Below are 57,671 nucleotides of genomic sequence, written 5' to 3'. Positions count from 1 at the left end.
GCGGGTGAACAGCAGCGGGCCGGGTTGGATGCCGTACTGCTGGAAGGCCGCCAGCAGCAGGGCTGCGGTCGCCGAGGTCGGCAGACCCAGCGCCAGCAGCGCACCCATCGCGGTACCGGCGGTCGAGTTTCCTGCGGCTTCCGGCGCGGCCACACCGCGGATCGCGCCGGTGCCGAACAGCGGCCTGCGTCGACGCCCGTCGAGGCGTTTCTCCAGACCGTAGGCCAGAAATGTCGGGACCTCGGCGCCCCCGGCGGGGATGACACCGAACGGCACGCCGATCGCGGTGCCGCGCAACCACGCCGGCAACGCGTCGCGGTACTCGGCGCGCGACAGGAACGGCCGCCCGGTCGACGGGGTGAAGCTGCGGTCGTCGGGACGCCCGATCCGCGAGGCCACGTAGATGACCTCGCCCACCGCGAGCATGGACACCGTGATGACGACGATGCTCACCCCGTCGAACAGCGCGACGCTGCCGAACGTGAATCGCTGTGAGCCGCTGACCTGATCGGTGCCGATCATCGCCAGCACGAGCCCGATCAGCAGCGCTGCCAGGCCTTTGAGTACCGACTCCGACACCACCGCGGAGGTGGCGATGAACGCGAACACCGCGAGGGCGAAGTATTCTCCGGGGCCGAACTCGGTGGCCCAGTCGGCCAGGGCCGGCGCGAAGAACACCACCAGGACGGTGGCGATCATGCCGCCGATGAACGCGCCGATGGCCGAGGTGGCCAGCGCCTGCGCGCCACGTCCCCGCCGCGCCATCCGGTGTCCCTCGATCGACCCGGCGATGGCCGTCGAGTTGCCCGGCGTGTTCATCAGGATGCCGGCGATCGCGTCACCGAAGAGCCCGCCGAAGTAGATGCCGGCGAACATCACCAGTGCGGCAAGGGGATCCAGGGTGAAGGTGATGGGCAGCAGCAGCGCCACCGCCATCGAGGAGCCCAGACCGGGGAGCACACCGACCGCGGTGCCGATCAGCGCCCCGATGAGCACGTACATCAGATTGGTCGGCGTCAGGACATCGCCGAAACCGCCGAGGAGACCTACCAGTGCATCCATCAGAACATTCCCATGACGCCGGGCGGCAGGCTCAGGCCGAGCAGGCCGCTGAAGATGATTTGCATGACCGACGAGGCCGCCAGCCCGATCAAGATATTGGGGACGTAGCGGGTGCTGCCCAGGCCGACGGTGACGCCCCAGAACACCGCGGCGCCGGCGATGATCCAGCCGGCCGGCACCAACAGCACCGCGAAGGCCACGAAGGCTCCGATGGTGATGCCGGTGGAGCGCCAGTTGCTGGACAGCTCAGCCTCGGGCACCTCGGGATTGCGGATGATGCTGACGGCCAGCAGTACCGCGACCACGAAGCAGAAACCGGCGGTGATCGCCGGGAAGGATCTGGGCCCGAACAACTCCGAGTCGTCGGCCAGTTCCATGTCGATGATGCCGAAGATCAGCAGGAACCCGAGTGCGACCAGCAGGCCGGGCATGACCAGTGCACTCTTACCGGACCAGAAGGTGCGTGTGTGGCCGGTGTCCGGCGCGGTGTCGCGTTGGTCGTTGATCGTCATGCCAGCCCCAGATCTCGAAGAATGGTCGCTATCCGTTCCTGTTCGGTGCGCAGGAAGGCGCCGAACTCGTCACCGGTCAGGAAGGATTCGTCCCAGCGGTTGCGGTCGACGGCGCTGCGCCACTGCTCGGTGGCCACCATCTCGGTGACGATGTCGATGAGTTCCTGTTGTTCGCCCGGGTCGAGACCGGGTGGGGCGACATAACCGCGCCAGTTGACCAGGTCCACCTCGGGATAACCGGCCTCCTCGGCGGTGGGTGCCTCCAGCCCCTCGAGGCGCTGCGGCGCCACCACCATCAGCGGGCGGAGTCGGCCTTCGATGAGCAGGTCGCGAAAGTCGTTGTAGCCGCTGATACCGACGCTGGGGGTGCCGGGGGCGGTGGAGAGCAGGTTGATGGTGAGCTCGCCCCCACCGGCGTAGGCCGCATAGCGGATCTGGGCCGGATCGACGCCGGCGGCCAGCGCCAGCTGTGCGGCGACCATGTGGTCGATGCCGCCGGCGGATCCACCGCCGATGGGCAGCGCCGCGGGGTCGGCCCGCCATGCCTGCAGGAAGTCGTCGATGGTCCGGAACGGCGAATCCGCCTGCACGGTGATGACTTCGAAGTCCTCGGCGAGGCGCGCCACCGGCGTCATGGTGGACAGGTCGACGGGGGAGTCGTTGCGGATGATGCCGCCGAGCATCACGGTTCCGGTGACCATCATCGTGGTGGGGTCACTGTCGAGCCGGGACAGTTGGCTCAGGCCGATGGTTCCGGCGGCGCCCGGGACGTTGACCACCTGCACGTTGTTGACGATCCCGTCGCTGCGCAGGGCCTGCTGTGACTCCCGCGCTACGAGGTCCCAGCCGCCGCCGGCAGCGGCCGGCGCGATGAGTGTGAGTTTCGCGCGGGCGTTGGCTCCGGCGCCGGTTCGGCTGGCGTCGATGCCGGCGGCCACCACCAGAGCGCCGACGCAGAGGAGGGCAACCGTCCAGCGCAGCGCTGCTTTGATCTGCACCTTCGTTCCTTTCGGTGTGTTCTGTGCAGATCATCACGCACTGATGTGACCCAAGTCACTCTTGTGGCCGTAATGGAGGTTGTGGTCGTTGTGGTCGCGTCAAGCACTCATGCGATTGCGGCCCCCACCAGATGACCGATCGCGTAGGTGATCGTCAACGCCAGCCCACCGCCGATGAGGTTGCGCAGTACGGCCCGCTGCTTCGGGGCGCCACCCAGGGCCGCGGACACGGCTCCGGTGATCACCAACGCCACCAGGACGGCGACCACGGTGACGGGGACCCGCCACGTGGTCGGGGGCACAAGGATGGCGATCAGGGGCAGCAGCGCGCCGACCGTGAACGCCAGCGCCGACGACAGCGCCGCCTGCCACGGATTCGTCAGCTCGCCCGGGGTGATGCCGAGTTCGATCTCGGCGTGCGCGGAGAAGGCGTCGCGCGCCGTGAGCTCCTCGGCGACGGTGCGCGCGGTGCGGCGCGTCAGCCCCTTGCCTTCGTAGAGCGCGGCCAGCTCGTCGAGTTCGGCGTCGGGGTCCTCCCGGAGCTCTCGGCGTTCCTTGCTCAGTAGTGCCTTCTCGGTGTCGCGCTGGGTGCTGACAGAGACGTATTCGCCCAACGCCATCGACACCGCCCCGGCGGCGAGGCCGGCGATGCCCGCGGTCAGGATCGGGCCGCGCTCGGCGGTCGCCGCGGCCACGCCGACCACGATGCCTGCGGTCGACACGATGCCGTCGTTGGCGCCGAGAACCCCGGCGCGCAGCCAGTTGAGTTTGGCGGCCACGGAGCCGGTGTGCGGCTCGGCCGGATGGGACGGTGTGGTCACGGCGTCACGGTAGTCAGCGCCGAGCCTGCCCGGCTAGCAAGAGCAGGCTGCCCAAACCTGCGTGCGGCGGGCCGTGCCGCCCGCCGCAGGAGGTATTACGACCCTTGTGTCCCGTGGTTGCCGGTGATCGACTTGTGCCATGTTCACCAGTGGTGTGCGCGCCGGGGTGGGGCGAGCGCTGCACCGGATGCGCGCCGGGGTGGAGCCGGCCTTGGTGGTGCTCACGGTCGGAGCGCTGCTCGTCGGCGGTGTCGCTCGGCTTCTCGGGGCCCACGCCGTCGCGGACAGGTGCTGGATGGCGGGCACCATCGTCGCCATCCTGCCCGCCGTGGTGTGGGTGGTCGTCGCGCTGCGCGACCGACGGGCGGGAGTCGACCTGATTGCGGTGCTGTCCCTGGCCGGCACCTTGATCGTGGGTGAATACCTCGCCGGTGCGCTGATCGCGGTGATGCTGGCAAGCGGACGGGCGTTGGACGCCGCTGCCACTCGCCGCGCCGCCCGTGACCTCACCGCGTTGCTGCAGCGCGCCCCGCGCTTCGCGCGTCTGCGTGACGGCGATGAGGTCCGCGTGGTCACCGTCGCCGAGATCGACGTCGATGACGTCCTCATCGTCGCCTCCGGTGATGTGGTCCCGGTGGACGGACGCGTCGTCGAGGGTGACGCGGTGTTGGACGAGTCGGCTCTGACCGGGGAGCCGTTGCAGGTGGACCGATCCGTCGGTGACCTCGTGCGCAGCGGTGTGGTCAATGCCGGCAGCGTGTTCGCGCTGCGCGCCGAGGCGCGGGCCGAGGACAGCACGTATGCCGGCATCGTGCGGCTCGCGCAACAGGCGGGTGCGGAGAGCGCACCGGTGGTGCGGTTGGCCGACCGCTATGCGGCGTATTTCTTACCCGTGACGCTACTGGTGGCGGGGGCAGCGTGGCTGGCCAGCGGCTCGGCGGTCCGCGCCGTGGCGGTGTTGGTCGTCGCCACCCCGTGTCCGCTTCTGCTGGCGGCGCCGGTGGCCATCGTCTCGGGGCTGTCCCGGGCCTCACGGGTCGGGGTGGTGGTCCGGAGCGGAGGTGCGCTGGAGAACCTCGGTCACGCAACGACTTTGGTGATGGACAAGACAGGCACCTTGACGATGGGCCGGCCGCGTGTGGTCGACGTCGTCGCGGCGCCCGGTATCGACGCGGCAGAAGTCTTGCGTCTGGCCGCATCGGTCGACCAGGTTTCGCCGCACGTGCTGGCCGAAGCGATCGTGGCCGAAGCGCTCGGCCGCGGCCTGCAGCTTTCCCTGCCCGCCGACGTGACCGAGGAGCCCGGCTGGGGCGTCAGCGCGGTCCTCGACAACCGGCGGGTCAGCGTGGGGAAGACGGCCGGTGACAGCGCCGCCGTCGGTTGGACCGAGGGGGCGCTGAACCGCGCCCGGTTGGACAGCGCTGCGGTGGCGTGGGTTTGCGTCGAGCAGGACCCTGTCGGTGCGGTCTTGTTACGGGATCCGCTACGGCGTCAGGCTCCCCGAACGATGCGACGACTCCGTGAGGCCGGGTTCACCCGGCTGGTGATGCTCACCGGTGACCGTCCGGAACCGGCGCGGGAAGTGGGCACCGTTCTGGGACTCGACGAGGTGTACGCCCGGCAGACACCGGCCGACAAGGTCGCCGCGGTGCGCGCCGAACGGGAACGAGCGGTGACTGTGATGGTCGGCGACGGCATCAACGACGCACCCGCCTTAGCGGCTGCGACGGTCGGCGTGGCGATGGGCGCGCGCGGAGCCACGGCGTCGTCCGAGGCGGCCGACATCGTGCTGACCACGGACCGCCTCGACCGCCTGGCCGATGCCATGGACACCGCGCGCTGGTCGCGTCGCATCGCGGTGCAGAGCGCAGGCGTCGGCATGGGGTTGTCTCTGCTGGCGATGGGGATTGCCGCGGTGGGTTGGCTCGCCCCCGCTCCGGGGGCGCTGCTGCAGGAGGCCATCGACGTGGCGGTCATCCTCAACGCGCTGCGCGCTCTCGGCGGCAGTCCGGACGCTCAGGTTCGGGTGTCGGCGGATACCGAGCGTCTGCTGGACCGATTCGCCACCGAGCACGACGAGTTGCGGCAGGCAGTGCAGACGATCCGCGACACTGCAGATCGGTTGGTCCACAGCGCCGATGCCGATTCGCTGCAGGCCGTGCGAGCGGCCCATGCCTTGCTCGAGGCACGGATACTGCCGCACGAGCGGGCTGAGGAGAACGAGCTGTATCCGGCACTGGCCGAACCGCTCCACAGCGCCGAAGCCACGGCAACGATGAGTCGCACGCATGTCGAGATCGCCCGGCTCTCCGATCGGATCGGCACCCACATCCAGGTCGCAGACGCAGCCGGTGGCATCCAGCCCTACCAAGTCGACGATCTGCTCGCCTGCCTCTACGGGTTGCATACGTTGCTGCGCTTGCACTTCGTGCAAGAAGAAGAGAATTACTTCACCCTCTCGCAGCAGGACGCGGACGGCGGGCCGACGAGGGTGCCCGGGTCTCGGTCACCACTCAGCACCTCGCCCGACGACCCGACACAAGGCGTGCCGCTGCCCTCCAGCCGACCCGCGAAGGACGGCACATGACCGTCGACGAGATGGGTGGGGACATGAATTGCCGCGTGGACGAATCTGTCGCAACATCCTGTTAACGGCTTGCCCGCGACAGTGGGTATGCGCTGAGTTACCGTTCGGTTGTCGTCAGCGGAGGAGAGCCGCCCGGCCTTGCGGTGCTCATGCCCAGCCAGCGCTGTGCACACCCGGCAGACCGCTTTCCGGATCCGTGACGCCGCAGTAGATGGCGGGGGTCAGGAAAGGGCGATTCGAAGCGCATGGCCGACGAATTCAGGCATGACCACGACGAGGTGGCGCCGGACGATGCATGGGCGGAAGCCACGGCGAGTGGGCCCCGCACCGTCGTCTTCGCGCTCTACAACAAGGTGACGTTGCAGGATGTCGCGGCGCCGCTGGAGATCTTCGCCCGCGCCAACGACTTCGGGGCGAACTACCGGGTGCTGCTGGCCTCGCCGACCGGGCAGCCGGTGGGCACCACGGCCTACGCGAAGCTCGACGTCGATGTCGCGCTGGCTGAGGTGCCCCGCGAGATCGACACGCTGCTGGTGCCCGGTGGGGTTCCGGCGGACTTCACCTTCACCCCCGGCCTGCACGACATCCCCGAGGAGCCGACGCCGGACTGCGTCCCGGACGCGATGAAGATGGTGGCCGAGCTGGCCCCGCGAGCGCGCAGGGTCGCCTCGGTGTGCACGGGGTCGTTCGTACTCGCTGCGCTGGGACTGCTCGACGGGCGCCGGGCCACCACACACTGGGCACACTGCCAGACGCTGGGCCGCAGCTATCCCCAGGTCGAGGTGGATCCCGACTCACTGTTCGTCCAGGACGGCCGCTACATCACCGGGGCCGGCATCACCGCCGGTATCGACCTGGCGCTCGCCCTGGTGGAAAGTGACTACGGCCCGAACGTGGCTCGCCGCGTGGCCCGGTGGATGGTGGTGTTCCTGCAGCGGCCCGGCGGTCAGGCCCAGTTCAGCGTCTGGGCCGAGGCGGCCCGGCCGGTCTCCGGAGGCCTGCGCGACATCCTGGACTCTGTCGTCGCCGACCCGGGCGGCGACCATTCGACGGCCGCCATGGCCGGTCGGGCGGTGGTCAGCGAGCGGCACCTGGTCCGGATGTTCCGCGACCAGGTCGGGATGACACCGGCCCGTTTCGTCGAGAAGGCGCGGCTCGAAGCTGCCAAGGTGCTGCTGGCGACCAGCGACCACAGCCAGGACGCGGTGGCCCGACGCGCCGGGTTCGGCACGTCGGACACGTTGCGGCGCACCTTCCGTCGCAATCTGGGGGTCTCACCCGGGGTATACCGGAACCGCTTCCGCACCACCGGAATCGACCAGTGACTCGCGTGCGCCGACCGGCCGCGCGCAGTGCGCGGCGAGGTAGTCGCGCACCTGGGCGCCGTAGCGCAGGCCGCTTCTCTGAGACGCCGCATGGAAGGACTCCCCGGCGAGCACCAGTCCCACCGCGTTCTCCAGCCGGACCTCGTGGACGTACTCGCGCAGCGACATGCCGACCTGGGCTTTGAAGACTCTGGCGAGATGCCGTGCACTCAACCCCACTCGAGCGGCGACGGTGTCGAGGTCGTAACGTCCGGCCGGGTCGGCGTTCACGGTGGCCATCAGACGTTCCAGCTCGGGGTGTTGGGGTCTGGGTGTTCGTGCGGCCACCGAAATCTGGGGATGGCCCTCCATTCGCCGGCCCATGATGACCAATTCCTTGGCGATCTGCTGTGCGGCGCCGGAGCCGTGGTCGTCGGCGACGAGCGCCAGCGCCAGGTCGATGCCGGCCGCGACGCCCGCAGACGTCCACAGCTCCCCGTCGCGGGTGTACACCGAATCCCGCTCCACGACGGTCGAGGGGTGGCGCGCTGCGAAGCTGTCGAGGTGGCGCCAGTGGGTGGTGGCCCGGCGTCCCTCCAGCAGGCCTGCCGCGCCGAGTGCGAAGGCTCCGGCGCAGACCGAGGCCACCCGCCGTGCGGCCGGCGCATGCGTGCGGAGCAATTGCTGCAGGTCCTGGGGGACACCGTCGCTGACGAAAGCCGCGCCACCGGGTACGAGCAGGGTGTCGATCTCCGGGGGCAGCTCAGCAGCGGGAAGCGTCTCGAACGACAGGCCCGACGAACATCGGACGCTGCGCGACGTACCGCACGAGTACAACGCGACCGGGTACGCACATCCGAGAGTGCGGGCGACGTCGAAAACCTCCAGCGGACCGGTCACATCCAGGGTGCGTACGCCGTCGAAAACCAGCACCGCGATGCGGCGCGGGCGGCGGTTGTGGCACATTGAATCATGGTTGGCGCGTCCCCATCGCCGCGCGCGCCGATGTCCGGATTTTCGCCTGTTCTGTCCGTCTCGGTCGGCCCAGATCTGCGATGTCTGCTTCTGCGCACGAGATGTCCACCCTCGTCAGCAACCGAAAAGCCTCGTTCACCAATCGGAAACACCTCCCACTCAACGTGGTTCCCGGATCCAGCGTCGACACGCGGCGTTGGGCACACCGGACAGACAACCGAACGAGGTGCAACTTCATGGATTCGCGATCTGCGTTGACGCTGAGCATCGGCGTCCTCGGCGGCGTGGCGGTGGCGTTCACCGCCACCGTGATCACGGTGCCGATCTGGGTGGTGTTCCTGGCATGGGCATCGTTCTTCTTCGTCGGCGGCGGCCCGGCGGGTTGGGTGCGCTCGGTGGCGTCCAACCTGGTCGGCGTCGTCATCGCGGTGGCCAGCCTCTACGCCGCATACCTGCTCGGCGGCAGCCTGACCGCCACCGCCATCGCAGTGGGCGTCGGGAGCGCGCTGATGGTCCAGGCGTCCTGGGTCGGTCTGCTGTCGACGACCCCGGCGGTGGTGGTCGGCTTCGCCTCCACGGTGTCCACGGTCGCCGGAACCGGGGCGCTGGTCCACGAGACCAGCATCTCCCATCCCGGCCTGGTCGCGGCATGCGCCTGCGTGCTGGGCGCAACGTTCGGCATGGCCTCGGAATACCTGGCGAACGTGATGACCAAGACGGCGCCGGCGCAGCGCCCCGACACGAAAGGTGCCACCGCATGAAGTTGCAGCATTACCTGGGCGGCCTGGAGGGCCTTCCCGAACCGCTGAACCTCGAGAAGCGGGTCTTCGTCGAGGACTGGGAGAAACGGATCTTCGGCATCCACGTCGCGATGATGGGTCTGAGTAACCATCTGGGATCGGCGTTGCCCGAATACCCGATCGCCGACGTGCCCACCGCGTTCCGGGACGAATGGACATGGGCGAGTTTGCGCACGGGCGCGGAAGGCATGAACCCGTTCGACTACTTCAAGTTCCGTTACTACGAGAAGTGGCTCGGTGGGATCACCCAGTTCTTCATCGACAACGGTTACGTCACCGAGGACGAGATCGCGGCCAGGGCCGGGGAGCCCTGGTCGGCCGAGGGCGGTGACACCGCCATCGACGATCAGGTGATCGACTACCTGCGCCGCGGCGACAGCCCTCGTCGCGACACCGCGCACCCGAAGTTCGCGGTCGGCGATGCCGTACGCATCGCCGACGTCCCGGCCGGCGACCACACCCGGCTGCCGGGCTACCTGCGGGACCGGATCGGCACGGTGACACGCATCTTCGAAGGCGATTACGGCTATTTCGTGCACACCGGCGACGGCATCGGCGATCCCATGCCGATCTACATCGTCGAATTCACTCCCGGGGAACTGTGGGGTGTTCGTGCCGAGCCCGGGGCCAACACCCTGTACGCCGAGTTGTTCGAGGCCTACCTTCAACCCGCCGAGGAGATCCAGTGACCGATCAGTTTGCCTATCCCTCCGACCGCGAACAGGCCAGCGCCGACAAGGTATCCGCGTTGGAGCGCCTGCTGATCGAGAAGGGAGTGATCACCAGCGCCACCGTCGACAAGGTGCTGGCCTACTTCGAATCCGAGATGACACCGCTCAACGGGAAGAAGATCGTCGTGAAGGCGTGGACCGACCCGGACTTCGCCGCGCGCGTCGTCGGCGACACGCCCGCGGCGATCGCCGAACTGGAACTGCCCGAGGGAATGGCGGGTGCCGAGGGTGAACACCTGCAGGCGGTCGCCAACGGCCCCGGTGTGCACAACCTGGTCATCTGCACACTGTGCTCGTGCTTCCCATGGCCCGTGCTCGGCCTGCCGCCCTACTGGTACAAAGACCCGGTGTTCCGCGCCCGCGCCGCGCGCGAGCCGCGCACCGTGCTCGCCGAGATCGGTGTCGAGTTGCCCGAGGACACCGAGATCAAGGTCTGGGATTCCAGCGGTCACTCCCGCTGGTTCGTCATTCCGGAAAGGCCCTCGGGCACCGAGGATTTCAGCGCCGAGCAGCTGATGGATCTCGTGACCACCGAGTCGATGATGGGCGTCGCGTTGGCGGGGCAGGCATGAAACTGCACAGCACCTGCACCACCGATCAGGCGGCACCCCAGTTCGACCACGAGTGGCAGCGGCGGGCATTCGGTCTGGCGTTGGCGCTGTCCGAGTTCGGGCACTATCCGTGGAGTGAGTTCCAGCAGAGCCTGATCGACACGATCGGGGCCTGGGAACAAGCCCCCGGCGACACCCGTGGCGAGTGGGAGTACTACGACCACTGGGTCGCCGCGCTGGAATCCGTTGTCGACCAACATGGAATCCTTCATCTCCCGGTCGCCGTCGACGACGGCGGCCATGCCGCAGCCGAGCACGACCACTGATCACACAAAGGAACAGCGATGCACATCGAACCCGGAATCGTCGAAGGTTCCAAGATCGTTCTAAGTTACCTCACCGCCGGTGGTGCCGGCGCCTATGCTGTGACCGCGGCGTGGAAGCACGTCAAGGAACGGGGCGCAGCGTCACTGCTGTTCGGCGCCTTCGCGACGACGGCGCTGACGCTGGTCTTCTTCCAGGTCTTCCCGCACTTCCCGGTCGGGGTGTCCGAGGTGCACCTGATCCTGGGCTCCACCTTGTTCCTGGTGTTCGGCGCGGCTCCGGCGGCGTTCGGGCTTGCCACCGGCCTGCTGCTGCAGGGTGTCCTGGTCGCGCCTTTCGACCTGCCGCAGTACGGCATGAATGTCACCACGCTGCTGGTCCCGCTGTTCGCCCTGCAGTATGTCGCGCAGCGGACCGTCGCACCGGACACCGCCTACGTCGACCTGAAATACCGCCAGGTGCTGGCGATGTCGACGACCTATCAGGCCGGCATCGTGTCGTGGGTGACGTTCTGGGCGCTCTACGGTGAGGGTTTCTCGATGGCGACCCTCGCCAGCATCGCCACCTTCGGGGTGGCCTACCTGACCGTGATCGCGCTCGAACCGTTGGCCGACCTGGCCGTCTTGGCCGGCGCGAAAGCGTTGCGGCAAGCCAGGACCGGTGCGTGGCTGGAGCCGAGGCTGTTCAACCCCGCCTGACCGCGATCGGACGCCACGGCCGTCTCCCCGTTGTGCGGGGAGGCGGCCGTCAGCGGCGTTGCAGCGTGATGATGGTGATGTCGTCGTCGCTGTCGTCGGTGCGGGTGCTGTCCCAGATCAGCGCCGCCGGGGTTTCCCCGAGCCGGCCGAGAACTCGAGCCAACCGGTCGATTCCGTCGTCGATCGCCTCGCCGCGCCGCTCGACCAGACCGTCGGAGAACATCACCAGACCGTGACCGTGTTCGATGCCGAATGTGCTGAGCCGGTAGGTCGCCCCGCGCGCACCGATGGGTGGCGACAACCGGATCGACGCCTGCCACGCCTGCCCGGAGCTGGTCAGGTACGGCATCAGGTGACCGGCGGACGCGGCCTCCACGTCACCGGTGTCCAGGTCGACGCGCGCCACGATCACCGTGGCGAACACCCCGGGCAGCATGTGCAGGCAGAACGCGTTGAGCTGGTGCAGCGCCTCCGCCGGCGTCGCGCCGGTGAACAGCTGCGCGCGCAATGCGTTCCGCAGCTGGGCCATGGTTCCGGCTACCGTGATGCCGTGGCCGGCGACGTCGCCGAGCAGCATGACCAGCCGGCCGTCGGGGAGTTCGAACGCGTCGTACCAGTCGCCGCCGACACGCCCACCGGCGGCGGGCTCGTACTGCGCTGACAGCTGCCAGTTCTCGAGCGTGGGAATCGACTGCGGCATCAGGCTGCGATGCATGACCTCAGCCACCCGGAGCGCGCCCCGCGTCCGCCGATACAACGACTCAACCAGATGCCTGCGCAGCGCCGCCGCGGACTCCGTCTCGCTGGGCGTCCAGGGTTCACCGCGGCGGCGCACGATCTCACGCCACCGCTCGAACGACTTGCGGGGGCTCAGCCGTACCTCGTCACCTTCGGCGACCGCGATGGCCTTGTTGTGGGGGTCCCCGCCCCAATCCACCGACCGCAGCACCTCACGCCGGAACCAGGCGACGTACTGACCGTCGGGCAGGTTGAGCACCAGCGTGCCGGCGGCCACGGCCGGATCCAGGTCCACGTCGGGCAGCTCGTGGGCCAGCCGGTCGGTGGCGGCGATCTCGTCGTGCCCGATGCGCGCCCACCCGACGACGTCCTTGACCGTGTCCTGTGCGGGCACCATGCCGCGTGCCACGGTCTGCCCCTCGAGTTCGACGACGACGCCATCGGCGGGTACCAGGTCGAGCAGGCTCGGCGCGTCGAGCAGCGTCGTGACCAGCGGGGTGTCGTCGTCGAGCGTCGCGACGATCAACTCGCCCAGGACCTCCTGCGCGGCCAGCCGCCTCTGCAGCTCGTCCTCTTCGTACTGGTCGACCAGCCGCAACGACAGTGTCGAGCCCAGGAACTCGGCGGCGGCGCGGCTGCCGAACGGCGGCAGGTGCGGGCCCGAATAGTGGTGGCACGCGATGAGCCCCCACAACCGTCCGTGGCGCAGCAGCGAAATCGACATCGAGGCACGCACACCCATGTTCTTCAGATACTCGATGTGGATCGGGGAGACACTGCGCAGCGTGGCATAGGTCAGATCCAGCGGAACTCCGGTCGCCGCATCGGTCCCCGGCATCAGGGGCGCCGGCGTGTAGTCGACGTCGGAGATGAGCCGGATCCAGTTCTTCTCGTACAGCGCGCGCGCCTGGGCGGGGATGTCGGTGGACGGATAGTGCAGGCCCAGGAAGGAATTCAGGTCGGCGCGTTTCGACTCGGCCACCACCTCGCCGTTGAAGTCGTCGTCGTAGCGGTACACCATGACGCGGTCGAAGCCGGTCAGGTCGCGCACCGCGCGGGCGGTGGTGTCGTAGAGCTCCGACAGCGTGCTGGCGCGGTTCAAGTCCTCCACCGAGCTGCGCACCGCTTGATAGGTGTTGGGAAACGAGTACGGCCGCTCGCCGTGGGCGATCTCGAGTTCGACCAGCAGCCCACCTGGATCCCGGTGCAGGATCGCGTCGAACTCCTTGGCCTCACCCGCGACGTCGATGACGCACTCCACCGGGTTGCGTTGACGCAGGTCGCCGAAGTTCGCGCTCGCCTGCTCGAGGATCGCGGCCTGGTCGGCACCGATCAGGCTGGAGAGGTGGCGTCCGAGAACCGCGTCGACAGCGCGGTCCAGCAGGTCGGCGACGTTCGCGCTGACGTGGCGCACCGTGAAGTCGTGCTCGTCGACGACCGCGAGCACTCCGCGGGGTTGGATGCTGCCCGGAATGTGGATCGGCTCGCGGGCGCAATTGTCCAGGTCGATCGGCGTGCCGGGCGGGAGAAGGCCCTCGCCGGGCGAGTTCGTGGCGCCGGACGCCTCAGGTGCCATCGGGCATCGCCCTCTCCGGGGAGAGCTGATTCACCTGCATACGCATGTGTCTGGTGAGGATCCTTCGCCAACTCGTCGGACAAATCGCGACATTCGCCATGCTAACCAGACGGTCCGACACCGGACGGCGCTGCTACTATCTGCGTATGAATGCAGATAATAGGGAAATGGAAGGGGGGCTGCCCGAAGAACAGGCGGTGCTGATCGTCGAGGTGTTTCGCATGCTCGCTGACCCGACCCGAATCCAGATCCTGTGGGCGCTGGTGTCCAGCGAGCGGTCGGTCAACGACCTCGCCGACCACGTCGGCAAGCCGGCGCCGTCCATCTCGCAGCATCTGGCGAAGCTGCGGATGGCGCGACTGGTCCGCACGCGCCGCGAAGGCACGTCGGTGTTCTACCGACTGGAGAACGACCACGTCCGTCAACTCGTCCTCGATGCGGTGTTCAACGCCGAGCATGCCGGTCCGGGAGTGCCCGGACACCACCAGCAGGACAGAGCGGTGAAACCGTTACCGGGTTCGGCGTGAACCCGGCCGACCGAAGGGAATCAGACATGAGCGAAGGCAACATCGATACAAGCGGTCGCCGGGCCGATGGGGTCCACACCCACGAGCACGCGCACGGCTCCACCAGCCACACCCACGCCCACGTGGGCCACGACCATGAGCACGTCGAACACGAGCACAGCCACGTGCACGACGGCACCGAGCACAGCCATCGGCACGTGCACGACAGTGGCGTGACCGGGGACCATTCCCACGCGCACGCCTGAGCGGTCACCGCGAGGCGCGCCGCCAGGCCCGTCCACTCAGCAGCCTCAGCCCGTTGAGCGCGACGAGGATCGTCGAGCCCTCGTGGCCTGCCACGCCCAACGGCAGCGGCAAGTGGCCGACGAGATCCCAGGTGACCAGCACGACGATGATGCCGGCGGCGATGACGAGGTTGGCCACGACGACGCGTCGGGCGCGGCGGGCCAGCGCCACCACCGTGGCGATCGTGGCCAAGTCGTCGCGCACGGTCACGGCGTCGGCGGTGTCGAGCGTGAGATCGGCACCGGAGCGGCCCATCGCCACCGACGTGTGTGCAGCCGCCATGGCCGGGGCGTCGTTGACCCCGTCCCCGGCGACCAGGACGTGATGACCGCGGTCGCGCAACTCGTCGACGACGTCGACCTTCTGCTCGGGCAACAACTCGGCGCGTACATCGGCGATGCCGACACGGTTGGCGAGAAGCTCTGCCGCCGTGCGATTGTCGCCGGTGAGCAGAACCGGCGACGCCTTGGTGAGCGCAGTCATCGCGCGGACCGCCTCGACGGCCTCGGCGCGGAGGTGATCGCGGATCTGCAATACCCCGACGGGATGTCCGTCGTGCAGTACGAGGACCGCGGTGCCGCCGTCGGCCTCGGTCCGCGACACCGCGTCGGGACGCAGTTCCCCGGGGCTGACGACTTCGACGACACCACCGTCGATGTCGGCCCGGACGCCGCGGCCGGGCAGGGCCTGGAACCCTCGAGCCGACGCTATCCGCAGCCCGCGGGCGCGGGCCTCGGCCACCACCGCGCGCCCGAGGGGATGCTCACTTCCACTCTCGGCCGCGGCCGCCAGTGCGAGGACGGCGTCTTCGGTCATGTCGGCGGCGAGGGTGACGACCCCGGTGACCTCCGGGGCGCCGGTGGTCAAGGTGCCCGTCTTGTCCAGTGCGATGAGGTCGGTTCCGGCCAGACGTTCCAGCGCCAGAGCCGATTTGATCAGTACGCCGTGGCGTCCGGCGTTGGCGATGGCCGACAGCATCGGCGGCATCGTCGACAGCACCACCGCGCACGGGGATGCCACGATCATGAATGTCATCGCGCGCAGCAGAGTGGACTGCAGGTCAGCGCCGGCAGCGAGCGGAATCGCGAACAACGCCACCGTTGCGACGACCACCACCGCCGAGTAGCGCTGCTCGATGGTCTCGATGAACAACTGGGTCTTGGCTTTGGTCGCCGAGGCCTCGGCGACCATCGCCACGATGCGCGCCACCACGGTCTCCGAGGGATCGCGGGTAGCCCGAATCCGCAGTGCCCCTGATCCGTTGACGGTGCCGGCGAAAGTTTCGTCGCCGACGGTCTTGACTGCGGGGAGGGGTTCGCCGGTGATGGTGGACTGGTCGACCTCCGAGGTGCCCTCGACGACCACGCCGTCGGCGGACACCCGCTCACCGGGTCGCACCACGACCACGTCGCCGATCTGAACCTGCCGGGCCGCGACCGTCCGCTCTGTGCCGGACTCATCCAGCACCACCGCCTCCTGAGGGGACAGTTCCAGCAGGCCGTTGACCGAGTCCTGGGTGCGTGTGGTCGCCACGTCCTCCAGGGCGCCGGAGGTGGCGAAGATGATGATCAGCAATGCGCCGTCGAAGACCTGGCCGATGGCGGCCGCCCCGACTGCCGCGAGCACCATCAGCAGGTCGACGTCGAGCGTCTTGTCGCGCAGAGCGAGTAGGCCTTCCCGTGCCGGTGCCCACCCCCCGGCGGCGTAGCACGTCAGATACAGCGCCCACCAAAGCCACTGCGGCCCATCGAGAACCTGCATCGCGGCACCCGCGACGAACAGACCCACTGACAGCGCCGCCCAGCGCACCGAGGAGACCGCCCACGCCGCCGCCACGGCACGTCGTCGTGGCGAGGTGTGGTGGCGGGCGTTCTCGCGGTCGGTCGCAGGCGACCGAACTTCGATACTCACGTAGACCTATATACATGTAGAACTCTACATATGTAACCCCTTTGCTCCGATGCGTGCTTGAATGGTCCGCATGGGACATGGTGTCGAGGGCCGTTCCACGCCCCCTGCCACCCTCGATGCGACCTCGGCGTTGACGGTGGCCGAAACGCTGCAAGCGCTGGCCTCCCCGAAGCGGCTGTTGATCCTGACCCGCCTGCGCCACGCGCCCTGCACGGTCACCGAACTGTCCGCCGACGTGGGCATGGAGCAGCCCGCGGTGTCGCACCAACTGCGGTTACTGCGCGCGTTGGGCCTGGTCGCCGGAGACCGCACCGGGCGCAACATCGTCTACCGGCTCTACGACAACCACGTCGCCCAATTGCTCGACGAGGCGATCTACCACATCGAACACCTCCGGTTGGGCGCGCGCGACACCACCGCGTGAGGCGTCTTGACCAAATCTTGAACAAAGGGCTAGAAGAACCACATCCGGTGTCGACAGGCTCGATGCTGTGATCGACCAACCGAAACCCACCAAGCCCAACCCGTTCGTCCTCGTCGCCGCGGCGGCGATCGTGGGCGTCACACTCACGGCCTGCGGCAGCTCCGGCGACGACCAAGCGGCCCCGGCGGCTCAGAGCGGCGGCTCCACCACGTCGGCCGCCCCCGCGCCGGCAGCCCGGGACGAGCACAACCAGTCCGACGTCATGTTCGCCCAGCACATGATCCCGCACCACCAGCAGGCCATCGAGATGAGCGACATGCTGCTCGCCAAGGACGGCATCGACGAGCGGGTGGTGGACCTGGCAGGCCAGATCAAGGGTGAGCAGGCGCCGGAGATCGAGGAGATGCGCAGCTGGCTCGACCAGTGGGGGATCGTGGAAATGCCGATGGCGGGCACCGACATGCCCGCCCATGACATGCCGGGCCACGGCGGCGGTGCGGGCAATGGGATGGGTCCCGACGGCTCGATGATGCCCGGTATGGGTGCGATGCCGATGGAAGGCATGATGTCCGCGGCGGACATGGCCGAGCTGCAGAACGCGCAGGGTGTCGACGCCGCGAAACTGTTCCTGGAGCAGATGATCCGCCACCACGAGGGCGCGATCACCATGGCCCGCAACGAGATCGACAGCGGAAGCTATCCCGCCGCGATCGAGCTCTCCGAGCGTATCGCCGTCGACCAGCAGCGCGAGATCGACACGATGAGGCAGATCCTGGCCACACTCTGACCCGTCACCGGCCGTTGCCGATGCGGTATCCCACCCCGCGCACCGTGATGATGTAGCGCGGCCGGCTGGCGTCCTCACCGAGTTTTCGGCGCAGATGGCCGATGTGGACGTCGATCAGGTGGTCGTCGCCGAACCACGGGTCGTCGCGGACCATCTCCAGCAGCTGCCGACGGCCCAGCACGACCCCGGGTCGGGCCGACAGCGCGTCGAGCAGGTCGAACTCGGTGCGGGTGAGCAGGATCGGGGTGTCGTCGAGGAACACCTCGCGGGCGGCCACATCGACGGTCAACGCGCCGATGCTCCGCGTCGAGGGCTGCCCACCCGGTGCTGCTTGCGCGTGCAGCCGGCGCGGCCGCCGCTGCATGGCCCGGATGCGGGCGACGAGCTCGCGCGGACTGAACGGTTTGGTCACGTAATCGTCGGCGCCCACCGTCAGACCCAGCACCGTGTCCATCTCGGTGTCGCGGGCGGTGAGCATGACCACGTAGGCGTCGGAGAACGTGCGCAGCTGGCGGCACACCTCCAAGCCGTCGGTGCCGGGCAGCCCGACATCGAGGATGACCACGTCGGGGTCGAACTCGCGGGCCAGCGCGATCGCCTCATCCCCGTCGGTCGCGACGGCAGCATCGAACTGCTCACGCTGCAGGTAGCTGACCACCACGTCGGCCAGCGGCGCCTCGTCGTCGACGACCAGCGCCCGATACCCCGGCGATGCGGTTCCGCGCCTGCTGTCCATCACCACATAGTGCCCGGGTCCGCACGGTGTCGATGGGTTCGGGGAACTATCGGCGGGGGATACGCGACGATTACAGCGTGAACTGTGACGTGGCTCGGGAGGCGCTGTCGGCCCGCATCGACGGCGAGCGGGAACCGGTGCCCGCTGCGAGGGTCGACGAACACCTCGAGGGGTGTGCCGAGTGCCGCGCCTGGCGCGACGGGGTGACGGCACAAGCCGCCGTGCTACGTGGCCTGGCCAGTCCGGCTCCGGTCGCCGCCGTCGGGGCCGGATCCTCCCGCCGGGCGCGGGGACCGCTCGCCGGCATCGGCTGGCAGCGGTGGGCGCTGTTGGCCGTCGGGCTGGCCCAGAGCGCCGTCGGCGCCGCGCAGGCGGTCGGCCTTCAGCTCGGGCTGCACCCGGGCCCCCACACCGGCGGTGGCCATCTTCTCAACGAATCCACGGCGTGGACGCTCGCCATCGGTCTGGTGATGGTCGCCGCGGCGCTGCGGCCCGGCCTCGCCGCCGGACTGACGGTCGTGCTGTCGGCGTTCGCCGTCGTGCTCGCGGGCTATGTCGTCGCCGACGCGCTCGCCGGAGCAGTCACGCCCGAGCGGGTGATGAGTCACCTGCCGATCCTGCTCGGGGCGGTGTTCGCGGCGCTGGTCTGGCGGCATGAGGCGTCGTCACCACCCTCGCCCGACCACGCGCAGCGACAACTCGAGATCGACCTGCCGCCGAACGCGTCACACGGCCGTCGCCGGGGGCATCTGTGGCCCACCGACGGCTCGGCGGCCTGACGGCACACCTCAGCGCATCACCGCGAACATGATCGCCATGCCGGCGGCCATGGTGACCTGGCCTGCGATCCCGAAGAACCGGGTCGTGGGTCTGGCGGGCTCGCCACGCCGGCTGGCGAAGTACACGTACAGCCAGACCACCGCGGCGATCGCGAAGCCGACGGTGAACACCCAGTTCAGCCCTGTGACGAACGGCGGCGTCGCAGCGCTTGGTGACGCCATGTCCACATCGGCCATGGCGTGGCCACCGTGATGATGACCGCCGTGGCCCCCGGCGGGAACCGAGCCCTCGGCGGGAGCGGGCGCCAGATCCCCGCTCATCACCGCGTACATCCAGGCCATGGCCAGCATCATCGCGGCGTGATAGGCGTTCGCCATGCGGTGGCCGGCCTGGGCGAACACGACGATGACGAAGTACACCGTCGCGAGAAGGAAGAACACCATCGGGCCGGTCGTCGGCAGTGCGGCGCTCTGTGGCCAGGACATGGCGATCATCGCCACCGCCATCACGATGTGCAGCGCGCCGCTGACCACGTAGCCGGCCGTGCGTCGGTGCACCCAACTCGCGATGGCGAACATGACGGCGGTCGCGACGAACAGCGCGGTGACCACCCCGCGCAACAGCAGATCGTCGATCATCGGGCGAGCTTCTTCGGCACGAGGGCACAGCTTCCGTCGGGGGACAAGGGTTCGAGTGCAATGGTCGGCGCACGACACCGAAAAGTTCCGCCGCGCCGTCATCGCCTACGACCGGCGGTCGTAGACTGGTCGGATCACGTGATGTCGGTGAGAAGGTTCCCAAGCGACGATGCAGACCACTCGAGCGGATAGGCCGGCGACAGCTCGGCAGACGCTGGCGCCGGTGCTGCTGTCGTTGGGTGCGGTGACCGCGGCGCTGCTCTGGTACGCCGCCACCTCGCGCGCCCAGGTCTACGCCGTCACGGGCAACTCGTATCCCGGGGCGGTGACCGCGGTCGCCGAGCCACTCGGCTTCTTCGTCGCGTCGCTGCTGGGGGCGTTGTCGATCGGCGGACTGACCTATGTCGTGATTTCCGCGCGCCCCGACAACAGCGGTGTCATCGACGAGCGGTCCTTCCTCGTGCACGTCCTCGTCGAGCGGACCGCGGCGCTGTGGGCCGTGGCCGCCACCGCGATGATCGTCATCCAGGCGGCCAGTGACGCCGGGGTGTCGATGAGGCAGGTGCTCGCGGGTCCCTTCCTGCTCGACGCGGTGCTGGCCTCCGAGATGGCACGGGCGTGGATCGCAGTCGCGATCGCAGCGGCGGTGGTCGCGGTCACCGTGCGGCTCTCGGTGCGGTGGACCGCGCATGCGGTGCTGCTGATCCCCGCGCTGATCGGCGTCGTCGCGGTCCCCGTCAACGGCAACGCCGCCCAGGGCCCCGACCACGACTACGCCACCAGCGCGGCGATCGTCTTCGCCGCGGCGCTGGCGGTGCTTGCCGGCCTGTGGCTGGTCGCCGCGCTGGCACGGCCCGACGAAGCAATGCTGCGGCGGGTCCTGGTCGTCCGGACAGCGCTCGGGGCCGTGGTGCTGGGCTACGGCGCCGCGCTGCTGGGGGTGCTGCTGGGCCCCGCCGGTCCGACGGGGTCGGGGTACGGCCGGGCCGGTACGGCGGCGGCGCTGCTACTGATGCTGATGTGGGCCCTCGACGTCGTCGCGGTGTCGCGGCGGGGTCCGTTCGGGCTGTCCCGGGTGGCCGGCGTGTTCGGCGCCGCGGGTGCCCTGGCTGTGATGGCCCTGGTGGCGGTGATGGCGACCCAGCCGGCCGCGCGGTTCCTCACCCACGAATTCACCACCTGGGACATCTTCCTGGGATACGAGCTGCCCGCGCCGCCGAGCGTGGTGACCATGCTGACCGTCTGGCGGTTCGACACGTTCCTCGGCGTCGGAGCGCTGGTGCTGGCCGCGCTCTACACGCTGGGCTATGTGCGGCTGCGCCGCCGGGGTGACACGTGGCCGGTCGGGCGGCTGATCGCCTGGTGGGCCGGGTGCCTGGTGCTGCTGGTCACCACGAGTTCGGGGGTCAAGGCCTACGGGTCGGCGATGTTCAGCGTGCACATGGCCGAGCACATGACGCTGAACATGTTCGTCCCGGTGCTGCTGGTGCTCGGTGGCCCCGTCACGCTGGCCTTGCGTGCGCTGCCCGCCCACCGACCCGACCAGCCGCCCGGCCCACGGGAATGGCTGCTGTGGCTGGTGCATTCGAAGTTCACCTCGTTCCTGGCCCATCCGATCACCGCGTTCGTGCTGTTCGTCGGCTCGCTGTACGCGGTGTACTTCACGCCGTTGTTCGACGCGTTCGTCCGGTACCACTGGGGCCACGAGTTCATGAGCCTGCATTTCCTGCTCGTGGGCTACCTGTTCTTCTGGGGGATCATCGGTATCGACCCGGGACCCCGGAAGCTGCCCTTCCTCGGACGGCTGGGGCTGTTGTTCGCGGTCATGCCTTTTCACGCGTTCTTCGGCATTGCCACGATGACGATGACCGAGATCATCGGCGGGCAGTTCTACCGGTCGGTGGACCTGCCGTGGTTGGCCAGCCTCGCCGACGACCAGAACGTCGGCGGCGCCATCGCCTGGGGATCCAGCGAGCTACCGGTCATCATCGTCGTGGTGGCGCTGGTGGTGCAGTGGGCCCGCCAGGACCGCCGCGCGGCGACGCGGTCTGACCGCCACGCCGATTCGTCCTACGCTGACGACGAGCTCGAGGCATACAACGCGATGCTGCGGGAACTCGCCCGGCAGCGTCAGTAACCGCACGACATGCCGGGAACGATTGCCGGTTGCCCGACGACCATGACAGCGAGGGCCGGCATCGTCCGTCGGCCGGAGGGAGATGGTCAGTGCTGAGACATCGGTCCGAACCAGTGGAGCGGATGCTGCGCCACCTCGAGCGCCGCGTGCTGGACGACGTCTGGCTGGATCGGCTGCGGTCGACCGCGATCGGTGTGCTCGCTCCGGTGCTCGCGGTGACGGCGACGGTGTGGTGGATCGACCTGTTCGTCGACCCGCCGGCAGGGATGTCGCTGGTCGTTCCCACCGTGGTGCTGATGATTCTCGCCCTGGCCGCGGGCACCTCACTGATCGCCCGGGCGACCAGACGGTTCCGGTGGTGTTGTGCCGCCGCCTATCTGTGCGGTCTGGGCACCGTCGTGGGTCTGGGGGGTTTCTGGTGGGTGCGCACCGGCGCGACCGGCCCCACCCTGAGCTGGTTGGTCGGGGCTGCCGACGTCGCAGTGCTGTGCCTGGCCGTCGCCTGGCTGACGCTGCTCGCCGCGCCGGTGCACCGCACCCACCCCGACATGCGCAGCTAGACCAGCGTTGAGCGCGCCGAAATGCGTTGAGGCTGCGCTCAGCGCGGAAAAGTTCGAGTGGGGGCCGCAGCTGACGCAGTCTCAACGTCTCATTCGCGGCTGATCAGGTTCTCCTTCAGCTTCGCAATGGCGAAACCCCACCCTTGCTCGACCGTGGGCTTGGGCGGGATCGAGATCTCCTCGGGGTTGGTCCGGAAATCCAGCAACACCGGACCGTCGTGTTCGAGCGCCTCGGCAACGGCTTCTGCGACGTCGTCGGCATGGGTGACCGTTCGTGCGCGCAAGCCGCAGGCGGTGGCGACCGCGGCAAGGTCAGGATTGTCGAGTTCGGTGCCGTATTCGGGCAATCCGCTCTGTTCCTGCTCGAGTTTGACCATGCCGAGCCGACCGTTGTTGAACACGACGAACGTGACGGGCAGGCGGTAGGTGACCGCTGTGCGCAGGTCCCCCAGCAGCATCATCAGACCGCCGTCGCCGCAGAACGCGATGACCTGGCGGTCCCGGTCGAGCGCGGAAGCGCCCAGCGCCTGGGGCATGGCATTGGCCATCGAACCCAGGTTGTAGGAACCCAACAGCCGCCGCCGGCCGCGCATCTCGACGAATCGGGACAGCCACACCGTCGACATCCCCGTGTCGGAGGTGAAGATGGCGTCCTCGACAGCGGCGGCGTCGATCGCCGCGGCCACCACCTCCGGGCGGATCAGCTCGTCGGGGTTGTCGAGCTTCTTGCGGATCCGGCCCAGCAGCTTGCGGTCGTGGTCGGGGTCGGTCAGTCGGCGCTGGGCGGCGTGCCACAGGTCGAACTCGTGCCGGTGGTGGTCGAGAAACGCGGTGTCCGATCGACGCTGGAGCTGGGGAAGCAGCTGAGCCAGTGTTCCTTTCGCGTCGCCGATGAGCGCCGCGGTGACGGGCAGCCGTCGGCCGACATGCTCTGGTCTGGTGTCGAGCTGCACCACCTTCTTGTCCTGTGGCAGCCAGTCTCGGTACGGGAAATCTGTTCCCACCAGCAGCAGAGCGTCGGCCTGGTGCAGAGCCAGGTGCGCGGCCGGATTGCCGATCAGACCGGACTGACCCACCTGGTACGGGTTGTCGCCTTCCAACCCTTCCTTGCCCTTCAAGGTCAGCACCATGGGCGCGGCAAGCGATTTCGCCACCGCCAGGACCTCGTCGCGGGCGGTACGCGCGCCGCAGCCGACGAGCATCGTCACCTTCTCGGCGTCATTGAGCAGCGCGGCGGCAGCCGCGACGTCGGCGGGTGCGGCGACCTGGCCGGAGTGCGGTAACGCGAACGACACGTGATGGTCGGGGACGTCTTGATCGCCGATGTCGCCAGGAACAGTCAGGACGGCCACCCCGCGGCGGGCCAGCGCCGTGTTGACGGCCTGCTGCAGCAGATAGGGCAGCTGTCCCGGGGCGGTGACCGTGGCGTGGTAGACCGCCACGTCGGCGAAGACAGCGTCGTTGTCGACCTCTTGGAAGAAGTTGCTCCACATCTCTGACGTCGGTACCTGACCGCAGATCGCCAGCACTGGGGCGTGGGATTTCTTGGCGTCGTAGAGCCCGTTGAGCAGGTGCAGCGAGCCCGGCCCGACGGTGCCCATGCACACCCCCAGCGAGCCGGTCAGCTGGGCTTGGGCGCCAGCGGCGAACGCTGCCGCCTCCTCGTGACGGACTCCGATCCACTCCAGCGTGTCTTGGCGTCGGATGGCGTCGGTGATGGGATTGAGCGCGTCGCCGACAACGCCCCACACCTGTCGGACGCCGAGTTCGTCGAGTGCCGAGACGAGCGTCGAGGCAACGGTGGGCATGATTCTCCTCCTGAGTGGGCGATCGCGGTCACAGACGTTGCAGGCGCGCGGGGGCGAACGAGTCCGGGTCGGCGGCCTCCCAGTCGGCTCGCCACGACGGCGGCGGATCGTCGAGCAGGACCTTGCCGGGCAGCCATTCGTAGATTTCGGCGTAGGAACGTTGCTCGGTGGGCGACAACCGCTTCCGCAACAGGTGCGCCGACAGATCAGCTGGATCCGACACACCCATCGACCCCATCAGACGCATCGCCTCGGCGACCGTTGCTTGCTGATAGCGGTAGACGCGTTCACTCTTGTCGGCGACGTCGAGGGCCCGTGCCCGACGTGGATCCTGGGTTGCCACACCGACAGGGCACTTGTTGGTGTGGCAGCGCTGGGACTGGATGCAGCCGGTGGCCATCATCATCGAGCGGGCGGCGTTGGTGTAGTCGGCGCCCTGGATCAGGCGCTTGACGATGTCGGTTCCGGTGGCCACCTTGCCGCTGGCGCCGATCCGGATGCAGTCCCGCAGTCCCGTGCCGACCAACGCGTTGTGCACGGTCATCAGTCCGTCGGTCAAGGGCAGGCCGACGTGGTCCTCGTACTCCAACGGTGCTGCGGCGGTTCCCCCCTCGGCACCGTCGACGATGATGAAGTCGGGGGTGATGCCCTCGCTGAGCATTGCTTTACAGATCGCCAGGACGTCGGTGCGCGACCCCACGCAGAGCTTGAAGCCGACAGGCTTCCCCTCGGCGAGGTCTCGCAGCCGAGCGATGAAGCCCACCAGCTCACGCGGGGTGTGGAACGCGCTGTGAGCTGCCGGGCTGACACACTTCTGGCCCGCGGGCACCCCGCGGTAGCGGGCGATCTCCTCGCTGACCTTGGCGGCCGGTAACACGCCCCCCACACCGGGTTTGGCGCCCTGGCTCAACTTGATCGAGATGCACTTGACGGCCTCGTGGGCGGCCTTGTCAGCGAACTGCTCAGGGTCGAAGTGACCGTCCTCGGTGCGGGTACCGAAGTAGCCGGAACCGATCTCCCACACCACGTCCGCGCCGCCCAGGTGGTACGGCGTCAGCCCCCCTTCACCGGTGTCGTGGGCGAACCGCCCCTTCTTGGCACCGTTGTTCAACGCGCGCAGGGCATTGCCCGACAACGACCCGAAGCTCATCGACGAGACGTTCATCAACGCCATATCGTAGGGCTGTCGGCAGTCCGGACCTCCGATGCGGACTCGGTACGGTGACGGCGGCTGCTCGATGGGGGCGGTCGAGTGAACCAGGTACTCGTATCCGGTGTCACCGATGTCTCTTTCGGTACCGAACGACAACTCCGAGGCCGTGCCCTTCGCGCGCTCGTAGATCAACGAGCGGACGTCGCGGTCGTAGGGCCGGCCGTCGAAGTTGCGTTCGATGAAATACTGCTGCAGCTCGGGGCGCAGAGCTTCGAGCAGATACCGCATGTGCCCCAGCACCGGATAGTTCCGCAACACTGCGTGCCGCCGCTGGAGCAGGTCGTAAACCCCCACCGTGGTCAGTGCAGTGAACACTGCCGCGGGAACCCACCAGAGCCAGGACCACGCAACGGCCGCAGCTATCAGTGCAACCGACAGCGCGCCAAGTGCCGTGACCACCCCGACCCGGACCATGCTGCGCCTCGCTTTCCGGGCTGAACGCCCGTCGCACCCACCAACGGCCGGATCTCGGCTACCCGAAACTGTCGGCGGCCATCCGTCCAGCTGTGACTGCACAGCAAGATTTCAGGCTCTTCTTAAACTTGTGCCCAGCGACGAATGCAGGGATACGTTGAGACTGCGCTCAGCGCGGAAAAGTTCGAGTGGAGGCCGCAGCAGACGCAGTCTCAACGTCTCATTCTCAACGGGTTTCGGCGCCCACGGGGACCTCCGCGTCGTCGGCGTCGACGCGTCGACGACGACGCCGGGCCAGCACGGCCTCGACGGCGAGCACGACCAGCAGCGACACCCCGAACGCCGGGTAAATCACCCCGAGCACCACCGCGGCCACCGTCACCGTCACAAGCGCCTTCTTCGGGGTGGCGGCCCGAGTAGCGTCGCTGGCCGGCGCCGGCAGCCCGGAACTGCCGGCCGGGCGTCGCGTCCACCACATCAGCAAACCTGTTGTCACACTGAGCAATATGCCCAGGCAGGCGGCGGTCGCGACGATCCGGGTCACCAGGCCGAACTGGTTGCCCATGTGCATCGCGATGCCGAAGCTGGTCAGCCGCGACAGCGCACCGTCCTGCGCAGCGGTGGCGTTGGTGATCGTCTGGCCGGTGAACTGGTCGAGGTACAGCGTGCGCTGCTCGGAGAGCTTCTGCGGCCAGGCGTTGATCACCGCGTAGCTGCCGTACACGATTCCGCCGTCGACGACGGAGTCCGCCGGCGCGATGATCGCGTAACCGGGCACCATGCCCTCGTCCTCGGCGATCTGGTCGATGTCGGCGTAGCTCAGAGGTGCGGCGCTCGGGCCGGCCGGCTGCGACGCCGGGATGGCCTCGTCGACGGCCGCCCAGGCCACGCGCCGGCCGAGCCGGTCGTAGTCACCGAGTTGCGCCGGCGTGGAGGCGGCCTCGAACTCGGTCGACGGCGCGACCTGTGCCGAGAACGCCCGCCAGTTCTCACCCCAGTACCGCGACCAGGTCAACCCCGACAGGATGTAGCCGATCAGCACGACCGCCAGTACCACGCCGGTCAGCGCGTGCAGGTCCCGCCAGCGGATGCGGCTCCCCTTGCCCCAGCGCACCGTCAGCAGGGGCTTGGTGCTCTCGATGGCCCGCGGCCACCACAGGTAGATCCCGCTGGCCAGCAGCACCAGGATCCAGACCGCGGTGACCTCCATCCACAGGTTGGCGATGCCCACCGGGATCGTCGCCTCGGGATACGACGACGGTGCGATGAGGTGGCCCAGCGATGGCAGGTGCACCTGCGGGCCGTCGTTGCCGAACATCCGGTGCACCTGGTTGGCGAACCCGACCAGTCCGGAGAGTTGGTCGCGTTGGCCCAGGTACTGCCCGGTGTAGGGGTCGACGAAGACCTGGGTGAGGTTCGCTTCGCCGTCGGGGTAGGTGGGCGCGGTCGGGTCGACGACGTCGACGCGGGTGGAGCGATCCGGCCCGCTGGGCGGTGTGACCGCGTCGACCTCGTAGCTGTCCGGAACGTGCTGCAGGGCAGCGGCCACCTGCGCGTCGAGCGGCACGGTGTCGGGCCCCGGCGTCACCGTGACGAGGTCCCGGGACAGCCAGCTGTCCAGCGGCTGGCTGTAGAGGATCACCAGACCTGACAGGGCCAGCACGATCAGGACGGGCGCGGCGAACAGCCCGATCCAGAAGTGCAGTCGCCAGATCCGTCGCAGCACTGCGGCATCGACTCGGCGGTTGGAGCTCAGTGTCGTCGTCACGCACAGATAGTCGGGAGAGGGCGCAGTTTGGTTCCCGCCCAACCCCGTTGAGACTGCGTCCACTGCGCCAAAGTGCGAGTGAACCCCGCAGCTACCGCAGTCTCAACGCCGGTCGGGGGCGGAGCCGAAATTGCGCAGCCGCAAACTGTTCGAGACGACGAAGAACGACGAGAACGCCATCGCCGCGCCGGCGATCAACGGGTTCAGCAGACCGGCCGCGGCGATCGGGATCGCGGCCACGTTGTAGCCGAACGCCCAGACCAGGTTGACCTTGATCGTGCGCATCGTGGCCGCGGCCAGGCCCAGCGCGACCGGCACGGTGGTCAGGTCGTCGCGCACCAGCACGACGTCGGCGGCGCTGATCGCCACGTCGGTGCCACGCCCGATGGCCATGCCGAGATCGGCGCAGGCCAGGGCGGGGCCGTCGTTGATGCCGTCGCCGACCATCGCGACCACCCGGCCCTGCTCGCGGAGCTGTTCGATGACGTCGACCTTGCCGTCGGGCAGCACGTCGGCGATCACCTCGTCGATACCCACCCGGGCGGCCACCGCCCCCGCGGACGCGGCGTTGTCTCCGGTCAACAGCACCGTTCGCAGGCCGCGGGCGTGCAGCGTGGCGACCGCGTCTGCGGCCGAATCCTTGACAGTGTCCGACACCGCGACGGCGCCGCAGGGCTGCCCGTCCACCTCGACGAACACCACCGTCTCACCGCGCGACTCGGCGGTGCGCCGGGCGGCGGTCAACGTCGGTGACAGCCCCGACGACGCGATCCATGCCGGTTTGCCGACGCGCACCGTGCGCCCGCCGACGACGCCGGAGACGCCGCGGCCGGGAACCGACCGGAAGTCGTCGACCTCACCGTGGTGGGGTGCCGATGCGCTGATGGCCAGCGCCACGGCGTGCTCGGAAGCGGCTTCCACGGCGGCCGCGAGGGCAAGCACCTCTTCGCCGTCCCAGCCCTGCTCGGCGGTGACGGCGCTGACCGTCAGCCGACCGGTGGTCAGCGTGCCGGTCTTGTCGAACACGACGGTGTCCACCGCCCGTGTCGCCTCCAGCGCGCGATGGCCTTTCAGGAAGATACCCAGCTGAGCGCCGCGCCCGGAGGCCACCATCATCGCGGTCGGGGTGGCCAGACCCAGCGCGCACGGGCAGGCGATGACGAGCACCGCCAGCGCCGCGGACACGGCCTGGTTGGCACCGCCTCCGGCGAGCAGCCAGCCGACGGCGGTCAGCGCCGCGATCACGAAGACGCACGGCACGAACACCGCCGATACCCGGTCGGCGAGTCGCTGCGCGTCGGCTTTCTGCGCCTGCGCCTCCTCGACCAGGCGCACCATCCCCGCGAAGCGGGTGTCGGCGCCGACGGCCGCCGCCTCGACGACGAGCCGACCGTCCAGCACGATCGTGCCGCCGATCACCTGGTCACCCGGATGCACCCGCTGGGGCTTCGCCTCACCGGTCATCGCGCTCATGTCCACCGCCGCCGACCCGTCGACGACCAAGCCGTCGGCGGCGATCGTCTGGCCGGGGCGGACCACGAACCGGTGCTGCTCGGCGAGTTCGTCGGCCGGGATCACCAGCTCGGAACCGTCGGCCAACAGCAGCGTCACGTCCTTGGCGCTGAGCTCGGCCAGCGCGCGCAGCGCACTGCCGGCCTTCGATTTGGCGCGGGCCTCGAAATACCGGCCGGCCAGCACGAACACCGTCACGCCGGCGGCGACCTCGAAGTAGATGGCGTCACTGCCGACCAGGGCCTGCCAGATGCCGGTCGCGGTGCCGGAATGGTCACTGCTGAACACCGTGTACAGCGACCACACCGAGGCCGAGAGGATGCCCACCGAGATCAGCGTCTCCATCGACGCGCCGCCGTGGCGGGCCATCCGCAGGGCCTTCTGGTGGAACGGCCACGCCGCCCACAGCACCACCGGCGCGGCCAGCGCTGTCAACACCCACTGCCAGCCCGTGAACCGGGTGCTGGGGACCACGGCGAACATCACCGACAGGTCGGCCAGCGGCACGAACAGCACCGCGGCCACCGCGAGCCGCAACATCAGGGCGCGGGCGTGCTCGGCGTCGGGATCATCGACCCGGGCCGAGCCGGACTCGCGAGGAGACGCGTCGCAGCCGGCTTTGCGCACGACATCGCACAACACCGTGTCGTCGATGCCCGCAGGCGCCTCGATGGTCGCCACCCGGGTGCCGAAGTTCACCGAGGCCCGCACCTCGGGCAGCTTGTTCAGCGCGGTCTGCACCCGGGCCGCGCAGGACGCGCACGACATGCCCGACACGTCGAGCTGCACCCGCGCGCGGTCCATCGTGGCAACCGGCACGTCGTTGCCGGCCGGGGTCTGTGTCGACGTCGTGGTGCCCACCTCCTGCGGTTATCTGGCCTGTCCAAGTAGTCGTGCCGATGCGGCGAAGAGTTCCGCCCGGCCATCGCTTACTCTTTCCTGGTGGCGACCGCCGGCGACGAAGACCAAGTTACTCAGCTCGCCAAATCGGCCGGTCGGGGCGACCGGGTGGCGCTCACCCAGTTCATCGAGGCCACCCGCCGTGACGTGTGGCGCACGGTCGCCTATCTGGCCGATCCGGCCAGCGCAGACGACCTCACCCAGGAGACGTACCTGCGCGCGATCAAGTCGCTGCCGCGGTTCAGTGGCCGCTCGACCGCCAAGACCTGGCTGTTGTCCATCGCCCGACGCGTCGTCGTCGACCAGATCCGGTACAACACGTCACGCCCGCGCCCGGCCTACGTCGTCGACCTCGACGACGTCACCGCGGGCGGCGGGCGAATCGAGAACATGGTCGAGATCCGAATCCTGCTCGACGGGCTGGACCCCGAGCGGCGGGAGGCGCTGGTGCTGACCCAGGTGCTGGGGATGACCTACGCCGAGGCCGCCGAGGTCTGCGGGTGCCCGGTCGGCACCATCCGGTCCCGGGTGGCCCGGGCCCGCGACGACTTGCTGCGTGCGGCCGCCGAGGACGACCGCGCCGGGTAGCCGATTCGGGGACCGATGCGCATCGCCCTGTTCGTCACCTGCCTGGCCGACGCGCTGTTCCCGCAGGCGGCCATCGCCACCGTCGAACTGCTCGAGCGGCTGGGGCACGACGTGCTGTTCCCGCCGGGCCAGACGTGCTGCGGACAGATGCACGTCAACACCGGCTACCTCGCCGAGGCCACCGCATTGGTGCGCCGCCATGTCGAGGAGTTCGACAACGCCGGGTATGACGCCGTGGTTGCCCCGTCGGGGTCCTGCGTCGGCTCGGTGCGCCACCAGCACGCGATGGTCGCCCGCCGCGCCGGGGATTCCGGCCTGGCCGAGCGGGCCGCCGCCCTGGCCGCACGGACGTGGGAACTCTCGGAGTTCCTCGTCGACGTCCTCGGTGTCGACGACGTCGGTGCCTACTATCCGCACCGGGTGACCTACCACCCGACCTGCCATTCGCTGCGGCTGCTGCGTGTCGGCGACAAACCGCTGCGCCTGTTGCGCAACGTGCGCGGCCTCACCCTGGTCGAGCTTCCGGATGCGGAGTCGTGCTGCGGATTCGGCGGCACGTTCGCGCTGAAGAACGCTGACACGTCCACCGCGATGCTGGCGGACAAGATGGCGCACGTCATGGCGACCGGCGCGGAAGTGTGCAGTGCCGGTGACTCGTCATGCCTGATGCACATCGGGGGCGGCCTCTCGCGGATCCGGTCCGGGGTGCGGACGGTGCACCTGGCCGAGATCCTGGCCGCGACCGAGACCGTGAGTCCGCGATGACGTTCCTGGGCATGCCCGGCAGCGGCAATCTCCGCGGCGACGAGCCGTTCCCCGAGGCCGCGCGCCGGGCACTGCGGGACACCCAGATGCGGCGCAACGTCGGTCATGCCACCCACACGATTCGTACCAAAAGGCTTGGCGCAGTGGGCGAGTGTGCCGACTGGGAAGAGCTGCGCGAGGCCGGCAGTGCGATCAAGGACGACGTGCTGGCCCGGCTGCCCGAGCTGCTCGAAGAACTCGAGGCCAACGTGACCGCGCGTGGGGGAGTGGTCCACTGGGCGCGAGACGCCCACGAGGCGAACGCGATCGTCACCTCCCTGGTCCGCGCCGCCGGCGCCGACGAGGTGGTCAAGGTCAAATCCATGGCCACCCAGGAGATCGGCCTCAACGAGCACCTCGAAGCGCACGGCATCACCGCTGTGGAAACCGATCTTGCCGAGCTGATCGTGCAGCTCGGGCACGACAAGCCCAGCCACATCCTGGTTCCGGCGATCCACCGCAACCGCGCCGAGATCCGCGAGATCTTCACGCGCGAGATGCCTGATGCCGGCGAACTGACCGACGACCCCCGAGTGCTGGCGATGGCGGCTCGGCGTCACCTGCGCCGAAAATTCCTCTCGGCCAAGGTCGCGGTCAGCGGCGCCAACTTCGGGGTCGCCGAGACCGGCACGCTGGCGGTGGTCGAGTCCGAGGGCAACGGCCGGATGTGCCTGACGCTGCCGCACACGCTGATCACCGTGATGGGGATCGAGAAGGTGGTGCCCACGTTCGCCGACCTCGAAGTGTTCATGCAGCTGCTACCCCGCTCGTCGACCGCAGAGCGGATGAACCCGTACACCTCGATGTGGACCGGCGTGCATCCCGGCGACGGTCCGGCCGAGTTCCACCTGGTGCTGCTCGACAACGGCCGCACCAGAGTGCTCGCCGACCAGGTGGGTCGCGACGCGCTCAAGTGCATCCGCTGCAGCGCCTGCCTGAATGTGTGTCCGGTGTACGAGCGCACCGGCGGGCACGCCTACGGGTCGATCTACCCCGGCCCGATCGGCGCCATCCTGAGTCCGCAGCTGACCGGCACCACCGGTCCCCACGACCCGAACGCGTCGCTGCCGTACGCGTCGTCGCTGTGCGGGGCGTGTTTCGACGCGTGCCCGGTGCGCATCGACATCCCGTCGATCCTGGTACATCTGCGGGCCGCTCAGGTCGACAGCGAACGCGGCGGCCTACCGGGCGGCCAGCACGCCGCGATGACGGCGGCGGCGTGGGCGATGTCGTCGCCGCGACGGTTCGCGCTCGCCGAGAAAGCGCTGTCGGCCGGCCGGATGGTGGCCGGCAGCGACCACCGGATCACCACCCTGCCGTGGCCGGCCTCCCGCTGGACCGCCAGCCGCGACCTCCCCGAACCCCCACCCGAGACCTTCCGGCAGTGGTGGGCCCGCACCCGGGGACGGTCTTCGGGATGAGCAACGGTGACGCGAAAACGGTGATCCTGCAGCGTGTTCGTGCTGCCCTGGCCGAATCCGGCTCGGCGTCGGGCGACGTGCAGCGCCGCTACGACCGTCGACCCCTGCGCGAGACCGGCGATGTCGACCGGTTCACCGAGACCGTCGACGAGTACCGCGCCCGGGTGCACCGGATCGACGAATCCGGCATCGCCGCCACCATTGCCGGCCTGCTCGCGCCCGGTGGACACGTCGTCGCACCGGCCGACCTGCCCCGGCGGTGGGTCGACGGACTCCAGGTGGCGTTCGACGACCCGGCCGACCCGCTCCCGGTCGGACGTCTCGACGAGGTGGACGCCGTCGTGACCGGCTGCGCGCTCGGCATCGCCGCCACCGGCACCATCGTCCTCGACGGCGGAGTCGCCCAGGGCAGACGGGCCCTGACGCTGGTACCCGACCACCACATCTGTGTCGTCCGTGCCGATCAGGTGGTCGACACCGTGCCGCAGGGTTTCTCCGCGTTGGATCCGCACCGTCCGCTGACGTTCATCTCCGGCCCCAGCGCCACCAGCGACATCGAGCTGAACCGTGTCGAGGGCGTGCACGGACCGCGCACCCTCGACGTCCTCGTCATCGGGTGAGCCTGCCCGGAGGGTTCTCGTCTGCGAGCGGAACGCCTGACGCCTGTGGTAATTTCGCGAGCACGCCACAGGTTGCTCTCGGGTGATCGGGAAGCCCCGAACAGTGCGCGCCGCCGAGGTCGTGCCGTTCGCCCATCGTCCCGCGGCGACCGCATCGAACCGCACGGGTGGGTGGTACTGCCACGATGACGACCGACATCGCAGCCATGCTCGACGCCCACGGCCGCGACCGCACCGGCCTGCTGGACATGCTGTGGGAGGTGCAGCGGCGCACCGGATACATCCCGGTCGAAGCCGCGGCGACGATCGCCGACCGGCTCGGGATCTCCGTCGAGGACGTGCTCGAGACCGCGACGTTCTACCACTTCTTCCACACCGCCCCGGCCGGCCGCCACCGAATTTATTTGAGCAACACGGTCATTGCCAAAATGCACGGGTATGACGAGGTGTATGCGGCGCTGGAACGCGAGGCCGGTGTCCGGTTCGGCGAACCCGCCTCAGCGGAGTTCGGGTTGTTCGAGACCGCGTGCATCGGGCTCAGCGACCAGGAACCGGCGATGCTCATCGATGGAGTCGTGTTCACCGACCTGACCCCCGAGTCCGTCGGCGAGATCGTTGCCGGCCTCAGGGGCGGCAGCACCCCCGAGGAGCTGGCCAACCCGCGAGGGCTGGCCCGAGATCACCGCGCTTACGTCGAGGCGCTGTCGGGCAGCGCCGTGCACACCACCGGCCCGGTGTTCTTCCGCGGCGAGACCGACCACGAAAGGTTGCTGGCACGATGCCGGGCGCAGTCCTCCGACGAGGTGATCGCCACCATCACCGCGTCCGGCTTGCGGGGCAGGGGAGGAGCGGGATTTCCCACCGGCACCAAGTGGCAGACCTGCCGGGCGGCGCCGGGGGCGACCAAATACATCATCTGCAACGCCGACGAAGGTGAACCGGGAACCTTCAAGGACCGGGCGCTGCTGACGCACGAACCCGACACGGTGTTCGCCGGGATGGCCATCGCCGCGCACGCCGTCGGTGCAGCCGGTGCAGACAGTGCCGCCGTGCCTGTCCAGGGGATCGTCTACCTGCGAGCCGAATACGCCTACCTGGTCGCCTACCTCGAGGGTCGGCTCGCCGCGCTCCGGGAACGCGGCGTGCTGGGTCATGGCTCCGGCGGCTTCGACATCCGGATCCAACTGGGAGCCGGCGCCTACATCTGCGGAGACGAATCCGCACTCATCGAGTCGTGCGAAGGCAAGCGGGGCACTCCCCGGCTCAAACCGCCGTTCCCCGTCCAGCGCGGCTACCTGGGAATGCCGACGGTGGTGAACAACGTCGAGACCTTCGCCGCCGCGGCCCACATCATGGACCACGGAGCGGACTGGTTCGCCGCGGTGGGTGCCCCGGGCTCGACCGGCACGCGGCTGCTCAGCGTGTCCGGCGATTGCGCCGCACCCGGCATCTACGAAGTCGAGTGGGGCACCACGCTGCGCGCGGTCCTCGACATGATCGGCGCGCACGATGCGCGCGCGGTGCAGATCAGCGGCCCGTCCGGGGAGATGCTGTCCGTCGCCGCCGACGCGGACCGCGCGCTCGGCTACGACGACCTGTCCTGCAACGGCTCCTTCATGGTGTTCAACGGTGACCGCGATCTGCTCGACGTGGTGGGTGACTTCATGCAGTTCTTCGTCGACGAGTCGTGCGGCATCTGTGTCCCGTGCCGGGCCGGCAACGTGCTGCTGCGGCAGAAGGTCGCGCTGGTGGCAGACGGGCAGGCGACGTCGTCGGACCTCGACGAGATGGTGGCCTGGGGCGGGGTGGTGGCGCACACCAGCCGCTGCGGGCTGGGCGCGACGTCGCCCAATCCGATCCTGACGACGCTGACCAAGTTCCCCGAGATCTACCCGGTGCGGCCCCGCGCGACGGTCGCGGACCTGTTGCCCTCCTTCGACCCGGAGGCCGAACTGACCGATCACGGTGCCGCAGTCGCGCAACTCGCCCCCCAGGAGTCAGTGTGAGCATTCAGATCGAGATCGACGGCGTCACCGTGACCGCCGACGAAGGCGCGACGCTCGTCGACGCCGCGGCCGCTGCCGGGGTGTACATCCCCACCTTGTGCTACCTCCCCGACCACCCCGCCCTGGGGACGTGCCGGGTGTGTTCGGTCAAGGTCGACGGCCGGGTGATGGCGGCCTGCACGGTGACCGTCACCGACGGGATGCGAGTCGAGGTCGCCGAACCCGAGACCAGCGCCGCACGCAAGGCGCTGGTGGAGATGTTGTTCTCCGAGGGCACGCACAACTGCCCCAGCTGCGAGAAGTCCGGCCGGTGCACGCTGCAGGCCGTCGGCTACGAAGTGGACATGGTGGTCTCCCCGTTCCCCTACCAGTTCCCCCGCCGGGTCAATGACCATGCTGCGCAGTCGATCTGGCTGGAGCGAGACCGGTGCATCTTCTGTCAACGCTGCGTGGAGTTCATCCGCGACCGCGACACCGGCAAGAAGATCTTCTCCATCAGCGGCCGCGGCACCCACGCCCGCATCGAGATCGACGCCGAGCTGGCCGACAAGATGCCGCCCGAGCAGATCCAGCAGGCCGTCGACATCTGTCCGGTGGGCACGATCCTGCACAAGGGCGTGGGCTACGACCAGCCGATCGGCCGGCGGCGTTACGACGTCGAATCGGTCAAAGACCGGGCCCTCGACGCTGCGCGAGGAGCCGACCGGTGACCGCGTCGGAACCGATCGAGGTAGCCTCCCACGAACTTCCGGCGACGGCACTGGATCCCGAGATCGCCGCCGCCAGGGCCGGAAAGATCAAGGTGTCGATGATCAGCCTCTGCGGCTGTTGGGGATGCAGCCTGTCGCTGCTCGACATCGACGAGCGGATGATCGATCTGCTCGACAAGATCACCATTCTGCGTTCGTCCTTCACCGACATCAAGCGCATCCCGCAGCGCTGCGCCATCGGCTTCATCGAGGGTGGGGTCGCCAACGACGAGAACATCGAGACGCTGCGGCACTTCCGGGAGAACTGCGATGTGCTGATCTCGGTGGGCGCCTGCGCGATCTGGGGTGGCGTGCCGTCGCTGCGCAACCCGGTCGGCCTCACAGACTGTCTGGCCGAGGCCTACCCGCGGTCGCCGACCGCGCCCCCCGACGCGATGCCGGTGGTGCCCTACCACCGCCGGATACCCGTGCTGACGAACAACGTCCACCCCTGTCACGAGGTCGTGCACATGGACTACTTCATCCCGGGCTGCCCGCCGAGCGCCGACGCCATCCTCACCGTGCTCGAGGACCTGGTGCACGGCCGCCCTGTCGACCTGCCCACCTCGCTCAACCACTTCGAGTGAACGGGGATCGATGACCATGTCCTCCCGCAAGACCATCGTGATCGATCCGGTCACCCGAATCGAGGGGCACGGCAAGGTCGTGGTCGAACTCGACGACAACCACAACGTCGTCGATGCCAAGCTGCACGTCGTGGAGTTCCGCGGCTATGAGCGCTTCATCCAGGGGCACCCGTACTGGGAGGCGCCGGTGTTGATGCAACGCATCTGCGGAATTTGCTTCGTCAGTCACCACCTCGCCGGCGCCAAGGCACTCGATGACATGATCGGGGTCGGGCCGGCGTCGGGAACCGCGCTGACCCCCACCGCGGTCAAGATGCGCCGGCTCGGGCACTACGCGCAGATGCTGCAGTCGCACGTGACGGCCTACTTCTACCTGGTGGTGCCCGAAATGTTGTTCGGCATCGACGCCGCACCCGAACAACGCAACTTCATCGGACTGATCGAAGCCAATCCAGAACTGGTCAAACGTGTTGTCCGGCTGCGTAAATGGGGCCAGGAGGTCATCGAGGCGGTCTTCGGCAAGCGGATGCACGGCATTTCGTCGGTTCCCGGTGGGGTCAACAAGTGTCTGACCGCGGCCGAGGTCGAGCGGTTCCTGCACGGCGACGACGGGCTGCCATCGGTCGATCAGGTCATCGACGACGCCCAGCTGGGCCTGCAGATGTTCCACGACTTCCACGACGCGCACCGCGCACAGGTCGACCGGTTCGCCACTGTGCCCGCCCTGAACATGTGCCTGGTCGACGACGCCGGCAACGTCGACTACTACGACGGGCACCTGCGCGTGGTCGACGGGAACAGGGACGTCATCCGGGAATTCGATTACCGCGACTATCTGGCGCACTTCTCCGAGCGGGTGGAGCAGTGGAGCTACATGAAATTCCCCTATCTGACCGAACTCGGGCCTGACGCGGGTTCGGTGCGGGTCGGTCCGCTGGCGCGGATGAACGTCACCGACACGCTGCCGACCCCGCTGGCCGCCGAAGCCCTGCAGCGGTTCCGTGCCTACACCGACGGGTCGGCCAACTCCATGACCCTGCACACCAACTGGGCCCGCACCATCGAGATCATCCACGCCGCCGAAGTCGTCAAAGACCTGCTCAACGACCCCGACATCGTCGCCGGCGACCTGGTCGTGTCGCCGGGCGAGCACGCCTGGGTGGGCGAGGGGGTCGGTGTCGTCGAAGCCCCGCGCGGCACACTGGTGCACCATTATCGCGCCGACCGCGGCGGCAACGTGACCTTCGCCAACCTGATCGTGGCCACCACCCAGAACAACCACGTGCTCAACGAGACCGTGCGCAGCGTGGCCGAGGCTTATCTGGGCGGGCAGGCGGAGATCACCGAGGGCATGATGAACGCGATCGAGGTGGGCATCCGGGCCTATGACCCCTGCTTGAGCTGCGCCACGCACGCGCTGGGACAGATGCCGCTGTCGGTGTCGCTGGTCGACTCGGGGGGCCACGTCATCGATCACCGCGTCCGCTGAAGGCCCCATGTCCGCTGAAACTCTCTGCCTACCCAGGGATCTGCTGTCCTGCGAGTCCTCGCTCGTGCTCGGGATCGGTAACGCAGGGCGCCAGGACGACGGACTCGGCTGGGCCTACGTCGACGGCCTGCAAGCACGCCTGGCCGCGCGCGGTGGCCCGACGCCGCAACTGCGGCACACCTATCAGCTCAACCTCGAAGATGCCGATCTGATCCACCACTACCGGCGCGTGCTGTTCGTCGACGCCACCAAGGACAGCGCAGTCGACACGTTCGCCGTGACCAGGCCGCAGGCGAAGATGGATCTCACGTTCACCTCGCACGCCATCTCGGTGCCGGCCATCCTGGCCACCGCGCGGCAGTGTTTCGACTCCGTGCCCGAGGCGTACCTGCTGGCGATACGCGGCTATCAGTGGGAGCTCGCGCAGGGATTGAGTGACGCCGCACTGCACAACCTGGGGGCGGCGCTGCACGCCACGGTGGACACAGTCGACACGGCTGCCGTCGACAGGTGACCTTAGCCCCTCCCGCGCAGTTGCTACCCGCCGTAGTACTAGAGGTATGAGCAACACAACGGATGCGCAGCCTGTCTTCGACGTCGACGTCACCTCGCACGGGGAATTCCCCGGCGCGGCCGACTACGCGCGGACCAAGATCGGCGAGCTGGGGCGGCTGGCCCACCGACCGGTGCTGTATGCGCGGGTGAAGTTGGCCCGCCACCACGACCCGGCGGTGCAGAACCCCGTGGTCGCGCAGGGAAACCTGGACGTCAGCGGACGGGTCGTGCGGGCACAGGTCCACGGGGCGAGCGCCCGAGAGGCCATCGACCGGCTCGAAGCTGCCCTGCAGCGCCAACTGGAACACCTTGCCGAGCACTGGGAGCTACCCAAGAAGGGTGCGCGGGCACCGCGGCGCCCCTGGGCGGAAGAGCATCGGCCCGGGCATCCGATCCGATCGGCGGACGAGGCGGAAGTCATCCGGCGCAAGACGTTCGCGATGGCGCCCTGCACCGCGGACGAAGCGGCCGACGAGATGGATCTGCTCGACTACGACTTCCATCTGTTCACCGAGAAGGCCACCGGCGCCGTCGGAGTCATGTACCGCGCAGGCTCCACCGGTTACCGGTTGGCGATGGTGGCGCCGGATCTCGCCGAGGGGTTGGGCGAGTTCCACCGGCCGGTCACCGTCAGTGATGCGGCGCCGCCCTGTCTGCGCGAGCAGGACGCCGTGGAACGGCTCGCCCTTCTCGCTCTGCCGTTCCTGTTCTACATCGATGCCGCCCAGGGCCGTGCCAGCGTGCTCTACCGTCGCATCGACGGCAACTACGGCGTGATCACCCCGGCCGTCGACTCGGCGTGAACGTCCCGGGTGCGCGCTCGATCCGGGACTTTGTACCCTAGCGCGAAGGACCCGGCGCGGCGTGTGGTTGAGCAAGATCCTGCCGTCCGAGCGAGGTGAACATGAGTGTCGCGCATGAAGTCGACGAACCGACTCGTCGGTTCGCCCGTGTTCTCGGTCCCTATTTCCTGGTGCTCTCGGTGGTGGTGGCGGTCCGGGCGCCGGACATGTCCGCGCTGCTGGAGGAGTTCGCCGCCTCGACGCTGTGGCCTTTCGTGATGGGGGCTTTCGCGCTGCTGGGGGGCATCGCGATCGTGGCGTTCCATCAGCGCTGGCACGGCGCCCCGGCGATCATCGTGTCGCTGGTCGGTTGGCTGCTGGTGGCGCGCGGGCTGTTCCTGTTGGCCTTCCCGGACACCGCGGCCGCGCTCGCGCAGCGCCTCGTCGACATGCCCCCGATCTGGCTGCCGGCCTATGCCGTGATGGCGGTACTGGGCCTGTATCTGACGTTCGCGGGGTATCGTCGCGTGCCAAAAATTCTGCAGCACAACCCGTCCGGGGCCGCCGCAGCATCTTCGCGCGCGACATGACCGACGGTCACGGCATCGTCGTCGCGGTCGACGGCTCGCCGTCTTCAGACGCAGCCGTCGACTGGGCGGCACGTGACGCCGCACTGCGGCACGTACCGCTGACCATCGTGCACGTGCAGCCCGCCGACGAGGTCGGGCCCTGGCTGGATTTCCCGGTCGCGTTACCGCAGGAGTACCTGGCCGAGCGCGACCGCCGGTCCCAGGAGATCGTCGACGACGCGTTGGGGGTGGTCGTCGACGCCGTCTCGGAATCCCGCGAATTCCCGGTGCACACCACGGTGCTCACGGGTGCCAGGATGCCCGCACTCATCGAGGTGTCCACTGGGGCCGACATGATCGTGCTCGGGCGCCGGGGCATGGGCGGATTACGGGGACTGCTGCTGGGCTCGACCAGTTCGACATTGGTGCAGCACGCGCATTGCCCGGTCGCGGTCATCCACGCCGACCGGCCCGACGGGGGTTTTTCTGCGACCGCGCCTGTCATCGTCGGTGTCGACGGTTCACCGGCCTCGGAATCCGCCACGGCGATCGCCTTCGACGAGGCCTCGCGCCGCGGCGTCGACCTCACGGCGGTGCACACGTGGATGAACAGCGCAGACTTCCCGTTCGACGTGCCGACCGACGAACTGGCGACCCAGGCCGACGAGGAATTGGCGCAGCGTCTCGCCGGGTGGTGCGAGCGCTACCCGGACGTGACCGTGCACAGGGTCGTGGGTCAGGACAATCCGGCGCACCGGTTGATCGAGGAGTCGCAGACCGCCCAGCTGTTGGTGGTGGGAAGTCATGGCCGCGGCGGCTTCGCCGGGCTGCTTCTGGGGTCGGTCGGCTCGGCGGTCGTGCACGCGGCGCGAATACCGGTCATCGTCGCACGTCGGCCCTGAGCAGGTCTGCCGCACCGCCGCCCTGAGTCGGTCGGCCACGCCGCCGGCGCGACGCCGGAGGGCCTTCCGGCCCTTTCGCCCGAACGCGTTTCGCGGCAGGGTGGCGCACATGACCGGCACGCCACCCTGGACCACGCCTGGAAACCTCAGCGCCGAGGTGCACGAGACGCACACCGGTCTGGTGGCGCTGATCGGTGACCGGGCCTACAAGACCAAGAAGGCTGTCGTCACCGACTTCCTCGATTTCAGCAGTGTGGCACGCCGCGAACAATCCTGCGCTCGTGAGGTCGAGCTCAACCGCAGACTGGCTCCGGACAGCTATCTGGGCATCGGCCGTTTCGACAGCCCGGAGGGGCCGTCCGAACCGGTCATCGTGATGCGGCGCTATCCCGAGGCCGCCCGCCTGGCCGTCCTCGTCCGCTCGCGCGTACCGGTACACGCCGAACTCCGCGCCATCGCCGCCGTGCTGGCGCGATTTCACGCCACCGCCGAGCGTGGCGGGGCGGTCGACGCCGAGGCCACCGTGGCTGCGCTGACCGAGCGGTGGCAGGAGAATCTGACCGAACTACGGCGCCACGCCGGTGCCGTACTGGCCGAGGCGACACTGGCCGACGTCACCCGGCTGGCCACCCGCTTCCTGGCCGGCCGCGGCGGGCTCTACGCCTCGCGCATCGCCGGGCGCCGGGTCGTCGACGGCCACGGTGACCTGCTGGCCCAGGACATCTTCTGTATGCCCGAGGGTCCGGTCCTGCTCGACTGCCTCGAATTCGACGACCGCCTCCGGTATGTCGACGGGGTGGACGACGCCGCCTTCCTGGCCATGGATCTCGAATACCTGGGCCGGGCGGATCTCGGCGAGTTCTTTCTCGACGAATACCTGTGCAGCGCCGACGATCCGGCTCCGCGATCGCTGCGCGACTTCTGCGTCGCCTACCGCGCGGTGGTGCGGGCGAAGGTCGACTGCGTGCGGGTCACCCAGGGTCACCACGACGCCGCGGCCGACGCCCGCGCCCATCTGGACATCGCGCTGGCGCATCTGCAGCGGGCGACGGTACCGCTGGTGATCATCGGCGGCGGACCCGGAACCGGCAAGACCACACTGGCTCATGCGCTGGCCCCGCGCCTCGACGCCGTGGTGATCTCCACCGACGACGTGCGGCGTGAGCTGCGCGAAGCCGGCACCATCTCAGGTGCGGTCGGTGACCTGCACAGCGGGCTCTACGCACCACAGAACGTCACCGAGGTGTACGACGCAGTGCTGCGACGTGCGCACGCAGCACTCGGAACCGGACGGGCGGTCATCGTCGACGGTACGTGGCGCGACCGGCGGCACCGCGACCAGGCGCGGTCTGTCGGCGCCGAATGTCATTCGCCGGTAGTCGAATTCGCCTGCACAGTACCGATTTCTGAGGCTGTGCAGCGAATCTCGACGCGTACTGCGACCACCTCCGACGCCACCCCGGAAATCGCCACCGCGCTCGGCGAGGGTGAGCAGCGGTGGCCGGAAGCCCTGCCGGTCGACACGTCGGTGCCGGTGTCCGACACGGCGGCCGAGCTGGAGCGGGTGTGTCGGCTCGCCGGGTGAGGGGCACGTCCGATCGCCGAATGAGCCTTGGTCATCGTGCCTGCAGCTGCTCACACACCGAAGCCACCCACGATGCGACGTGCTCCGGGTCACGCCAGTCGCCGGCTCGGGTCTTGGCCATGGCGTGTGCCAGCAGCCCCCGAGCTCCCGGCTGCAACCGCCCGCCGAACGTCACCTGACCGCGGGCATCGACCAGCGCCGACAACCTGGCGATCTGCTTGGTGGGCGGAATCTTCTCGCGCGCAGCGGAATCGTCCAACGGTCCGCTGCACACCAGCCAGACCGGCAGCGTCTGCAGCACGGCTGCGTTCCGGCGCACGAAGCGACTCGCGTGGCGATGCCACCGGCTGTTGTACAGCGATCCCGCGACGATCACCGCGTCGATCTCGTAGAAGTCGGCCACCCCATCGGCCGGAGAGATGATCACACTGCACCCCTCGGCCTCCAGGGCATCGCCGATCATGTCCACCAAACCCGCCGTGCCGCCACGACGGGACGCGAACACGATCAGCACCCGCGGGCGCGACCCGGTCACGATTGCCGTTGGGGTGCCGTCATGACCGGACCACCAGGGCCGACGAGTGTGCGTGCCGAAACACCGGATGACCGTGCGGACCGACGATCTGGGCCAGTTCGTCGGTCCCGTCACTGCCGATCACCGCCAGCTGCACCCGCTCGTCGTGCTTTTTCAGGAAGTGCGCGATGTCCCCCTCGTCGGCGATCGGGTAGACGTGTACACCGGGGTAACGCTGCTGCCAGGTGGTCACCTGATCGTCACCCAACGCCAGCACCGGCGCATGACGCAATTCGGCTTCCTGCATGGCCCGCTCCACGACGACGGTGTGTTCGGGACGTCCGTCCAGCGTGACGACGATCCAGTCGATGTCGTGGTCTGCTTCGTCGTCCTGCGGCCGGATCACGGCGACCGGACACTGCGCATTCTCCGCGATCTCGGTCGCGGTGGAACCGAGGATCGAACGCGCATAGCGGTCGATCCCGACGGTGCCGACACAGATCAACTCGGCCTGCGCAGACCGCTCCACCAACGCGACCGCGGCTGGGCCGTCGACGAGGTCAGTCCGGACGTCCACCGCCTTGCCGGTCGCTTCGACAGCGGCACAGGCGGATTGCAGTGCTTCGCGTCCGCGATGGACGTCGGCGTTGTAGTCGTCGGTGCCCAGGTGCTTCGGCTTCGTCGCGTACAGCAGCTGCAGAGGCACTCCGCGAGCGAGCGCTTCGTCCACCGCCCACAGCGCGGCGTTCACTGCTGCGTCGGACCCGTCGATCCCCACGATCACCGGTGATGTCGTCGTCGTCATCATCCGCTCCCTGTCAGCTGCGTATTTCCGTTCACGCTATGACGATGGCGGGCAACGCCGTAGGGCCCTTCGTCACCTGTGGCACGGGGCGGCAGGGTTAACGTCGCTGCGGGGTTGGTGTTCACCGGCAGGTAACCGGCGGGCGTTAGGGTGCTGCGACGATGGAGGAGATCAGCGCTGGGGCAAGCCCGTGACCGCATACCGCCACACGCCTGCGCTCATGGCCGACGACACCCGCGCGGAACTGTTCGGGTTGCTCGACGGTATCGACGGCCTGCTGCAGCGGCTGGAGCAGGCGGGTGAGACCTGGTCGCACTGGATCGACGCCGTCGACGTAGATTACCGGGCGAGCGCGCGCAACCTCGCCCATTACTGGGCCATGCGTGGCGTGGATCTGCGGGACCTGCAGCAGCGGCTGGCCGCATTCGGGCTGTCGTCGCTGGGTCGCAGCGAGCCCCACGTGGAGGCGACTCTGCGGCTGGTGCGCTCGGCGGTGGCGGCCATGATCGAGGACAGCTGGTGTCCACCGCCGCCCTGTGCGGTCGGCGCCGAGGAGAGCCGGGCGGTGCTGGACCGTCGAACGGTCGAACTGCTCGGCGCGGCGCCACCCGGTCGCTCGACACGCATCATGGTGACGTTGCCGTCGGAAGCCGCCACGGATTCACAGCTGGTTCACCGCCTCGTGGAACGGGGGATGAACGTCGCCCGGATCAACTGTGCGCACGACGACCCCGAAGCCTGGCGGGCGATGGCGCGGCATGTGCGCGCGGCCGCCGAGCAGACGTCACGCAGCTGCCTGATCGCCATGGACCTCGCGGGTCCGAAGCTGCGCACCGGCCCGATTGCGCCCGGGCCGCGCGTGGTCAAACTGCGGCCCCACCGCGACGACCTCGGCCACGTCATGGCGCCCGCCCGCGCCTGGCTGACCTCCCAGTCGTCCCCGGCTCCACCCCCGGAGCCCGGAATGGTGACGCTGCCGGTCCCCACAGAGTGGCTCGCGCGCCGGACGGACACGGATGTCCTCGCGCTCTACGACACCCGCGGGGCGAAGCGCACCCTGTTGACGTCGCAGCGCGGTGTCGGCGGCATCGTCGTCAGCACCGACAAGACCTCCTATGTGGCCAGCGGGACGGTGTTGCGCGTCTACGGCGCCGACGATGCCGCCGAAGTCGGTCCGCTGCCGCAACACGAGCAGAGCCTGGTGCTGCGTCCGGGCGACACCCTGCGGCTCACCCGGGACTGCTCGCCGGTCTCGCCCGAGCCTGCGGGCACGCCGAGCATCGGGTGCACGCTGGCTGAGGTGTTCGGTCACGCTCGGGTGGGCGAGAAGGTGTTCTTCGACGACGGCCGGATCGGCGGTGACGTGGTCGCTGTCGATCCCGACGTGGTGGAGGTGAGGATCGGGCGGGCGGCGCCGGAGGGCACGAAACTGCGTGCCGCCAAGGGCATCAACCTCCCCGATACCGCGCTGCCGGTGCCGGCGCTGACCGACAAGGACATCGACGATCTGCGTACTGTCGCCGAGATCGCCGATGTCGTCCAGATGTCGTTCGTCCAACACCCGTCCGACGTGGTTCGGCTGCACGACGAGCTGGGACGGCTCGGGGCGACGGGGTCGGTGTCGTCCTGAAGATCGAGACGCGCCGCGCCTTCGAGCGACTTCCGCACCTGCTCCTGACCGCGATGCGCCGTCCCCGGGTCGGGGTGATGATCGCGCGCGGTGACCTGGCCGTCGAGGTCGGCTACCAGCGGCTGGCCGAGGTGCAGGAGGAGACGCTGTGGTTGTGTGAGGCCGCCCATCTGCCGGTGATCTGGGCGACCCAGGTCCTCGATCAGATGTCCAAGAGCGGTCTGCCGTCCCGGGCCGAGATCAGCGACGCCGCGATGGGGGAGCGCGCCGAGTGCGTCATGCTGAACAAGGGGCCCCACATCGACGACGCCGTGGAGGTGCTCGACGACATCCTCACGCGGATGGCCGACCACCACTACAAGAAGACCGCCCTGCTGTCTCAGCTGCACTCGTGGTACCGCGATCCAGCCACCGCCGACGTGCCGTGAGCTCCCCTCAGGGTTCCAGGCGGATCTTGAGATGGTCGTCGGCGCGAGCCAGGGCGGCGGCGTAGGCCTGCGGTGCTGAGGCCAGCGGCATTGCCGCAGTGAAAATCCCGTCTACGCAGAGCCGGCCCGACTGCAGCAGCGGGATCAGCTCGGGCCAGGTCTGCTGGACCGGTGCGGTGGTCATCCGCAAGGTCAGGCTGCGCAGCAGGCACATCAGTGCAGGCAACGGGTAGGGCGTCAGGTCGTGGACGCCGATCACCGAGACCGTGCCGCCGGTGCGGACACAGGACAGGGCGTCGTCGAGGGAGCCGTCGGTGCCCACGGCGTCGATCACGCTGTGGGCGCCGAGTCCGTCGGTGGCCTCGAGGACGGCGTGCGCGCCAGGAGGGGCGACGGCGTGCCCACCTGCCACGGTCGCCTGCTGGCGTCGCCAGGCGACCGGGTCGACCACGAAAACGCGTGCGGCACCCAGCGCATAGCTGCTGCGCAGCGCGCACTGACCGACCGCACCCGCTCCGATGACCGCCACCGTCCCGCCGATCGGGATGTCGGCGCGCTTGGCGCCGGCCCATCCGGTGGCCAGGTTGTCGGTCAACAACAGGGCCTGATCGACGGTGATGCCGTCCGGCATCGCCAACAGCTGGAAGTCGGCGTCGGGTACCGCGAGCAGATCCGACTGCGCGCCACCCAGCAGGCCCGACCCGAAGATCTGCGGACCCCGCACACAGGCCACCGGATCCCTGGTCCGGCAGCCCGCACAGCGGCCGCAGCCGGCGACCGAGGACACCAGGACGCGGTCCCCGGGCCTGAAAGACTGGACTGCCGAGCCGGTTTCGACCACCACGCCGATCGCCTCGTGGCCCAGTGCCACGGGTTCGGTGACCGGATAGTGCCCCTCCAGGAAATGCAGGTCCGAACCGCAGATGGCGGTCGCGGTGACCTCGACGACGGCGCCGTCGGGCCCGGGAAGCGCGGGGTCGGGGCGCTGCTCGACGCTGACTCGACCGGACCCGTCGACCACCACCGACCGCACGTCAGACCGTCTCGTCGGCGCGGACGTGGAATTGGGACCAGTCCGGGTTCTGGAGGAACGCGCGGTACTCGCACAGTCGCCAGGGGCTGACCGTGTGGATCTCGCCGTCGGCATTCTTGAAGTAGGAGTGCGCGATCGACGGGTGGGCCCACACCGTTTTGGCGATCTGCTCCTGAGTGCGCCGGTGCCACTCCTCGGTGGGCCCGGGCAGCGGCTCCATCGCGCGCGCCCCAGCCCCGATCAGGTGCTCGAGACAGGAGTTGATGTAGGCCATCTGCAGTTCGGAGTGCATGATGAGGCTTCCGCCGTGCGCCAGATGGGTCCCGGGCCCGTACATCATGAACAGGTTCGGGAACTCGGGCACGGTGACGCCGAGGTAGGCGTAGGGCCGCCGACCCCATTCGGCGTGCAGATCGGCGCCGTCGCGGCCGGTGATGGTCAGGGGGGCCAGCAGTTCGGTGGCGCGGAACCCGGTGGCGTAGACGATGACGTCGGCGTCGTGTGCCTCACCGTCGACGGTCACCACACCGCTCGGCGTGATCCGCTCGATCGGGGTGCGCACCAGACGCACGTCGGGCCGCTTGAGCGTGGTCAGCCAACTCCCGTTGTCCTGCAGCGTGCGTTTTCCGGTGGCCGGGTAGTCGGGCAGAACCCGGGCCAGTAGGTCCGCGTCGTCACCGACCTGGCTGGTGATCCACTCGGTGAACATCATCCGCGCCAGGGCATTGACCTCGCTGACCGCGTTGGCCTGGTCGGGGTAGTCCGGATCGACGCGTGCCGCGTCCAGCCCCTTGTCCGCGCCGGGCCACAACAGCAGGAAGCGGTACCAGCGGGCGTAGAACGGGAGATGGTCCATCGCCCATCTCGCGCCGTCGGGCACCCGGTCGTGGTACATCGGGTTCGGGAACATCCACTGGGCGGTCCGTTGGAAGACGTCGAGGTGGGCGACCTGCTCGGCGATCGCCGGCGCGATCTGGAAGCCGCTGGCCCCCGCCCCCACCAGGGCGACCCGTTTGCCGGTCAGGTCGACCTCGTGGTCCCAGCGGGCCGAGTGAAAAGACGGCCCGCCGAACGTGTCCCGGCCCGGCAGGTCCGGCAGCTGGGGTCGGTTGAGTTGTCCGACCGCGGTGATGACCGCGTTGGCGGTCTGCGTCCGGGTCCCGTCGGCGGTGCGCACCGTGAGCGTCCAGACTGCCTTGTCGTCGTCCCAGACCGCGGAGACGACCTCGGTGTTCCACTGGACGTGTGGCTCCAGCTCGTGACGGCGCATCACGTCGTCGAAATAGGCCGCGAGCTCGGGTTGCTCGGCGAAGAAGTGCTCCCAGTGGTTGCTGGGTTCGAAGCTGTAGCAGTAGAGGTGGTTGGCCACATCAACGCGAGCGCCGGGATAGCTGTTCTCCCACCATGTTCCGCCCGGGCCGCCGTTTTTCTCCAGGATCACGAATGGAATCCCGGCCTGGCGGAGACGGATCCCAGCGAGGAGGCCGGATTCGCCGCACCCGATGACGGCGACGCGGAAATCCTGCGTGTGGGCGGGGTCCAGCGCCGCGGGTCGGCGCGGGTCGGCGGCGTCGAGGTCGAGTTCCTCGAGAACCAGCGCCAGGTTGTCCTCGTCCACCGGTTCGGCGGCCGCCCAGTCCAGCATCTCCTTGACCAGCGCAGCCGGCAGGGGTTCCGGGACTGGGCAGCCGCGGTCGCGATACTGCACGATCGCCGGCAGGGCGGCCGCGCGAGCCCGGGCCTTGTCCTCCTCGCTCATGAAGCCCTGGATCTCGTTGAGGAACAGGCCGGCCTGCGCGAAGTCGCGGACGAAGCTAGGGTCACCGGTCAGATGCACCATCGACAGCAACAGGGTGGGAATGCTGACCTCCTCCAATGCCGCGGCGATCTCGCTCGTCGGCGTGGAGAAGGGGCGTGCGGAGTGAAACGACCTCGTCACGGGCGACCTCTCAATATTTCGCTACGAAAAGTAGCGTAACGGGAGCGGGTGGTGCGGCTCAAGACCCGGACCATCGGCCCGCCGCGGGGGGACCTTTGCCCCTGTGCGCGCGACCGGAGGCCGATGAGAATCGAACACGATCATCCGGATCGTCACCACGGTCCCGGTCTACCTGTACACGGAGTCGGCAATGCAGACCTTCACGCTCGGATTCGGCGTCTGGTTTCAGCGACTGGTCGCCCGAAACCCCCTGGTGCGCAGCAGCGACCGCGTCGAGACCATCGCTGTGCTGCTGATCGTCGCGCTGGCCGTCCTGGCCATCCCGGTGGCGGGCGCTGCCGGAACCGCGCTGCACGACGATCTGGCGCGGCAGTTCGCCGCTCAGCGCAGCGAGCGCACCGAACTGCGGGCGACAGCGGTCAGCGACAGCACATCCGTCTCCCAGGCTTCCGGGACATCCTTTCGTACCCAGATCCAGTGGCAGTTCGTAGGCATCACCCGCACCGACTCGGTCCGAACTGCCGAGCTGCATGCCGGCGACCCCGTCGACATCTGGGTCGACAGAGACGGTCAACGGGTGCCTGCGCCGCTGACCGACGACGAAGCGGTGAGCCAGGCCGTGGTGGCAGCGCTCACGGGGTGGTTGACGGTCGCGGGAACCGGCGTCGGAGCCTGGGCGCTGCTGCGCCACCGACTCGACCGGGCCCGGTACACCGAGTGGGACCGCGCGCTCGACGACCTGGCCGGCAACGACGACGGCCGAACCAATCGGGCCGGTTAGGAGAAGTGCTGTGCCGGCCTGGACATCAGTGACGCCGCCACGCGGTCCTGTAGTGGTCGGTGTCGACGGGTCGCGCTCGGCGCTCAACGCGGTGACCTGGGCAGTCGCCGAAGCCGTGGACCGCGACGTGCCGCTGCGGATCGTGCACGCGCTCGCCGCGGAGCCCGAATCCCGACCCGGGGACATCGCCGTCGTTTCGGCCGTCCTCGCCCGAGCCGAAGACGCCGCGCACCAGGCTGACGATTCAGCGTCCACGGAGGTGGTGACGTTGCCGGGCCGCGCGGGTGACGTGCTGGTCTGCGAGTCGCGGCGGGCGTCGCTGATCTGTGTCGGGTCCCACCCCCGGCCCTGCGACGAGTCAGCACTGTTCAGTCCGACCGTGGCGCGGCTGGCGCAGCGGGCCGCCTGCCCCGTGGCGATCATTCGCAGCCGGCGGGACGGCACGCCCCAGACCGACGGTGTGATCACTGTGGTGCTGTCCGACGAGCCCGCCAACGACGACGTCGTGCGGGCCGCGATGCACGAGGGCAGATTGCGCGGCGCCACCGTGCGCCAGATCGACCAGCGGACCGACAGCTGGGTTCGCCGATATCCCGACGTGCACGTCGAGATCGTCACCGACGCCGCAGGATTGCGGTCCCACGTTGACAACACCGAGTCCGACCCGCGGATCGGACTGGCGGTGGTGGGCCCGGCCGACACCGAGGCGTTGGGGTCGCTGACGATCCCCAACAGCCACCCCATCCACGGATTCCCCGACTGCTCGGTGCTGGTCGTCCGAGGCTGAGTAGGCCTCTGAGCGAGGCTCGAGCTGTGCGGATCTCGACCTGAGCGGGGCTCACGCGGTGAACTCGAGCACTTCGTCGAGCGGGCGCCGTGGCGTGGCCGGCCCGGGATCGTCGACACCCGGGGCGAGCCCGACCCGGATCAGCACCTGCGGGGCGGCGTGCCGGTCCACCAGCGTCGTCACGATCTGCCGGCTCGCCGGCACCTCGGTGATGTGGGTCAGCGTGCAGGTCGCCATCCCGGCCATCGTTGCGTCCAGCAGTGTCGCGGACAGCGCCTCGCCGCAGCGCAGCATCGCCTCGCGGTTGTCGTCATAGGTCGACAACACCAACACCTTGGCGTGGTCGGTGGCCACCTCGACTCGCCGGTCACCGGAAGAGACCTTCGGAAAATCCTGCCGGCCGAGTTCGACGCGTTCGTTCTCGGCGGCCGAGATCAGCGCGGCCACCGGGATGCCCTCGCTGACACCGACATCGGTCGTCCAGCCGACCAGCTCAGCATGATAGGGCGAATCGTAGAGGCGAAGCTCCTCGGTCATCCGCGACGCCTCGGCCAGCTGCGGGCGGAACTCGTCGGCGATGACATCGACGCGCACCCACACCGAGTTCGCGGTGTCGGTCAGCCGCTGCAGGAACGACTGCCAGTCCGGCGGTGTCGCGAACGGCAGTCGATCGGTGCGGCGCTGCCGGATCGCCTCGGCGCGACGGCGGTGACCGTCGGTGACGAAGTCCATCGGGCTGAAGCTCAGCGACGCCAGATGCTCGGGATTGTTGGGGTTGGGAAATCGCTCCACATGGGCTCGCCATCCGGCGGCGGCCATCACGACGCGGAGGTGGTCGAGTACCGCCCCGCAGCTGATCAGCGCCTCCCGTCCGGTGGTGTCCGTGTGCCGGGGCGCGCGGTCCGGATCGAGGAACAGGTGCACGGCCTGGCCGTCGACACCGTCGACGATGAACCGCCACGGCTGGCTGTTGTGCAGCGACGGCGCGCGGCACGCCAGCTCCACGGCATCCGAGATGACCTCGGTGTCCACGACGGCAAAACCCATGTCGACCTCCTCGACTCACTACCAGTGTGACCCGGAGCAGCAGTCGGTGACCAGGGCCAATGGTCCCCAGCGGAAGGCCTGGGTGGTCGGAGTCGTCGAGGTGGCGACTACGAGTCGGGTGCGCCGCGGACCACCACCACCGGCGCCGGTGAGAACTCGACCACCGCGGTGGACACCGAGCCCAGCAGCATGCCGGCGATACCGCCCCGGCCACGACTCCCGACGACCACCAACTGCGCGTTCTTCGACTCGTCGATGAGCCAGCGCGCGGGCCGGTCGCACACCAGGTGGCGCCGGACCTCGACGTCGGGGTAGGTCTCCTGCCAGCCCGCCAGGCGTTCGGCCAGGAGCTCGTGGCCCTGGTTCTCGTGGGCTGCCCAGTCGGCTCCCAGTGTGCCGAAGACGCCGAGATCACACCAGGCGTGCAACGCGACCAGCGGTACCCCGCGGCGGGAGGCCGCATCGAACGCGAACGCCGTGGCCGTCTCCGACGCCGGTGACCCGTCGACACCCAGCAGGACTGGCCGCGCCCCGTCCTCACGGCCTCGGGCCGGACCCGCTTTGATCACCGCGACCGGGCAGTGCGCGTGCTGCAGCAGGCTTCGGCTGACCGAGCCCAGCACCGCGCCGCCGATCGGGCCCAACCCGCGGTTGCCCACCACCACGAGCGACGAATCCGCCGACGCCGCAGCCAGTTCGGGCACGATGCCGTCGTGGCTGATATGAGCGCGGACACGGGGCGGTTCGGCGTCACCGAGGGCGGCGTGCAGTGCCTGCTGTGCCCGCTCGATGACCGTCTGGGCATTGGTGTCCTGCCACTCGGCGTAGGCGTACTCCAGGGACTGGATGGGCCAGGTGACCACCATCGGCGAGATCACGTGCATCAGCGTGATCGCCGTGGCGCGCAGCACCGCCTCTTCTGCCGCCCACGCGACCGCGGCCAGCGACTCGTCGGAGCCGTCGACGCCGACGAGGATCCCGTGTCCGGCCGAGAGCTTCGTCGCGCTCGACGTCGTGTCCGGTGCCATGCTCAACTCCTGTGCAGCGGGGCAGGCGAACGCGCCGACAGCTACGAGCGAGTCGGCAAGCAGCGGGCACCCTCCCTGGCCACACTGTATCCCGTTGACGAACCCGCAAACACGGCATTACGGGAATCTCGGGCGAGCGCGCTCAGCGAACGGACTCGAGCAGCACCCTGCGTTCGGCGGCCGCGATGACCCGCCGGGTGGTGGCCGCCGCGTCCGGGTTCACCGACACCGACGTGATCCCCATCCGCACCAGGTGCTCGGCGAACGCGGGATTGGTCGAGGGTGCCTGACCACACAGCGACGACGTGATCCCCATTCTGCGCGCGGTGCCGACGATCTGACCGATGGCGTCGAGCACCGCGGCGTCGGACTCGTCGAACAACTCGGCGCACACATCGGAGTCGCGGTCCACGCCGAGAACCAGCTGGGTCAGGTCATTGCTGCCGATGGACACCCCGTCGACACCCATTCCGATGTACTCGGGCAGCCAGTGCACGACGGAGGGGACCTCAGCCATCACCCAGCGGTGCAGCCCCCGCTGCCGGCCCAACGGGCTGGCGTCGACCAGCGACAGACATTCCTCCAACTCCCAGCGGGTGCGCACGAACGGGATCATCAAGGTGACGTTCGGCGACTGCTCGCGGACCCGCGCCAGGGCCTCCAGTTCGAGGGCGAACAGGTCGGGTTCCTTGACGTACCGGTAGCACCCGCGGTAACCGATCATCGGATTGTGTTCGACAGGTTCGTACACCTCGCCGCCGGCCAGGCCGCGGAACTCGTTGCTGCGGAAGTCGGTCGCTCGGTAGACCACCGGCCGCGGCGCGAAGGCCGCGGCGATCCGGCCGACGGAGGCGACCATCTTGTCGACGAGCTGGCCCTGTTCGCCATGGGCGATGAGGTCGCGCGGGTGGCGTCCGCCGAGCGCCTCGGTCAGCATGAATTCCGCGCGGAGCAGACCGACGCCGTCGACATCCTGTGCCGCAACGGTTTCAGCGGTCTCGGGCATGGCCAGGTTGACGTACACCCGGGTGCCGGTGGCCGGCGATGACGGCGCCGCTGCGGCGCCGTCCGCCGACATCGGGCCGCGCGCGGTCACCGACACCGTCGGCGCCTCGACCACTCCTGAGACCACCTCGCCGCGTGCTCCGTTCACTGTGACCACGGTGCTGTCGTGCAGGTCGCGGGTGGCGGTGCGGGCGCCCACCACACAGGGGACCCCCAGTTCGCGGGCCACGATTGCGGCGTGACAGGTCATCCCGCCGGTGTCGGTCACCAGCGCCGCGGCCCGCCGAATGGTGGGCAACCAGTCCGGGTTGGTCATCTGCGCGACCAGGATCTCGCCTTCCTGCAACCGATGTCCCTCATCGGGCGATTGCAGCACCCGCACCTTGCCCGATGCCGTGCCGGGTGCTGCGGCCAGGCCCCGGGCCAGCACGATGTGCTCCTCGGTGGCCGGTGGTGCGGTGTGGCCCAACGTCGTGATGGGCCGGGCCTGGACCAGGTAGGTGCGCCCCGCGGAGATCGCCCACTCGGTGTCCTGCGGGCAGCCGTTGTGCCGCTCGGCCGCGACGGCCAACTCGGCGATCGCGCGCAGTTCGGACTCGTCGAGAACACGCGAGTCGGCGGTGGCGTCGTCGAGGTCGACGTTGGCGTCGTGCCCGTCGCCACCCCGGACGATCTTGAAAGCCTTGTGGCCGATACGGATGTCGAGCGGCGCGAGCGTTTCTTTGGCGACGATGTAGGTGTCGGGCTCGACCTCGCCGGAGACCACCACCTCGCCCAGCCCGTAGGCACCCTCGATCACCACCCGGTCGCGGGCACCGGTGCTCGGGTCTGCGGTGAAGGCGACACCGGCCTTCTCGGAGTTCACCATCTGCTGCACGACCACCGCCATCGCGGGGTCGGCGGTGAAGCCACGGGTGGCGCGGTAGGTGATGACCCTGGGGCTGAACAGCGACATCCAGCAGCGGTTCACGGCCTCGAGCAGATTTTCCTCGCCGGCCACGTTGGTGATGGTGGCGTTCATCCCCGCGAACGACGCGTCCGCACCGTCCTCACCGGTGGCCGACGAGCGCACCGCCACGACGACCTCGCCGCCGGCGGATGCCCCGAGCTCGCGGTACGCCTCGAGAACCAGCTCGCGAACCGCGTCGTCGACACCGGCTTTCTGCACCAGGCTCTGCATCTGTTCGCAGAGCTGATTCAGCCGGCCGGTGTCCGATCCGGTGTCGAGTGCCTCACGGTGCAACGCACTGAGGTCGGCGGCCACGCCACCGGAGCCCATGGAGTCCCGGTAGCAGTCCCGCAGCAACACGAACCCGGGCGGCACCGGGAGCCCGGCGGCGACGAGTTCACCCATGTTCGCACCCTTGCCGCCGGCCTCTTCGGCGTCGTCGATCGTCAGCGCCGAGATGTCGCGGACGTAAGCGTCTTTGCTTCGAATGTCCATGGCTTCACCCTGTTCCTCGGCGTGGGTCCGGCGTACCGTCAGAGGACCACAGTTGCCCGCCGAAGGTCCCCGTTGCGCAGGGCACAAGGTCCCTGTTCGGTGCCCGGTGGGTACGAGTGACTTCTGTCCCTTTCGTTTTCCGGCCCGCCTCGGTGGTATTGGACGGCGGAAGCAGAGGAGGACAGCAATGAAGCTGCCGGTCTTCGTGGACTCGCGCTATCACGACGCGGTGATCTTCGATGTCGAGGGTGTCGTGGCAGACACCGCAGCGCTGCACACGGCAGCGTGGAAGGCGACGCTCAACGACTTCCTGGCGCGCAGGGCCGTCGCCGAGGGCGCACCGCCTGCGATGTTCACCGACGCCGACTACCACAAATACCTGGGGCACCGCTCGGAGGCTGCAGGTGTCACCGACTTCCTTGTCACACAGGGTATCTCTCTGCCGACGGGTCAGCCCGGTGATCACGCCGAGGGGACCGTGTGGGCGCTGGTGAACCGGACGTCGCAGTTGTGTGCGGACATGCTCGCCGACGGAGTGCGCGTGTTCGAGTCGACGGTCGAATTCGTGCACCAGCTGCAGGCAGCGGGCATCGCCACGGCCGTGTTCGCCTCACGGTGCGACTGCGCCCGCATCCTCGACGCCGCCGGACTCTCGGATCTGTTCGGTGTCCGCGTGGACGGACCCGCCACGCGGGAGACGGCGGCAGGGGCGCCCACCCGGACCGACACCCTGCAACGCATCCTGCACGACGCCGCGGACCGGCTGGCGGTCAGTCCGCGACGCTGCGTCGTCATCGACGACACCGCCGCGGGCGTCACCGCTGGACGCGACGGTGGCTTCGGTCTGGTCATCGGAGTGGACCGCGACGGCGATGCCGACGAACTGAGCCGCTGCGGCGCCGACGTCGTGGTCGGTGATCTGGTGGCGCTGACGGTGCGCGACAGCCATCAACGGGTGTCGGATCTGCCTGACGCCCTCGAGTCCTACACCGACATCGCGCCGCTGGCCGAAACGCGCAGGCCGGTGGTGCTGCTGGACTTCGACGGAACGGTGTCCGACATCGTCGCCGATCCGAATGCCGCAACGCTGTTGCCCGGCGCGGGCGACACACTGGCCGCGCTGGCTGCGCACTGTCCCGTCGCCGTGGTGAGCGGCCGCAGCCTGGCCGACATCCGGCAGCGCATCGGGGTGCCCGGACTGTGGTACGCCGGCAGCCACGGCTTCGAACTGGTGTCCCCGGACGGCGCCCACCACCAGAACGAGGCCGGGCTCCAGGCCGTCGATCTCCTGCAGAGCGCCGTTGCGGCGCTGCACGAGCGGCTGGACGGTATCGACGGTGTGCTGATCGAGGACAAGCGGTTCTCCGTGGCGGTGCACTATCGCAACGTCGACGACGACCGGGTCGACGAGGTGATCGCCACCGTGCGCATCATCGGCCAACGTGACGGCCTGCGGGTCACCGGAGGGCGCAAGGTCGTCGAACTGCGACCCGACGTCGACTGGGACAAGGGCAGGACCGTGAACTGGATCCTGGCTCAGATCGACGGCGCCGATCTGCAGTTGCCCATCTACCTGGGCGACGACCTGACCGACGAGGACGCCTTCGACGCGATCCGGCAGAAAGGTGTCGGGATCGCCGTGCGCAGTGTCGAATCGGGTGACCGGCGGACCGCGGCGCGGTTCGCCCTCGAGGATCCCGACGCGGTGTGCCGCTTCCTGACCCGTCTCGCCGAGCAGCTGGCCAGCGCGCAGGACACCACCAACGATCCGTGGACGTTGATCTTCGGTGGTTATCAGCGCGATGACGAGAGACTGCGTGAAGCGCTGTGCACGATGGGCAACGGCTACATGGCGGTACGGGGTGCGGCGCCCGAGTGCGCCGCCGGTGAATTCCACTATCCGGCCACCTACGTCGCCGGTGTCTACAACCGGCTCACCGATGAGATCGCCGGTGTCACCATCGACAACGAAAGCCTGGTCAACCTGCCGAACTGGCTGCCGGTGCAGTTCCGGATCGACGGCGGACCCTGGTTCGACATCGACAGCGCCGACATCTCGGCGTATCGGGCCACCGTGGATCTGCGCCGTGCGACATTCACCCGCGAATTCGTGTGGCGTGATCCGCAGGGGCGCGCCACCCTGGTCACACAGCGGCGGTTGGTCGCCATGCACCAGCCGCACGTGGCTGCGCTGGAAACCACTCTGCAGGCGCAGAACTGGGCCGGCCGGGTCGAGATGCGCTCGACCGTCGACGGTGACGTCACCAACAGCGGCGTGGAACGCTACCGCCAGCTCGCGTCTCGGCATCTGAGGATTCTCGACGTGCACACCCTGTCGGACGACGCGGTGGCGCTGGCTGCCGAGACCGTCGAGTCCACGATTCAGATCGCCGTGGCGGTGCGGCATATGGTTCGCCACGCAGCGCACGGTGCCACCGCGCCGGTCACCCAGATCACGCCGGTCGTCGAGGACCGGCGGGCGGGCCACGACGTGGT

Annotated in this window: 52 protein-coding genes (2 of these 52 only partly in view); 32 read left to right on the top strand and 20 right to left on the bottom strand. The window is 68.9% G+C overall.

Annotated features, from left to right (window positions below):
• From J3476_RS24965 to J3476_RS24950, 4 genes are all read right to left on the bottom strand, one after another.
• On the bottom strand, window positions 1-1,062 hold the 5' portion of the coding sequence (locus J3476_RS24965) for a tripartite tricarboxylate transporter permease (protein WP_207068989.1). The gene continues 474 nt to the left of window position 1, outside the view; only the first 1,062 of its 1,536 coding nucleotides appear in the window; its start codon is at window positions 1,060-1,062; its stop codon lies off the left edge, out of view.
• On the bottom strand, window positions 1,062-1,574 hold the full coding sequence (locus J3476_RS24960; RefSeq protein WP_207068988.1) for a tripartite tricarboxylate transporter TctB family protein: 513 nt from the start codon (window positions 1,572-1,574) through the stop codon (window positions 1,062-1,064). Before J3476_RS24960 ends, J3476_RS24965 begins: the two co-directional genes overlap by 1 nt.
• Window positions 1,571-2,572 carry a tripartite tricarboxylate transporter substrate binding protein gene (locus tag J3476_RS24955; protein WP_207068987.1) on the bottom strand — a complete coding sequence of 334 codons (1,002 nt, stop codon included), beginning with the start codon at window positions 2,570-2,572 and terminating at the stop codon, window positions 1,571-1,573. The genes J3476_RS24960 and J3476_RS24955 overlap by 4 nt, the downstream gene beginning before the upstream one ends.
• A gap of 107 nt (window positions 2,573-2,679) precedes the next feature.
• Window positions 2,680-3,393, bottom strand: a complete 714-nt coding sequence (locus tag J3476_RS24950; protein ID WP_207068986.1) for a VIT family protein — start codon at window positions 3,391-3,393, stop codon at window positions 2,680-2,682.
• A gap of 139 nt (window positions 3,394-3,532) precedes the next feature.
• On the opposite strand from J3476_RS24950, the gene J3476_RS24945 reads away from it, so the two are divergent.
• Together J3476_RS24945 and J3476_RS24940 are read left to right on the top strand one after the other, a co-directional pair.
• On the top strand, window positions 3,533-5,980 hold the full coding sequence (locus J3476_RS24945) for a heavy metal translocating P-type ATPase (RefSeq protein ID WP_286183689.1): 2,448 nt from the start codon (window positions 3,533-3,535) through the stop codon (window positions 5,978-5,980).
• A gap of 245 nt (window positions 5,981-6,225) precedes the next feature.
• Window positions 6,226-7,305, top strand: a complete 1,080-nt coding sequence (locus tag J3476_RS24940; protein WP_207068985.1) for a GlxA family transcriptional regulator — start codon at window positions 6,226-6,228, stop codon at window positions 7,303-7,305.
• On the opposite strand, the gene J3476_RS24935 is transcribed toward J3476_RS24940, so the two are convergent.
• The gene (locus J3476_RS24935; protein WP_207068984.1) at window positions 7,255-8,250 is read right to left on the bottom strand and encodes a GlxA family transcriptional regulator; all 996 of its coding nucleotides are present in this window, start codon (window positions 8,248-8,250) and stop codon (window positions 7,255-7,257) included. The two genes, J3476_RS24940 and J3476_RS24935, sit on opposite strands and share 51 nt — an antisense overlap.
• 245 nt (window positions 8,251-8,495) lie before the next feature.
• Between J3476_RS24935 and J3476_RS24930 the strand changes: the two genes are divergently transcribed.
• From J3476_RS24930 to J3476_RS24910, 5 genes are read left to right on the top strand one after another with little or no spacing between them, the layout of a single operon-like run.
• The gene (locus J3476_RS24930) at window positions 8,496-9,020 is read left to right on the top strand and encodes a DUF1097 domain-containing protein (protein ID WP_207068983.1); all 525 of its coding nucleotides are present in this window, start codon (window positions 8,496-8,498) and stop codon (window positions 9,018-9,020) included.
• Window positions 9,017-9,748, top strand: a complete 732-nt coding sequence (gene nthB / locus J3476_RS24925) for a nitrile hydratase subunit beta (RefSeq protein ID WP_207068982.1) — start codon at window positions 9,017-9,019, stop codon at window positions 9,746-9,748. Before J3476_RS24930 ends, nthB begins: the two co-directional genes overlap by 4 nt.
• Window positions 9,745-10,362 (top strand): nitrile hydratase subunit alpha, encoded by a 618-nt coding sequence (gene nthA, locus J3476_RS24920; protein ID WP_207068981.1) that lies wholly within the window; start codon window positions 9,745-9,747, stop codon window positions 10,360-10,362. The genes nthB and nthA overlap by 4 nt, the downstream gene beginning before the upstream one ends.
• The gene (locus J3476_RS24915; protein ID WP_207068980.1) at window positions 10,359-10,667 is read left to right on the top strand and encodes a nitrile hydratase accessory protein; all 309 of its coding nucleotides are present in this window, start codon (window positions 10,359-10,361) and stop codon (window positions 10,665-10,667) included. The genes nthA and J3476_RS24915 overlap by 4 nt, the downstream gene beginning before the upstream one ends.
• An 18-nt stretch (window positions 10,668-10,685) precedes the next feature.
• On the top strand, window positions 10,686-11,363 hold the full coding sequence (locus J3476_RS24910; RefSeq protein WP_207068979.1) for an energy-coupling factor ABC transporter permease: 678 nt from the start codon (window positions 10,686-10,688) through the stop codon (window positions 11,361-11,363).
• Window positions 11,364-11,412: 49 nt separating this feature from the next.
• On the opposite strand, the gene J3476_RS24905 is transcribed toward J3476_RS24910, so the two are convergent.
• Window positions 11,413-13,677: a SpoIIE family protein phosphatase gene (locus tag J3476_RS24905; RefSeq protein WP_207068978.1), complete on the bottom strand. Its 2,265-nt coding sequence runs from the start codon at window positions 13,675-13,677 to the stop codon at window positions 11,413-11,415.
• Window positions 13,678-13,844: 167 nt separating this feature from the next.
• Between J3476_RS24905 and J3476_RS24900 the strand changes: the two genes are divergently transcribed.
• Both J3476_RS24900 and J3476_RS24895 read left to right on the top strand, forming a co-directional pair.
• Window positions 13,845-14,204, top strand: a complete 360-nt coding sequence (locus J3476_RS24900; protein ID WP_207068977.1) for a metalloregulator ArsR/SmtB family transcription factor — start codon at window positions 13,845-13,847, stop codon at window positions 14,202-14,204.
• 26 nt (window positions 14,205-14,230) lie between these two features.
• Window positions 14,231-14,449 (top strand): zinc transporter Slc39a7, encoded by a 219-nt coding sequence (locus J3476_RS24895; RefSeq protein ID WP_207068976.1) that lies wholly within the window; start codon window positions 14,231-14,233, stop codon window positions 14,447-14,449.
• 4 nt (window positions 14,450-14,453) lie between these two features.
• Here J3476_RS24895 and J3476_RS24890 read toward each other — a convergent pair whose 3' ends face one another.
• Window positions 14,454-16,325, bottom strand: a complete 1,872-nt coding sequence (locus tag J3476_RS24890; RefSeq protein WP_286183695.1) for a heavy metal translocating P-type ATPase — start codon at window positions 16,323-16,325, stop codon at window positions 14,454-14,456.
• Between the two features lie 145 nt (window positions 16,326-16,470).
• On the opposite strand from J3476_RS24890, the gene J3476_RS24885 reads away from it, so the two are divergent.
• Together J3476_RS24885 and J3476_RS24880 are read left to right on the top strand one after the other, a co-directional pair.
• Window positions 16,471-16,824, top strand: coding sequence for a metalloregulator ArsR/SmtB family transcription factor (locus J3476_RS24885; RefSeq protein WP_152516288.1), 354 nt, complete (start codon window positions 16,471-16,473; stop codon window positions 16,822-16,824).
• Window positions 16,825-16,891: 67 nt separating this feature from the next.
• On the top strand, window positions 16,892-17,611 hold the full coding sequence (locus tag J3476_RS24880; protein WP_286183688.1) for a DUF305 domain-containing protein: 720 nt from the start codon (window positions 16,892-16,894) through the stop codon (window positions 17,609-17,611).
• Between the two features lie 4 nt (window positions 17,612-17,615).
• Here the strand turns inward: J3476_RS24880 and J3476_RS24875 are convergent, their stop codons facing one another.
• Window positions 17,616-18,347, bottom strand: a complete 732-nt coding sequence (locus tag J3476_RS24875; protein ID WP_207068975.1) for a response regulator transcription factor — start codon at window positions 18,345-18,347, stop codon at window positions 17,616-17,618.
• A 77-nt stretch (window positions 18,348-18,424) separates the two neighbouring features.
• Here J3476_RS24875 and J3476_RS24870 point away from each other — a divergent pair, with 77 nt between their 5' ends.
• Entirely contained in the window at window positions 18,425-19,126 is a 702-nt protein-coding gene (locus J3476_RS24870; RefSeq protein WP_207068974.1) for a zf-HC2 domain-containing protein, read from the top strand.
• Window positions 19,127-19,135: 9 nt separating this feature from the next.
• Here the strand turns inward: J3476_RS24870 and J3476_RS24865 are convergent, their stop codons facing one another.
• Complete coding sequence (locus J3476_RS24865) at window positions 19,136-19,765, bottom strand: DUF5134 domain-containing protein (protein WP_207068973.1); 630 nt, start codon at window positions 19,763-19,765, stop codon at window positions 19,136-19,138.
• Between the two features lie 169 nt (window positions 19,766-19,934).
• Here J3476_RS24865 and J3476_RS24860 point away from each other — a divergent pair, with 169 nt between their 5' ends.
• Together J3476_RS24860 and J3476_RS24855 are read left to right on the top strand one after the other, a co-directional pair.
• On the top strand, window positions 19,935-21,902 hold the full coding sequence (locus J3476_RS24860; protein ID WP_207068972.1) for a cytochrome c oxidase assembly protein: 1,968 nt from the start codon (window positions 19,935-19,937) through the stop codon (window positions 21,900-21,902).
• A gap of 89 nt (window positions 21,903-21,991) precedes the next feature.
• A complete protein-coding gene (locus J3476_RS24855; protein ID WP_207068971.1) occupies window positions 21,992-22,462 on the top strand; it encodes a hypothetical protein in 471 nt (156 codons plus the stop codon).
• Window positions 22,463-22,551: 89 nt separating this feature from the next.
• Here J3476_RS24855 and J3476_RS24850 read toward each other — a convergent pair whose 3' ends face one another.
• The 4 genes from J3476_RS24850 to J3476_RS24835 form a co-directional block, all read right to left on the bottom strand.
• Window positions 22,552-24,270, bottom strand: coding sequence for a thiamine pyrophosphate-dependent enzyme (locus J3476_RS24850; protein ID WP_207068970.1), 1,719 nt, complete (start codon window positions 24,268-24,270; stop codon window positions 22,552-22,554).
• A gap of 28 nt (window positions 24,271-24,298) precedes the next feature.
• Window positions 24,299-25,897, bottom strand: a complete 1,599-nt coding sequence (locus J3476_RS24845; protein ID WP_207068969.1) for an FMN-binding glutamate synthase family protein — start codon at window positions 25,895-25,897, stop codon at window positions 24,299-24,301.
• A 226-nt stretch (window positions 25,898-26,123) separates the two neighbouring features.
• Window positions 26,124-27,665, bottom strand: a complete 1,542-nt coding sequence (locus J3476_RS24840; RefSeq protein WP_207068968.1) for a PepSY domain-containing protein — start codon at window positions 27,663-27,665, stop codon at window positions 26,124-26,126.
• Between the two features lie 102 nt (window positions 27,666-27,767).
• A complete protein-coding gene (locus J3476_RS24835; RefSeq protein WP_207069010.1) occupies window positions 27,768-29,981 on the bottom strand; it encodes a heavy metal translocating P-type ATPase in 2,214 nt (737 codons plus the stop codon).
• A gap of 138 nt (window positions 29,982-30,119) precedes the next feature.
• On the opposite strand from J3476_RS24835, the gene J3476_RS24830 reads away from it, so the two are divergent.
• The 13 genes from J3476_RS24830 (at window position 30,120) to J3476_RS24770 (ending at window position 42,734) form a co-directional block, all read left to right on the top strand.
• Window positions 30,120-30,665, top strand: a complete 546-nt coding sequence (locus J3476_RS24830) for a sigma-70 family RNA polymerase sigma factor (RefSeq protein WP_207068967.1) — start codon at window positions 30,120-30,122, stop codon at window positions 30,663-30,665.
• A gap of 15 nt (window positions 30,666-30,680) precedes the next feature.
• Window positions 30,681-31,430 carry a (Fe-S)-binding protein gene (locus tag J3476_RS24825; RefSeq protein ID WP_207068966.1) on the top strand — a complete coding sequence of 250 codons (750 nt, stop codon included), beginning with the start codon at window positions 30,681-30,683 and terminating at the stop codon, window positions 31,428-31,430.
• Window positions 31,427-32,890: a LutB/LldF family L-lactate oxidation iron-sulfur protein gene (locus tag J3476_RS24820; protein WP_207068965.1), complete on the top strand. Its 1,464-nt coding sequence runs from the start codon at window positions 31,427-31,429 to the stop codon at window positions 32,888-32,890. Before J3476_RS24825 ends, J3476_RS24820 begins: the two co-directional genes overlap by 4 nt.
• The gene (locus J3476_RS24815; RefSeq protein WP_207068964.1) at window positions 32,887-33,510 is read left to right on the top strand and encodes an LUD domain-containing protein; all 624 of its coding nucleotides are present in this window, start codon (window positions 32,887-32,889) and stop codon (window positions 33,508-33,510) included. Before J3476_RS24820 ends, J3476_RS24815 begins: the two co-directional genes overlap by 4 nt.
• A gap of 185 nt (window positions 33,511-33,695) precedes the next feature.
• Window positions 33,696-35,516: an NAD(P)H-dependent oxidoreductase subunit E gene (locus J3476_RS24810; RefSeq protein WP_207068963.1), complete on the top strand. Its 1,821-nt coding sequence runs from the start codon at window positions 33,696-33,698 to the stop codon at window positions 35,514-35,516.
• Window positions 35,513-36,226: a 2Fe-2S iron-sulfur cluster-binding protein gene (locus J3476_RS24805; RefSeq protein ID WP_207068962.1), complete on the top strand. Its 714-nt coding sequence runs from the start codon at window positions 35,513-35,515 to the stop codon at window positions 36,224-36,226. The genes J3476_RS24810 and J3476_RS24805 overlap by 4 nt, the downstream gene beginning before the upstream one ends.
• Window positions 36,223-36,852 (top strand): NADP oxidoreductase, encoded by a 630-nt coding sequence (locus J3476_RS24800; protein ID WP_286183673.1) that lies wholly within the window; start codon window positions 36,223-36,225, stop codon window positions 36,850-36,852. The genes J3476_RS24805 and J3476_RS24800 overlap by 4 nt, the downstream gene beginning before the upstream one ends.
• A gap of 10 nt (window positions 36,853-36,862) precedes the next feature.
• Window positions 36,863-38,341 carry a Ni/Fe hydrogenase subunit alpha gene (locus tag J3476_RS24795; protein ID WP_286183672.1) on the top strand — a complete coding sequence of 493 codons (1,479 nt, stop codon included), beginning with the start codon at window positions 36,863-36,865 and terminating at the stop codon, window positions 38,339-38,341.
• Between the two features lie 7 nt (window positions 38,342-38,348).
• Complete coding sequence (locus tag J3476_RS24790; protein WP_207068961.1) at window positions 38,349-38,855, top strand: hydrogenase maturation protease; 507 nt, start codon at window positions 38,349-38,351, stop codon at window positions 38,853-38,855.
• A 46-nt stretch (window positions 38,856-38,901) separates the two neighbouring features.
• Window positions 38,902-39,699, top strand: a complete 798-nt coding sequence (locus J3476_RS24785; protein ID WP_207068960.1) for an HPF/RaiA family ribosome-associated protein — start codon at window positions 38,902-38,904, stop codon at window positions 39,697-39,699.
• Between the two features lie 101 nt (window positions 39,700-39,800).
• Window positions 39,801-40,268, top strand: coding sequence for a hypothetical protein (locus J3476_RS24780; protein ID WP_207068959.1), 468 nt, complete (start codon window positions 39,801-39,803; stop codon window positions 40,266-40,268).
• Complete coding sequence (locus J3476_RS24775) at window positions 40,265-41,149, top strand: universal stress protein (RefSeq protein ID WP_207068958.1); 885 nt, start codon at window positions 40,265-40,267, stop codon at window positions 41,147-41,149. Before J3476_RS24780 ends, J3476_RS24775 begins: the two co-directional genes overlap by 4 nt.
• Window positions 41,150-41,258: 109 nt before the next feature.
• Window positions 41,259-42,734 carry an AAA family ATPase gene (locus tag J3476_RS24770; RefSeq protein ID WP_207068957.1) on the top strand — a complete coding sequence of 492 codons (1,476 nt, stop codon included), beginning with the start codon at window positions 41,259-41,261 and terminating at the stop codon, window positions 42,732-42,734.
• 31 nt (window positions 42,735-42,765) lie between these two features.
• Here J3476_RS24770 and J3476_RS24765 read toward each other — a convergent pair whose 3' ends face one another.
• Window positions 42,766-43,269, bottom strand: coding sequence for a flavodoxin domain-containing protein (locus tag J3476_RS24765; RefSeq protein WP_207068956.1), 504 nt, complete (start codon window positions 43,267-43,269; stop codon window positions 42,766-42,768).
• A 19-nt stretch (window positions 43,270-43,288) separates the two neighbouring features.
• Window positions 43,289-44,053, bottom strand: coding sequence for a universal stress protein (locus J3476_RS24760; protein WP_207068955.1), 765 nt, complete (start codon window positions 44,051-44,053; stop codon window positions 43,289-43,291).
• 220 nt (window positions 44,054-44,273) lie between these two features.
• On the opposite strand from J3476_RS24760, the gene J3476_RS24755 reads away from it, so the two are divergent.
• Entirely contained in the window at window positions 44,274-45,683 is a 1,410-nt protein-coding gene (locus tag J3476_RS24755; protein ID WP_286183668.1) for a pyruvate kinase, read from the top strand.
• A complete protein-coding gene (locus tag J3476_RS28070; protein ID WP_307726977.1) occupies window positions 45,680-46,111 on the top strand; it encodes a pyruvate kinase in 432 nt (143 codons plus the stop codon). The genes J3476_RS24755 and J3476_RS28070 overlap by 4 nt, the downstream gene beginning before the upstream one ends.
• A gap of 7 nt (window positions 46,112-46,118) precedes the next feature.
• On the opposite strand, the gene J3476_RS24750 is transcribed toward J3476_RS28070, so the two are convergent.
• Both J3476_RS24750 and J3476_RS24745 read right to left on the bottom strand, forming a co-directional pair.
• Window positions 46,119-47,144 carry an alcohol dehydrogenase catalytic domain-containing protein gene (locus J3476_RS24750; RefSeq protein ID WP_207068954.1) on the bottom strand — a complete coding sequence of 342 codons (1,026 nt, stop codon included), beginning with the start codon at window positions 47,142-47,144 and terminating at the stop codon, window positions 46,119-46,121.
• Between the two features lies 1 nt (window position 47,145).
• The gene (locus tag J3476_RS24745) at window positions 47,146-49,083 is read right to left on the bottom strand and encodes an NAD(P)/FAD-dependent oxidoreductase (protein WP_207068953.1); all 1,938 of its coding nucleotides are present in this window, start codon (window positions 49,081-49,083) and stop codon (window positions 47,146-47,148) included.
• Between the two features lie 190 nt (window positions 49,084-49,273).
• On the opposite strand from J3476_RS24745, the gene J3476_RS24740 reads away from it, so the two are divergent.
• Both J3476_RS24740 and J3476_RS24735 read left to right on the top strand, forming a co-directional pair.
• Window positions 49,274-49,864, top strand: coding sequence for a hypothetical protein (locus J3476_RS24740; protein WP_207068952.1), 591 nt, complete (start codon window positions 49,274-49,276; stop codon window positions 49,862-49,864).
• 52 nt (window positions 49,865-49,916) lie between these two features.
• Window positions 49,917-50,651, top strand: a complete 735-nt coding sequence (locus J3476_RS24735; RefSeq protein ID WP_286183667.1) for a universal stress protein — start codon at window positions 49,917-49,919, stop codon at window positions 50,649-50,651.
• Window positions 50,652-50,702: 51 nt separating this feature from the next.
• Here J3476_RS24735 and J3476_RS24730 read toward each other — a convergent pair whose 3' ends face one another.
• The 3 genes from J3476_RS24730 to ppsA form a co-directional block, all read right to left on the bottom strand.
• On the bottom strand, window positions 50,703-51,698 hold the full coding sequence (locus J3476_RS24730; protein WP_207068950.1) for an NAD(P)H nitroreductase: 996 nt from the start codon (window positions 51,696-51,698) through the stop codon (window positions 50,703-50,705).
• Between the two features lie 107 nt (window positions 51,699-51,805).
• Window positions 51,806-52,726: a universal stress protein gene (locus J3476_RS24725; RefSeq protein ID WP_207068949.1), complete on the bottom strand. Its 921-nt coding sequence runs from the start codon at window positions 52,724-52,726 to the stop codon at window positions 51,806-51,808.
• 142 nt (window positions 52,727-52,868) lie between these two features.
• The gene (ppsA, locus tag J3476_RS24720) at window positions 52,869-55,175 is read right to left on the bottom strand and encodes a phosphoenolpyruvate synthase (RefSeq protein WP_207068948.1); all 2,307 of its coding nucleotides are present in this window, start codon (window positions 55,173-55,175) and stop codon (window positions 52,869-52,871) included.
• Window positions 55,176-55,362: 187 nt separating this feature from the next.
• Here ppsA and otsB point away from each other — a divergent pair, with 187 nt between their 5' ends.
• On the top strand, window positions 55,363-57,671 hold the 5' portion of the coding sequence (gene otsB / locus J3476_RS24715) for a trehalose-phosphatase (RefSeq protein WP_207068947.1). Its footprint extends 1,678 nt past the window's final position; only the first 2,309 of its 3,987 coding nucleotides appear in the window; its start codon is at window positions 55,363-55,365; its stop codon lies off the right edge, out of view.

Origin of the sequence: Mycobacterium sp. PO1, assembly GCF_017312405.1 — a bacterium.
In the GTDB taxonomy this organism is placed as follows: domain Bacteria; phylum Actinomycetota; class Actinomycetes; order Mycobacteriales; family Mycobacteriaceae; genus Mycobacterium.
Note: the sequence above shows the minus strand (reverse complement) of the source record. Positions and strands in the feature narration are given on the sequence as shown.

Coding starts and splice junctions, on each gene's coding strand:
- J3476_RS24960 (WP_207068988.1), bottom strand. CDS start 1,574: ATGACGATCAACGACCAACGCGACACCGCGCCGGACACCGGCCACACA.
- J3476_RS24945 (WP_286183689.1), top strand. CDS start 3,533: ATGTTCACCAGTGGTGTGCGCGCCGGGGTGGGGCGAGCGCTGCACCGG.
- J3476_RS24940 (WP_207068985.1), top strand. CDS start 6,226: ATGGCCGACGAATTCAGGCATGACCACGACGAGGTGGCGCCGGACGAT.
- J3476_RS24935 (WP_207068984.1), bottom strand. CDS start 8,250: ATGTGCCACAACCGCCGCCCGCGCCGCATCGCGGTGCTGGTTTTCGAC.
- J3476_RS24930 (WP_207068983.1), top strand. CDS start 8,496: ATGGATTCGCGATCTGCGTTGACGCTGAGCATCGGCGTCCTCGGCGGC.
- nthB (WP_207068982.1), top strand. CDS start 9,017: ATGAAGTTGCAGCATTACCTGGGCGGCCTGGAGGGCCTTCCCGAACCG.
- J3476_RS24915 (WP_207068980.1), top strand. CDS start 10,359: ATGAAACTGCACAGCACCTGCACCACCGATCAGGCGGCACCCCAGTTC.
- J3476_RS24910 (WP_207068979.1), top strand. CDS start 10,686: ATGCACATCGAACCCGGAATCGTCGAAGGTTCCAAGATCGTTCTAAGT.
- J3476_RS24905 (WP_207068978.1), bottom strand. CDS start 13,677: ATGGCACCTGAGGCGTCCGGCGCCACGAACTCGCCCGGCGAGGGCCTT.
- J3476_RS24900 (WP_207068977.1), top strand. CDS start 13,845: ATGGAAGGGGGGCTGCCCGAAGAACAGGCGGTGCTGATCGTCGAGGTG.
- J3476_RS24895 (WP_207068976.1), top strand. CDS start 14,231: ATGAGCGAAGGCAACATCGATACAAGCGGTCGCCGGGCCGATGGGGTC.
- J3476_RS24885 (WP_152516288.1), top strand. CDS start 16,471: ATGGGACATGGTGTCGAGGGCCGTTCCACGCCCCCTGCCACCCTCGAT.
- J3476_RS24875 (WP_207068975.1), bottom strand. CDS start 18,347: ATGGACAGCAGGCGCGGAACCGCATCGCCGGGGTATCGGGCGCTGGTC.
- J3476_RS24865 (WP_207068973.1), bottom strand. CDS start 19,765: ATGATCGACGATCTGCTGTTGCGCGGGGTGGTCACCGCGCTGTTCGTC.
- J3476_RS24860 (WP_207068972.1), top strand. CDS start 19,935: ATGCAGACCACTCGAGCGGATAGGCCGGCGACAGCTCGGCAGACGCTG.
- J3476_RS24850 (WP_207068970.1), bottom strand. CDS start 24,270: ATGCCCACCGTTGCCTCGACGCTCGTCTCGGCACTCGACGAACTCGGC.
- J3476_RS24845 (WP_207068969.1), bottom strand. CDS start 25,897: ATGGTCCGGGTCGGGGTGGTCACGGCACTTGGCGCGCTGTCGGTTGCA.
- J3476_RS24835 (WP_207069010.1), bottom strand. CDS start 29,981: ATGGACCGCGCGCGGGTGCAGCTCGACGTGTCGGGCATGTCGTGCGCG.
- J3476_RS24825 (WP_207068966.1), top strand. CDS start 30,681: ATGCGCATCGCCCTGTTCGTCACCTGCCTGGCCGACGCGCTGTTCCCG.
- J3476_RS24820 (WP_207068965.1), top strand. CDS start 31,427: ATGACGTTCCTGGGCATGCCCGGCAGCGGCAATCTCCGCGGCGACGAG.
- J3476_RS24815 (WP_207068964.1), top strand. CDS start 32,887: ATGAGCAACGGTGACGCGAAAACGGTGATCCTGCAGCGTGTTCGTGCT.
- J3476_RS24810 (WP_207068963.1), top strand. CDS start 33,696: ATGACGACCGACATCGCAGCCATGCTCGACGCCCACGGCCGCGACCGC.
- J3476_RS24795 (WP_286183672.1), top strand. CDS start 36,863: ATGACCATGTCCTCCCGCAAGACCATCGTGATCGATCCGGTCACCCGA.
- J3476_RS24790 (WP_207068961.1), top strand. CDS start 38,349: ATGTCCGCTGAAACTCTCTGCCTACCCAGGGATCTGCTGTCCTGCGAG.
- J3476_RS24785 (WP_207068960.1), top strand. CDS start 38,902: ATGAGCAACACAACGGATGCGCAGCCTGTCTTCGACGTCGACGTCACC.
- J3476_RS24780 (WP_207068959.1), top strand. CDS start 39,801: ATGAGTGTCGCGCATGAAGTCGACGAACCGACTCGTCGGTTCGCCCGT.
- J3476_RS24775 (WP_207068958.1), top strand. CDS start 40,265: ATGACCGACGGTCACGGCATCGTCGTCGCGGTCGACGGCTCGCCGTCT.
- J3476_RS24770 (WP_207068957.1), top strand. CDS start 41,259: ATGACCGGCACGCCACCCTGGACCACGCCTGGAAACCTCAGCGCCGAG.
- J3476_RS24760 (WP_207068955.1), bottom strand. CDS start 44,053: ATGACGACGACGACATCACCGGTGATCGTGGGGATCGACGGGTCCGAC.
- J3476_RS24755 (WP_286183668.1), top strand. CDS start 44,274: ATGGCCGACGACACCCGCGCGGAACTGTTCGGGTTGCTCGACGGTATC.
- J3476_RS24740 (WP_207068952.1), top strand. CDS start 49,274: ATGCAGACCTTCACGCTCGGATTCGGCGTCTGGTTTCAGCGACTGGTC.
- J3476_RS24730 (WP_207068950.1), bottom strand. CDS start 51,698: ATGGGTTTTGCCGTCGTGGACACCGAGGTCATCTCGGATGCCGTGGAG.
- J3476_RS24725 (WP_207068949.1), bottom strand. CDS start 52,726: ATGGCACCGGACACGACGTCGAGCGCGACGAAGCTCTCGGCCGGACAC.
- ppsA (WP_207068948.1), bottom strand. CDS start 55,175: ATGGACATTCGAAGCAAAGACGCTTACGTCCGCGACATCTCGGCGCTG.